40 protein-coding genes (1 of these 40 running past the window's edge) are annotated in these 57,671 nt (G+C 42.0%); 23 read left to right on the top strand and 17 right to left on the bottom strand.

Features of this window, described 5'->3' with window-relative positions:
- From AB6735_RS09125 to AB6735_RS09115, 3 genes are all read left to right on the top strand, one after another.
- On the top strand, positions 1 to 1,620 hold the 3' portion of the coding sequence (locus tag AB6735_RS09125; RefSeq protein ID WP_370995622.1) for a family 20 glycosylhydrolase. Its footprint begins 675 nt before the window's first position; 1,620 of the gene's 2,295 nt are visible here — the last part of the coding sequence; the start codon falls outside the window, past its left edge; the stop codon is at positions 1,618 to 1,620.
- 9 nt (positions 1,621 to 1,629) lie between these two features.
- Positions 1,630 to 3,741 (top strand): alpha-L-fucosidase, encoded by a 2,112-nt coding sequence (locus tag AB6735_RS09120; protein WP_370995621.1) that lies wholly within the window; start codon positions 1,630 to 1,632, stop codon positions 3,739 to 3,741.
- 74 nt (positions 3,742 to 3,815) lie between these two features.
- Positions 3,816 to 6,092 (top strand): GH92 family glycosyl hydrolase, encoded by a 2,277-nt coding sequence (locus tag AB6735_RS09115; RefSeq protein WP_370995620.1) that lies wholly within the window; start codon positions 3,816 to 3,818, stop codon positions 6,090 to 6,092.
- A 119-nt stretch (positions 6,093 to 6,211) separates the two neighbouring features.
- Here AB6735_RS09115 and AB6735_RS09110 read toward each other — a convergent pair whose 3' ends face one another.
- The 6 genes from AB6735_RS09110 to AB6735_RS09085 all read right to left on the bottom strand — a co-directional run bounded on the left by AB6735_RS09110 (position 6,212) and on the right by AB6735_RS09085 (position 19,390).
- Positions 6,212 to 7,762, bottom strand: coding sequence for an FG-GAP repeat domain-containing protein (locus tag AB6735_RS09110; protein WP_370995619.1), 1,551 nt, complete (start codon positions 7,760 to 7,762; stop codon positions 6,212 to 6,214).
- 4 nt (positions 7,763 to 7,766) lie between these two features.
- Complete coding sequence (locus AB6735_RS09105) at positions 7,767 to 9,104, bottom strand: vanadium-dependent haloperoxidase (protein WP_370995618.1); 1,338 nt, start codon at positions 9,102 to 9,104, stop codon at positions 7,767 to 7,769.
- Positions 9,104 to 12,415: a VCBS repeat-containing protein gene (locus AB6735_RS09100; RefSeq protein WP_370995617.1), complete on the bottom strand. Its 3,312-nt coding sequence runs from the start codon at positions 12,413 to 12,415 to the stop codon at positions 9,104 to 9,106. The genes AB6735_RS09105 and AB6735_RS09100 overlap by 1 nt, the downstream gene beginning before the upstream one ends.
- A gap of 117 nt (positions 12,416 to 12,532) precedes the next feature.
- Positions 12,533 to 14,125: a SusD/RagB family nutrient-binding outer membrane lipoprotein gene (locus tag AB6735_RS09095; protein WP_370995616.1), complete on the bottom strand. Its 1,593-nt coding sequence runs from the start codon at positions 14,123 to 14,125 to the stop codon at positions 12,533 to 12,535.
- Between the two features lie 5 nt (positions 14,126 to 14,130).
- Positions 14,131 to 17,328, bottom strand: a complete 3,198-nt coding sequence (locus tag AB6735_RS09090; protein ID WP_370995615.1) for a SusC/RagA family TonB-linked outer membrane protein — start codon at positions 17,326 to 17,328, stop codon at positions 14,131 to 14,133.
- Positions 17,329 to 17,728: 400 nt separating this feature from the next.
- Positions 17,729 to 19,390 (bottom strand): murein L,D-transpeptidase, encoded by a 1,662-nt coding sequence (locus AB6735_RS09085; protein ID WP_370995614.1) that lies wholly within the window; start codon positions 19,388 to 19,390, stop codon positions 17,729 to 17,731.
- A gap of 421 nt (positions 19,391 to 19,811) precedes the next feature.
- Between AB6735_RS09085 and AB6735_RS09080 the strand changes: the two genes are divergently transcribed.
- From AB6735_RS09080 to AB6735_RS09070, 3 genes are all read left to right on the top strand, one after another.
- On the top strand, positions 19,812 to 20,459 hold the full coding sequence (locus AB6735_RS09080) for a redoxin domain-containing protein (RefSeq protein WP_370995613.1): 648 nt from the start codon (positions 19,812 to 19,814) through the stop codon (positions 20,457 to 20,459).
- 22 nt (positions 20,460 to 20,481) lie between these two features.
- A complete protein-coding gene (locus AB6735_RS09075) occupies positions 20,482 to 21,099 on the top strand; it encodes a beta-class carbonic anhydrase (protein ID WP_370995612.1) in 618 nt (205 codons plus the stop codon).
- 90 nt (positions 21,100 to 21,189) lie between these two features.
- Complete coding sequence (locus AB6735_RS09070) at positions 21,190 to 22,638, top strand: phytoene desaturase family protein (RefSeq protein WP_370995611.1); 1,449 nt, start codon at positions 21,190 to 21,192, stop codon at positions 22,636 to 22,638.
- A gap of 143 nt (positions 22,639 to 22,781) precedes the next feature.
- Here the strand turns inward: AB6735_RS09070 and AB6735_RS09065 are convergent, their stop codons facing one another.
- The 4 genes from AB6735_RS09065 to AB6735_RS09050 form a co-directional block, all read right to left on the bottom strand.
- The gene (locus AB6735_RS09065) at positions 22,782 to 24,332 is read right to left on the bottom strand and encodes an alpha-N-arabinofuranosidase (protein WP_370995610.1); all 1,551 of its coding nucleotides are present in this window, start codon (positions 24,330 to 24,332) and stop codon (positions 22,782 to 22,784) included.
- Between the two features lie 139 nt (positions 24,333 to 24,471).
- Entirely contained in the window at positions 24,472 to 25,059 is a 588-nt protein-coding gene (locus AB6735_RS09060) for a TlpA family protein disulfide reductase (protein ID WP_370995609.1), read from the bottom strand.
- 18 nt (positions 25,060 to 25,077) lie between these two features.
- Positions 25,078 to 25,491, bottom strand: a complete 414-nt coding sequence (locus AB6735_RS09055; RefSeq protein WP_370995608.1) for a DUF6691 family protein — start codon at positions 25,489 to 25,491, stop codon at positions 25,078 to 25,080.
- Positions 25,492 to 26,052 (bottom strand): YeeE/YedE family protein, encoded by a 561-nt coding sequence (locus AB6735_RS09050; protein WP_370995607.1) that lies wholly within the window; start codon positions 26,050 to 26,052, stop codon positions 25,492 to 25,494.
- A 148-nt stretch (positions 26,053 to 26,200) separates the two neighbouring features.
- On the opposite strand from AB6735_RS09050, the gene AB6735_RS09045 reads away from it, so the two are divergent.
- The 13 genes from AB6735_RS09045 (at position 26,201) to eutC (ending at position 42,597) form a co-directional block, all read left to right on the top strand.
- Positions 26,201 to 26,752, top strand: coding sequence for a hypothetical protein (locus tag AB6735_RS09045; protein ID WP_370995606.1), 552 nt, complete (start codon positions 26,201 to 26,203; stop codon positions 26,750 to 26,752).
- 250 nt (positions 26,753 to 27,002) lie between these two features.
- On the top strand, positions 27,003 to 27,938 hold the full coding sequence (locus AB6735_RS09040; RefSeq protein ID WP_370995605.1) for a hypothetical protein: 936 nt from the start codon (positions 27,003 to 27,005) through the stop codon (positions 27,936 to 27,938).
- 27 nt (positions 27,939 to 27,965) lie between these two features.
- A complete protein-coding gene (locus tag AB6735_RS09035; RefSeq protein ID WP_370995604.1) occupies positions 27,966 to 29,519 on the top strand; it encodes a phosphatase PAP2 family protein in 1,554 nt (517 codons plus the stop codon).
- 92 nt (positions 29,520 to 29,611) lie between these two features.
- Positions 29,612 to 30,427, top strand: a complete 816-nt coding sequence (locus tag AB6735_RS09030; RefSeq protein ID WP_370995603.1) for a hypothetical protein — start codon at positions 29,612 to 29,614, stop codon at positions 30,425 to 30,427.
- Between the two features lie 96 nt (positions 30,428 to 30,523).
- The gene (locus AB6735_RS09025) at positions 30,524 to 31,627 is read left to right on the top strand and encodes a hypothetical protein (protein WP_370995602.1); all 1,104 of its coding nucleotides are present in this window, start codon (positions 30,524 to 30,526) and stop codon (positions 31,625 to 31,627) included.
- A gap of 91 nt (positions 31,628 to 31,718) precedes the next feature.
- On the top strand, positions 31,719 to 32,183 hold the full coding sequence (locus AB6735_RS09020; protein ID WP_370995601.1) for a RidA family protein: 465 nt from the start codon (positions 31,719 to 31,721) through the stop codon (positions 32,181 to 32,183).
- Positions 32,184 to 32,336: 153 nt separating this feature from the next.
- A complete protein-coding gene (locus AB6735_RS09015) occupies positions 32,337 to 33,449 on the top strand; it encodes a D-TA family PLP-dependent enzyme (protein WP_370995600.1) in 1,113 nt (370 codons plus the stop codon).
- A 1-nt stretch (position 33,450) separates the two neighbouring features.
- Positions 33,451 to 34,521, top strand: coding sequence for a dipeptidase (locus AB6735_RS09010; RefSeq protein WP_370995599.1), 1,071 nt, complete (start codon positions 33,451 to 33,453; stop codon positions 34,519 to 34,521).
- Between the two features lie 392 nt (positions 34,522 to 34,913).
- Positions 34,914 to 37,511 (top strand): glucosidase, encoded by a 2,598-nt coding sequence (locus AB6735_RS09005; RefSeq protein WP_370995598.1) that lies wholly within the window; start codon positions 34,914 to 34,916, stop codon positions 37,509 to 37,511.
- Positions 37,512 to 37,963: 452 nt separating this feature from the next.
- Positions 37,964 to 38,896, top strand: a complete 933-nt coding sequence (locus AB6735_RS09000) for a sugar phosphate isomerase/epimerase family protein (RefSeq protein WP_370995597.1) — start codon at positions 37,964 to 37,966, stop codon at positions 38,894 to 38,896.
- A 190-nt stretch (positions 38,897 to 39,086) separates the two neighbouring features.
- Positions 39,087 to 40,433, top strand: coding sequence for an ethanolamine permease (eat, locus tag AB6735_RS08995; protein ID WP_370995596.1), 1,347 nt, complete (start codon positions 39,087 to 39,089; stop codon positions 40,431 to 40,433).
- Between the two features lie 24 nt (positions 40,434 to 40,457).
- On the top strand, positions 40,458 to 41,840 hold the full coding sequence (locus tag AB6735_RS08990) for an ethanolamine ammonia-lyase subunit EutB (protein ID WP_370995595.1): 1,383 nt from the start codon (positions 40,458 to 40,460) through the stop codon (positions 41,838 to 41,840).
- A gap of 1 nt (position 41,841) precedes the next feature.
- A complete protein-coding gene (gene eutC / locus AB6735_RS08985; protein ID WP_370995594.1) occupies positions 41,842 to 42,597 on the top strand; it encodes an ethanolamine ammonia-lyase subunit EutC in 756 nt (251 codons plus the stop codon).
- A gap of 106 nt (positions 42,598 to 42,703) precedes the next feature.
- Here eutC and AB6735_RS08980 read toward each other — a convergent pair whose 3' ends face one another.
- The 7 genes from AB6735_RS08980 to AB6735_RS08950 form a co-directional block, all read right to left on the bottom strand.
- The gene (locus AB6735_RS08980) at positions 42,704 to 43,225 is read right to left on the bottom strand and encodes a DUF4251 domain-containing protein (protein WP_370995593.1); all 522 of its coding nucleotides are present in this window, start codon (positions 43,223 to 43,225) and stop codon (positions 42,704 to 42,706) included.
- 148 nt (positions 43,226 to 43,373) lie between these two features.
- Positions 43,374 to 43,985 (bottom strand): YdeI family protein, encoded by a 612-nt coding sequence (locus AB6735_RS08975; protein WP_370995592.1) that lies wholly within the window; start codon positions 43,983 to 43,985, stop codon positions 43,374 to 43,376.
- Positions 43,986 to 44,117: 132 nt separating this feature from the next.
- Positions 44,118 to 46,001, bottom strand: coding sequence for a molecular chaperone HtpG (htpG, locus tag AB6735_RS08970; protein WP_370995591.1), 1,884 nt, complete (start codon positions 45,999 to 46,001; stop codon positions 44,118 to 44,120).
- Between the two features lie 333 nt (positions 46,002 to 46,334).
- Positions 46,335 to 46,880 (bottom strand): NADPH-dependent FMN reductase, encoded by a 546-nt coding sequence (locus AB6735_RS08965; protein WP_370995590.1) that lies wholly within the window; start codon positions 46,878 to 46,880, stop codon positions 46,335 to 46,337.
- Positions 46,881 to 47,231, bottom strand: a complete 351-nt coding sequence (locus AB6735_RS08960; RefSeq protein WP_370995589.1) for a hypothetical protein — start codon at positions 47,229 to 47,231, stop codon at positions 46,881 to 46,883.
- A 195-nt stretch (positions 47,232 to 47,426) separates the two neighbouring features.
- Positions 47,427 to 48,776, bottom strand: coding sequence for a PAS domain-containing sensor histidine kinase (locus tag AB6735_RS08955; protein WP_370995588.1), 1,350 nt, complete (start codon positions 48,774 to 48,776; stop codon positions 47,427 to 47,429).
- The gene (locus AB6735_RS08950; RefSeq protein WP_370995587.1) at positions 48,766 to 50,121 is read right to left on the bottom strand and encodes a sigma-54-dependent transcriptional regulator; all 1,356 of its coding nucleotides are present in this window, start codon (positions 50,119 to 50,121) and stop codon (positions 48,766 to 48,768) included. The genes AB6735_RS08955 and AB6735_RS08950 overlap by 11 nt, the downstream gene beginning before the upstream one ends.
- Before the next feature lie 340 nt (positions 50,122 to 50,461).
- Here AB6735_RS08950 and AB6735_RS08945 point away from each other — a divergent pair, with 340 nt between their 5' ends.
- The 4 genes from AB6735_RS08945 to AB6735_RS08930 all read left to right on the top strand — a co-directional run bounded on the left by AB6735_RS08945 (position 50,462) and on the right by AB6735_RS08930 (position 57,587).
- A complete protein-coding gene (locus AB6735_RS08945) occupies positions 50,462 to 51,715 on the top strand; it encodes an efflux RND transporter periplasmic adaptor subunit (protein WP_370995586.1) in 1,254 nt (417 codons plus the stop codon).
- A 117-nt stretch (positions 51,716 to 51,832) separates the two neighbouring features.
- Complete coding sequence (locus AB6735_RS08940; RefSeq protein WP_076373372.1) at positions 51,833 to 52,510, top strand: ABC transporter ATP-binding protein; 678 nt, start codon at positions 51,833 to 51,835, stop codon at positions 52,508 to 52,510.
- A gap of 212 nt (positions 52,511 to 52,722) precedes the next feature.
- Positions 52,723 to 55,152, top strand: coding sequence for an ABC transporter permease (locus tag AB6735_RS08935; RefSeq protein WP_370995585.1), 2,430 nt, complete (start codon positions 52,723 to 52,725; stop codon positions 55,150 to 55,152).
- Positions 55,153 to 55,226: 74 nt separating this feature from the next.
- The gene (locus AB6735_RS08930) at positions 55,227 to 57,587 is read left to right on the top strand and encodes an ABC transporter permease (RefSeq protein ID WP_370995584.1); all 2,361 of its coding nucleotides are present in this window, start codon (positions 55,227 to 55,229) and stop codon (positions 57,585 to 57,587) included.
- The last annotated feature ends 84 nt before the right edge of the window (positions 57,588 to 57,671 follow it).

The raw sequence follows: 57,671 nt of genomic DNA, 5'->3' as shown, positions 1-57,671 counted from the left end.
CAGGACTCAGCTTGCATGAAAAAAGCCAAAGACAATCCAGATTTTGTGATCGATAAAGAACATATTGTTCAGCATGATGGCAAAACTATGTACGGTGGTTTTTATACCCAGCAGGAAATGAAGGGAGTGGTAGCTTATGCCGCGGCCCGCCATATCGACATCATACCCGAAATTGATATGCCCGGTCACATGATGGCTGCTATTAACTCTTATCCTTTTTTAACCTGTAATGGTGAAAATTCATGGGGTAAGCTGTTTACCAAACCTATTTGCCCGGGATTGGAGTCTACCTATGAATTTGCTCAAAATGTGTTCAGCGAGATCATGGATATTTTTCCATCCCAATACATCCATATTGGTGGCGACGAAGTTGATCGCACCGATTGGGGTAAATCGGCAGATTGTAAAGCCTTAATGGAACACGAGGGGATTAAAGATCTGCCCGCTCTGCAAAGCTACTTTATCAATCGCATGGAGAAATTCTTTAACTCTAAAGGCCGTAAGTTGATCGGTTGGGATGAGATTATCGAGGGTGGTATCAGTCCTACGGCAATTGTGATGTATTGGCGTACCTGGGTGCCCGATGCTCCTGTGAAAGCGGTTAAAAATTGCAACACGGTGATCATGACCCCTGGGGAGCCTTTATATTTTGACAATCAGCCTGATCAATATTCCATCGATAAGGTATATCATTTTAATCCTATTCCTAAAGTTCTGAATGCTGTGGAAGCTAAATCTATCATCGGTGCACAAGCCAATATCTGGACAGAAATGATACCCTCCGAAAAAAGGGCCGATTATATGTACATGCCCCGCCTTACCGCTCTTGCAGAAATGCTGTGGACAAATCAGCCTGATAAATATGATTCTTACCTAAAACGTTTGGTAAAACAGTATAGTCGCATGGATGCCATGAACATTAACTATCGCTTACCAGACCTTCCCGGACTATTAAACAATTACGTGTTTACCGAGGAGGGGAGTTTAAGCATCAGTAAGCCATTGCCTTCTTTGATTATCCGTTATACAACTGATGGTTCTTTACCTGATACAAAATCAAGGGAATTGCCATCAGCATTAAGTATAACAAACAACGAATTAGTTCGGGTTGCAGCCTTTACTGCAAATGGCACACGTGGCGATGTTTATAATTTAAACTACACCAAACAATATATGCTTGGGCCGGTAAAAGTAAGGAGCACAAAACCTGGCTTAGATTGTAAATATTACAAAGCCTACTTCAAACAAACCTCCCTGATGAAAAAAGCCAGCGTTGATAGCACTTTTACAACAACGGCAATTGAGGTACCTTCAACTGTAAAAGCCCCATCATTTGGCATCGCCTATAAGGGCTACATAGATGTGCCTGCCGATGGTATTTATAGCTTCTATTTAACCGCTGATGATGGCGCTTTATTAAAAATTGGCCCTGCAACAGTGGTTGATAATGATGGTAACCATTCAGCACAGGAACGGAGCGGACAGATAGCCTTAAAAATGGGTTTGCATCCATTCGCACTTGATTTTATTGAAGGTGGTGGTGGTTTTACCCTTAAACTCCAGTATAGTATAAATGGTTCGGCCCGGCAGGATATTCCTGCCGAATGGTTTAAAAATTAAGTATCTGCAATGAAAAAGATTACTCTGTTCGTATTACTATTTGTCGTTAGCGTTCGTAGCTTTAGTCAGGCTCCTCCTAAACCCTTTGGCCCTTTGCCAACTCAGGGGCAACTCAACTGGCAGGAAATGGGGATGTATTGTATCATTCACTATGGCCTGGATACTTATACTAACAAAGAGTGGGGCTATGGTGACGAGGATCCTAAATTGCTTAATCCATCACAGTTTAGTGCCATGCAGATAGTTGCCGCAGCCAAAGCCGGCGGATTTAAAGGTGTTGTGGTAGTGGCAAAACACCATGATGGTTTTTGCCTTTGGCCAACCAAAACAACAGAACACAACATATCCAAAAGTCCATACAAGAATGGCAAAGGCGATATACTACAGGAATACCGGGAAGCCTGTGATAAATTAGGAATGAAACTGGGCGTTTACTGCTCTCCCTGGGACAGGAACAACCCCAACTACGGTACACCAGAATATTTAAAAATATACCAGAACCAATTACGGGAACTGTACACGCATTATGGCCCACTGTTCATCTCCTGGCATGACGGTGCCAACGGTGGCGACGGTTACTATGGCGGCAAACGCGAAGTACGTAAAATTGACCGCTCCACTTACTATGACTGGAAAAACACCTGGGGTATTACCCGCAAGTTACAGCCTAATGCTGTGATATTTGGCGATGTTGGCCCGGATGTACGCTGGGTAGGTAATGAAGAAGGCCATGCCGGTGAAACCTGCTGGGCTACTTATACCCCACATGCCCCGGATGAAGGTAAAGAACCAGGCAACGGATATGTTAAAGATTATGAAGGTACAGAAGGCACCCGCGATGGTAAATACTGGATGCCGGCTGAGTGTGATGTATCATTAAGACCAGGATGGTTTTACCACAAAACACAGGATGATGGAGTGAAATCTCCCTATACCTTACTTGATCTGTATTACAAAAGTGTTGGCCGCGGTGCAGCGCTTGATCTGGGTTTATCGCCAGATCAGCGGGGAATTGTTAATGAGATAGATGTAAAATCACTTACAGAATTTGGTCAGTTACTAAAACAAACCTTTGCAACAAATCTGGCAAAAGGAGCAACCCTTACGGCCAGTAATGTACGTGGTAGAAATAAGATTAAATACGGCCCGCAGTTTTTGTTGGATAATGATCGTTATAGCTATTGGGCTACAGATGACAAAGTAGCAATACCTCAACTAATTATTGATCTGCATACTCCTAAAATATTTAACGTGATCAGGCTGCGTGAAAACATCAAATTAGGACAACGCATTGATTCGCTTGCTGTCGACGCCTTTGCCAATGGCAAATGGCAGCAAATAGCTTCGGCAACCAGCATAGGAGGGAACCGGCTTATCCGATTAACGCAAAATATAACAGCAACAAAGTTAAGGTTGCGTATCACGGGTTCACAAGCATCAATAGCTTTAAGTGATTTTGGTATTTATAAAGAACCGGTTCATTTAAGCGCTCCAAAGATCAGCCGTAATAAAAGCGGTGAAATAAGCATTACAACCGAAGCGCCCGTAAACTCTATTCACTATACTTTAAATGGGCAGGAGCCAACTTTAAAGTCTCCATTATATAAGGGACCTTTTAGTATAACTGATGATGCAGTGGTAAAAGCACGCGGTTTTGAAGGAAAAGATCAGCAAAGTGAATCTGCTTTTGTTTCATTAGGCTATGCTAAAACCGACTGGAAAATTATAGACGCAAGTGCCTCAAATAATGACAACCAGGCAGAAAATGCTATTGACGAAAACAGCCATTCTCTTTACAGCACTTTAAAGCAGGAAAGCGCATCATTCCCTCAGCAGATAAGTGTTGATCTGGGCAGCACTAAAGAAATAAAGGCTTTTGGTTATTTGCCACGCCAGGATAAACAATTTGATGGAATAGTAGACAGCTATGTATTCTATATCAGCAATGATGGCAAGGAATGGCAAAAAGTAGCTTCGGGCGAATTTTCTAACATTAAAGCAAGCCTGATTGAGCAGCCGGTTATTTTAAAACAACCGGTTAAAGCCCGATATTTTAAACTTCAAGCAGTGCACGTAATTGCAGGAAATGGTATTACAGTTGCCGAATTAAGCATTTATTAATAAACTATTAAGTATTGGGTTTATGTTTGTATCCAATTATAAACCTCAATACTATTTCTATATAAAATTATTCGATGAAAAAACAGATCTGTTTGGCCGGGTTGCTGGCATTGTTTAGTTCAAATTCATTTAGTCAGGCGCATAGAACGGTCGCGGCATATAAACCAGGTAGTTTAACCCAATATGTCGACCCTTACATTGGTACGGGATTCCACGGACACGTTTTTGTTGGAGCCAGTGTGCCTTTTGGTGCTGTACAGTTAGGGCCAACCAATATATCCGAGGGCTGGGACTGGTGTTCGGGCTATCATATATCAGATTCAACCATTATCGGTTTCCAGCATACACATTTGAGCGGTACCGGTATAGGCGATTTGGGCGATATTTCCTTTATGCCAACTACGGGCCCTGTCAAAGTAACCAAAGGCAGTGTAAAAGATCTGCAGAGCGGTTACACCTCGTTGTTTAGTCATCAGGATGAGGTGGTAAAACCTGGTTATTATAAAGTTAAGCTAAAACGATATGGCATAGGCGTGGAGCTTACCGCAAGCACACGCGTTGGTATGCATAAATATACTTTTCCCGCTGCAAAAGATGCTCACATAGTGATCGACCTAAAAGAGGGTATTGGCTGGGACAAATCAGTGGAAACCTATATTAAACAAGTTGATAAAAACACCATTGTTGGCTATCGTTTTTCAAAAGGCTGGGCTGTTGATCAGCGTATTTACTTTACCGCGGTATTCTCTAAATCCATCAGCAAATTCGAGGTTTATGACAATACAAAACTTGCTTCGGGATCCGAACTGAAAAGCGAGAAGACTAAAGGTGTAATCAGTTTTGCCACGACCAAAGGAGAGGTTGTTTATGCCAAAGTAGGTATATCACCGGTAAGCACAGAAAATGCGATGCTGAACATCAAAGCCGAGATACCAGGTTGGGATTTTAATAAGGTAGTGGTCGACGCGGATAAAGCCTGGAATAACCAACTACAAAAGATTACCATTAAAGCCGATTCCTTGTCTCAGCTGAAAAAGTTCTATACTGCTTTTTATCATACCATGATAGCCCCTTCCATATTTAATGATGTGAACGGCGAATATTGGGGAACGGATAAAAAAGTGCATAAGAACCAGGGATTCAATAATGTAACTACCTTCTCTTTATGGGATACTTATAGGGCCAATAATCCACTGTCTACCATTATCCATCCCGAGCATACTAATGACATGATCAACTCTATGCTGGCTATTTATCAGCAACAGGGTAGTTTACCCGTATGGCATTTAATGGCCAATGAAACCAATTGTATGGTGGGATATAGCGCGGTACCGGTTGTGGCCGATGCCCTTTTAAAAGGGTATAAAGGTTTTGATATCAATCTGGCTTATGAGGCCATGAAAACCACCGCCATGCAGGATGCCCGTGGTATTAAATTTGTAAAGAGCCTGGGCTATATCCCTGCCGATAGTACTGCCGAGTCGGTTTCTATGGGCATGGAATATGCTATTGACGATTGGTGTATTGCGCAGGTTGCCAAAAAGTTGGGGAAACAGGCCGATTACGATTACTTCAGTAAACGTGGTCAGTACTATAAAAACTATTATGATCCTAAGGCAGGCTTTATGCGAGGCCGTTTATCAGAAAATTCATGGCGCACACCGTACAGCCCATTTATATCCATACATGAGCATGGTGATTTTACTGAGGGTAACGGATGGCAATATACTTTCCTGGTACCGCAGGATGTAGAAGGCTTGATCAATCTTTTAGGCGGCGAAGCAAAATTCAACACCAAGCTCGACTCGTTGTTTATAGCAAAGGGCGATATGGGTAAATTTAAATCGCCCGATGTATCCGGTCTGATCGGTCAGTATGCGCATGGCAATGAGCCAAGCCACCCGATGAGCTATTTTTATGATTATTCTGGCCAGCCCTGGAAAACTGCTGAAAAGGTGAGGTATATCCTGGATGACTTTTATACTGATAAACCCGATGGTATTATTGGTAACGAAGATGTGGGCCAAATGTCGGCATGGTATGTATTATCCGCCCTTGGTTTTTATTCAGCCAATCCAGCAAATGGCCTGTACGTATTCGGTAGCCCTGTTATCAACGAAGCTACATTGAAATTACAAGGCAACAAAACATTCCATATCGTGGTGAAAAACAACGGTCCGCAAAACAAGTATATCAATGCTATGCTGTTAAATGGCAAGGTTTACAACAAAACCTATTTTGCACACAAGGATATCATGAACGGTGGTGAACTGGTAATTACCATGGGCAACAAACCAGGAACGGTTTGGGGTGTGGGGGATGCAAACAAAGCGGTGTCGGTGTTGAAATAGCAGTCCATTTAGAATTTAAAAAATGTCATTGCGGAACGACGAAGCAATCTCCTCACTTAATTATAAACAAACGAGGAGATTGCCACGCTATCGCTCGCAATGACATATCTTAAATTATACTATTTCTTTGGTTGGTGCAACTGATTATAAAAAATACTCAAACCATACTTAGCCGATTTCCATTTCTGATCAAGATCCGCAGGGGCAGGGCCGGGGCTTTGTGCAAAGTTACCTGTGATGATGTCGAGATCTCCATCGCCATCAACATCCGCGGTTTCGAGAGTTAACGTTTTTATAGGTACTTCGCTCTTTTGCGTGTATGATTTAAAGCTGAACTTATTTTGATCAATATTCTCCAGGTACACAAATGACTCATCAACCAGTTTTCCAAACTCAGGAAAGAATGCTGTGGCAGCAAAATCAATATCGCCATCCTTGTCAAAATCCTCAGCCAATACTTTGGTAACGCCATATATCGGATAAAAGAACTTTTCCTGAAATACACCATTTCCCTGATTAATGTTAAGCCGAATGCCGTGATAAGCTTTAAGAATATTGGAGTAATCGGCATTGTCGCCATGTACGGTTACAATATCAGTGAGACCGTCGTGATTATAATCAACCAAAACCATATCTGTTGTGCCATAGTTTGGAGGAAATTGTAAAACTCGTTTAGCCTTAAATTTTAATTTGTCTTTTTGATAAAAGATCCACACACTTTCATCTCCCTGTGAAAACATAGCAATAATATCCTTTTTGCCATCGCCATCCATGTCTTTGATATAGCATTTAATAGCTCCGGCCAGGGGCATTAATACATCTTCTGTATATTTTCCTGATCTGTTTTTTTTGAACAATGAAAGGGAGCCGGTTTTATTACCAAAATTGCAAACTACTATCTCCGGCACGCCATCATTGTCCAGATCTTCAATTTCGGCATGAACCGGGCGATGTAAAGCTGCTATTAAGGTTGAGCTTATACTATCCTTCAATTGCGAATAAGATCCTGTGCTGAGCTCCGTTGGATATAATTTGCCTATCTCGGTAAAATAAGTATCTCCCTTATAAAAGTTAAAATCAACTACCGGACTGTTGCTATTGATAGTCCGGGTTACACCTTGGCCATACTGCCAGTTATACACCTTTTTATAAAAATCACCTATCCATAAGGTATTGGTTTGAGTATTATATTCCAATCCCGTAATTAATGATGGTGCCTTTTCGGATATTGGTGTATCCTGGCGTTCGAATTGTTTTAATGGACTGTTGCGTGTTAACCTTTTTTCATCCAATGATACGCTATCCGGAGCGTTGCTGAGTATGTAATTTATAATCTTACCATACTCTTCATTGGTCAGGGTCGGTTCATCGGGAATGATATGGTTCTTTTTTACAATCTCTCGTTCTTCATCGCTTAATCCTCGTAATGGATCGTAATTAGGGTAGATGATACCCATGCGGCTGGCCATAGTAGGCAATACATGGTTTTGCCAGATCTCTTTTGTTAAACTGGCCGGATCAGGTTCCATATGGCAGGTGGTACAATACCGGGTGAAAAGCAGTTTGCCATCATCGTTTTTTAGCGGCACCGTTTTGATGGTAAATGAATTAAGGCAAATAAGAGCGGTCAAAACAAAAAATCCGCTTAAAATAAATGTTCTTATATGCATGTGATTAGTTTTGCCTGCTGATCTTAGCTGTCTTTAACTTTTCAATCACTTTGGCAGCTACCAACCTACCCTGTTTGTTACCAAAAACTATGGCGTCTTTAAAATGTATCCCTCCGTAAAAACGGGATATGGAGGCTTCTTCCGCTGCTTCATAAAAAGATTTAAAACTGCGTGGGCCAACGCCATACGGAATTTCGGAATCATCAGTATAAGCAAATTTATCACCCAGCAGATATGTTAAAACCCCAGCCGATGCATTGGAAAGCACTGCGTGACCACTTGGATACTCCGGAAATGGAGGGGTTTGCAAATATGGTGTCCAGGTGATGTCGATATACTTGTTGATATAGGTTTCCGGGCGGATCCCATTGCTTCGGTATTTCTCATCCCAGCAACTGATAAAAGCATCCATTAACGTTATGGCCTCAAGTGTATATACCGTAACCGATCTGTCAAAACTTAAATTTGCTTTTTTACACACAATACCTGCTATATTCATCCAGTGCCCCCCGGGACTGATCTTTTTGAACCCGATCATCATATGGCCAGAGGTAGTTACAGCAAATGGGTTACAATCCCAAAAATTGGCAATAGTAACCTGCTCCATCGGTGGGTTTTTAGAAATTTTGTAAACATCATAAGCCTGTTTGTAAAATTCACTTGTACTATCAGTACTGAAAGGTGTTGGTCGTACCGGTACAAACTCGTTAGAGGAGTCAATAAGCATAGGCCTGATGATTTTCCAGTTGGGCTCAACGGCTTCCATGTAGGTTGGAGGGGTGGGATACCAGTTTTTGCCACCTTTTATCGGGGTATATCTTAGCTTACCGCTTAATTTGTTGTAATTATCGCCCTTAGCATATTTGAGCACTTTGGCGGTCATTTCGGTTGCTGCCGCTATCGACTGTTTGATGATATCATCATCTATCTTATTAACTTTTAGTGAGGCAATGTATTTGTCCTCATCATCCTGCAGCATAAAACCCGAGGGGAGCATTTGTTTACCAGTTTCGAGTATACAGTATATAGCTGCTATCTGATAACTGTACTTGCCTTTTTCAATGCTGATCTGATTATCATCTTTATAGCTTTTTACAAGATCAGCAAGCGGAACAATCTCTTTGTTGTTTAATGCGGTTAAATTGTAGGCTCCCAGCATAGCATAAGTATAATAGCGGGATGCTGCGGGCGGATTTACCACATCATGTATCATTACTGCCGATAGGGCCTTGATGGTTTTATCCAATTGCAAATAATCGGGTAATGGTTTTTTGTTTTTTTGCGCATAACCGATTATGGTGTTGCACAGGATGAGTAAAACAAGGGATATATTCCTGATCATTAGTTCTCTTTATAAAATTGTAATGGTTGGCCGGATACACCTATCAATATGTATTTTGAGCCATTTATTTTTGTTTCTACCGCCGATTTTACATCTCCTGTAACTGATAATCCTGACGACAGCTGGCTTTGGTACTTAAAATCACCTTTACCATCGCCGATTAACAGGCAGCCGTAGTTAGCATCAAAACTGCCCAGTTTTAAACGGTTGTCAGAATGATTACCCAGCAACAGGAGATCAACTTTACCATCGTGGTTAAAGTCCGCAGTAATTATTTGAGTTAACATCGAAAACTGTGTCTCGATTGGTAAAGGGACTTTTACAAATTTGCCATTCGTGTTCAGAAAGCAACTGGTTTGTATATCGTTAGCAGTAAGTTTTGCGGCCTTTGCAAGATCATCCTGGCTGAAAATATCCTTCATGGTAGCATCACAATAGGCTTTGTAGGAGCTAAACTTTTTGCGCATGGGGTATATCTGCTCGTTCAACTCATCGCGGCTCACAAATGGATAACTTACCCCTTGAATATAAAAGTTAAAGAATGGGTCTATAGAACCGTTACCATCGAAGTCGGCATAGTACATTTCGGCCGGTTCGGTGGTTGTGGCATGAATTTGTGTATTTATGCCCAGGTTACCGGCAATAATATCGGGTTTACCGTCACCATTGATATCTGCTATGGCTATGGTGTTCCAGAAGCCATTTTCCTGCTGATCAAAGTATTTGGCGGTTTCATCTACAAAACCATTGGCGGTATTAGTATAAATTAGAATGGGCATAAACTCGCCGCAAATGATCAGGTCTTTACGGCCGTCGCCATTTAAGTCGGCCCATTGAGCGTCTTTTACCATGCCGCAGGCTGCAAATGGTACATCGGTAATCGTAAAGTGGCCATCGCCTGCATTGGTTAATAAATAGCTTTTGGGGGTCACAGGATATTGACCGGGGATGATATTGGCGCCCACAAACAGATCCACCTTACCATCATTGTTATAATCACACGCCCGGACGCACGATTTGCTGCCGGCATTAAGTTGAGGCAGGGAAGTGGTGGAAAGTACAAAATTACCTTTGCCATCATTAAAATACAGTTTATCCTGCAAATCGGGAGTATTTGGTTCCAATAATGAATAGCCTCCTTTAGCTACATACAGATCAGGAAAACCGTCGCCGTTGGCATCAAAAAATACAGCAGCGGAGGTGTTTTCATGGTTTAAATCTGATACTTCGGTAACCATAAAAGTCCCGCCGGGTTTTTGTATATAAATTTTACCTGGTGTATTCTGATCGCCACCGATAAACAGATCTTCCAACCCATCTTTATTTACGTCAGCCTTAGCTATAACCGGGCCTGTTTTAGAGCTCATAAAAAGCATCAATAGCTGACGTTTAAAATCGTTTATGGTGGTTTCGGTATGTTTATAATCAATAATTGGTTTGGTAAGACTTAAAAGGGTTTTGCCTTTTTTATCTGCTGGTTTATAAGCAGCTAAACCAGCTTTATAGGTGATATTTAAACGTTGGTTGACTTTTATATCCGTTAAGAGCTGCGTAGTTTGATCGGGCCATATTACCCGGACAGAATCAACCTTAGTTTGGTCGCCCATACCGAAGTTTAATACGGTTGACACACATGATAAGTAACCCCTGTTGGGATTAACCTCCTGGTATTGGGTTTGTTTGTTGTTGTAAACATAAACCTTGGCGCCTATAGCATTTACATTAGGCCCGTTTTGTTTCAGGTTAACAGCCACATAATTCTTTTTCGAAGTTTCCATGGTCATGTTCTGATAGATGGAAGCTTCGCTGTTGATGTTGTTGGTGATCAGGTCAAGGTCGCCGTCGTTATCCAGATCGGCATAAACGGAACCGCTTGATATGCCTGATTTGGTAATACCCCAGTCCTGCTTTTTTTCGGTAAAAGTGAGGTCATGATTGTTTTGGAAAATATAGTTTGACAGGGTAGTGGAGGGCATAGCTTTAACCAGGTCCATTAATAAATAGGGTTCCCGGTCCATAGCCTTTTTAAGCTTATAATCGCCCCAATACCGCAAAAAATCCTTGTTGGTATAATCCCTGAAATAGCCGTTGGATATAAAAATATCTTTATAGCCATCATTGTCAAAATCGGCTATGAGTGGGCACCAACTCCAGTCGGTATTGGATATGCCAGCCAACTGACCGATCTCGCTGAAAGTGCCGTCGCCATTATTTAACTGCAGCATATTGCGCATATATTGCTTATACAGATCCTGTTGCAACATCAATTCAAACGATTCATAGTTTTCCTGCAGCTGCAAAAGCTTTTGGCGCCGGTTATCAGGGGGTAACATATCCAGAGTCATGATGTCGGGAAGACCATCGTTATTTATATCTGCAATATCCACGCCCATGGAAAACTGGGAAAGATGCCTTAACGCTTGTTTGCTTTTATCGGTAAAAGTACCGTCCCCGTTATTGATGTACATATAATCGGGTTCATTGTAGTCGTTGGTTACATAGATATCCTGTAACCCATCCTTATTGATATCGGACACAGCTACACCCAGGCCAAAAGTAAGTGGGTTTTGTATGATACCGGCTTTTTTTGAAACATCTATAAAATGACCTCCCTGATTTTCAAAAAGTCTGTTGCTGGCCAATTCGTCGGTTTCTTTTTTATTTTGAGCAAACTCCAGGTTACTTATCTTTTTTACATTATGGTTAAGCAGGAACATATCAAGCTTTCCATCGTTATTATAATCAAAAAATACAGCCTGGGTACTATAACCGGGGTCGTCCAGACCATATTCTTTAGCCTGTTCAACAAACTTATTATTGCCCTTGTTAATAAATAATTGATTTCGGCGTTTGCTGTTATCACCAAGGCCCGAATAGCATACATAGATATCCAAAAGCCCATCACCGTTCACATCGGCCATGGTAACGCCGGTTTTCCAGTCTCCTGCCCGGCCGCCCAATCCGGTGCCCGCATCTTTGGTAATATCTTTAAATTTTAAATTGCCGAGGTTAAGATAAAGCTTATTAGCGCCAAGGTTACTGGTGAAAAAGAGATCTTCAAGACCATCGTTATTGATGTCTCCAACAGCTATACCGCCGCCATTATATAAATACTCGTAGGATAAAACATTTAAATGCTCGTCCTCAACCAGGTCGTTTCTGAAAGTAACACTGGTTTGTTCGGAAGGTAATAACTTAAATAATGTTTGCTGGGCGAACGAGTTACTACCGATAAGGCATAGTGCTGCGCTAATTGTAATTAAAGGCCTGACGCTTTTTTTAAGAGCGGGTAAATTAAAGACAGACATCATATTTATTAAAATAAGATCAGTTAGGCAGACTGCATTTCTAAAAATAACATTTATAAAGCGTATTAAACAAACAAGGAGACAATTAATGTCTCCCTGTTTGTTTTGAGAAAAGTGGGTTTATTTATCCCACCATACTTTAGCTGTGAAGGTATCGCCACCAGTAAGCCTGGCAACAGCGGCTGCATAATTAGCAGCGTTTGTTGATGGTAAGCCCAGCGGATAAGGAATTCTTCTTGGAATTGTTGATACGGCAAACTGGTTTGGATAGGTTACCGGGGTTAATACAGGGTATCCAGACCTTCTCCAGTTAGCCCAGGTTTCATTAAAGTTAAATGTTGCTGATGTTTCAACAAAATACTCCATATTGATCTGCTGCAACGCGGTAGCTGGAACCAACGGATGAGCGGCAACATAGGTGGTTATGCTGGTAGCAGGAACTGATGTTGTACCAAATTGGCCCAACGTTTGCATATCTGCGGTAAGCGCGTTTGCATAATGCGTAGCCGCGGTACCGGTATTCCAGCCTCTTGTAGCTGCTTCAGCAAATAAAAGCTCGCTTTCACCGTAAGTCATCAGGAAATTATAACGGTTACGATCGTCATAAACTGCAAACTGAGGGCGGGAGTATTTACCAACCGGCGCATCTGCATCACCTGAAACCCCAGGATTAGCAGGGCTTGTACCTGGATAGCCGGTTGCATGCGAGATGTCAGTAGCACCACCTTTAAGGTCATACCCATTTGGCATACCTACCTGCAGGCTTGCTGTATTAATACCGATCACCTGAGTTTCATTAGCCTTTTTTCCAGTGCCGGTTGAAATTTCAGCAATAGCACTAATGCGTGGGTCGGCTGTTAACTTCATATAATCAATTAGGGTTTTTGACCATCTTACTTCCCTGAAATCATCAGTTACTAATAATGCTGCAGCATCACTGTTACCATTCCCGTTTGTATTGTCGGCTTTTACTTTGGCATTATCATCTATAGAAGCCATTGCACCGCCCGCATATGCTTTTTCAGCATATTTCTGTGCAGTAGCAGCGTCAACTTTAGTTAAACGCATGGCAGCCCTCAGCATTAATGAATAACCTAATTTCTTCCATTTGGAGACATCTCCAGCATAAAAAAGATCAGAAGTAGGCCCGGCTTTTGAAACGTCTAAGGCAGCGGTTGCGGCGTCCAATTGGCTTAGCATAGACGTATAAATACTTTGCTGGGTATCAAAAACAGGTGAAACTATGCCTTCTTTCGCTTGTCCTTCCTGCGAAAAAGGGATGTCGCCGTAAGCGTCGGTGATGCGCTGCAATATCATCATCCTCAAAATAGTCCCACAATTATCAAGATTAGTAAAAGCGGCATTGCCTTTAATAACGTTCTTCATCTCATCAATTAATGTAGATGAACCATAGCTGGTGTTCCATGTTCTCGAAAAATAATCGCGCCCGCTGCCGGCATAAATATATTTATCGCCATTGCCGTAGTAATCGTAAGTAGAGGCTAATGACTGTGACCACATACTTTGAAATAATAATTGATCATACCCGGAATTTGAAAATTTAATTTGAGCTTGGGCCATCAAAAAGGGTGCACTTACCAAAGTTGGGGTTACTTTGGTAGGATCCGTATTGATTTGGTCGAAATTTTTTGTACAACCCGCTATAAAGGTGGCACCTATAAGCAGGCAACTATATATAAGTTGTTTTTTCATCTCTGTTATTTTTTAAATTTAAAGTTCACATTTAACCCATATGTCCTTACAGGAGGTACGCTTGTACCTTCAATACCCGCATAGTTGATACCCGGAGCAAAATTTGACTCAGGGTCAATGTTGTCAGTATGCTTCATGATCGTCCAAAGGTTTCTGGCCACTAATGAAACGGTGATAGAGTTAAATGGTGTAGTGCCTAACACATTTTTAGGGATGCTATATCCAAATGTAATCTGACGCAATTTGATAAAGCTACCATCTAAAACATTGAGCGCAGAAACATTGCGCGCCAAAGTTTGATAGTATGTTTCGGCCGGTACATTAACAGTGTTTTTTGCACCACTTTCGGTTACACCAACACCAACCACACCTGTTTCACGGCCTTCAAGGGTCATTTTGTTTAAACCACGGAAAATACTGTAATAATTGGTTGCCGATAATACCTTGTTGCCAAAACGATAATCAACCAGGAAACCCAGGTTAAAGTTTTTATAACTAAAATCGTTATTCAAACCACCATAAAACTTAGGCACAACGCTTCCCATAGGAATACGTGCGGTAGTTTCGGCATTACCTGTAGCATCAAATATGATATTGCCGCTGGCATCGCGTTTATAATCGTTAGCCATAATTTGCGGACCAGGAAGACCTTTAACAAAGGCGGTAGTTGCATTTAACGGACGATAGGTACCTAAACCTAAGTTTGCACCATCAAGATCAGTTTCTAATATCTTGTTTTTAATGTAGGTAAAATTAAAAGAAGGCGACCAGGTGAAAGTACTGGTTTTTACCGGTGTGCCATGTATTTCAACTTCTATACCTTTATTACTCACGCCTGCCGAACCAACATAATAGTTGGTATACCCGGATGACCAGTCAGCAGTAGCATTAACTATCTCATTTTTTGTTTTCCTGTCAAAATAAGCTACGTCCAAACCTAAGCGGTCATTCAAAAACTTTAGTTCAGTACCAATTTCAAACTCGGTTAAGGTATAAGGCTTTAATTTAGTGTTTGCTAATTGAGAAGCAAAAGTAGCTGCAGGTACTCCATTAATTGAATTGGCTACACTATAGTACACCTGGTTAGTAAACGGACTGGCGGCACTACTTGTTTTTGCATATGAAACACGCAGTTTGCCAAAATCGAGACCATTGATATGCGTAAGATCAGAGAATATAAAACTTGCAGAAACAGAGGGGGTGAAAAATCCCGGGCCTACTGCTTTTGATATACTGCTATAATAATCATAGCGTCCGGATGTACTCAGGATCAAAAAGTTCTTTATAGCAAAATCAGCAGTATAATAGGCTGAATTAACCTGTAGTTTTTTAGGATCATCATCTAATGTACCGGAATCAGACCCGATATTTCCGGCGAGCCTTTGAGCTCCGTTTGACAGGTCATAAAAGTAAGGAAGGATAAGATTGTTGGCATTGATAAAAGTGCCGTCATAATTGCTTTTACGAATATTACCACCTACAGACATATCAAGGTTAAGGAAATCCTTGATCAGATCGTGTTTGGCGCCTAATAATACATCCGCGTTAAATTCGGTTGTTTGTGTTTGTCGTGTTTTTAAGTTACCATTACTGCCACTCACATATGCGGTTCCGGTTGGCTCTACGGCAAAACGCTTGTCATGAATGTTGTCATAACCAATGCGGCCTTGCACATAAGCCCAGGGTGTTATGCTATACTTAGCTGATATAGATGATATTAAGCGCTCACGGTTTGAGTTGGTTATAAAATTATAAGCAGCAAAATAAGGGTTGGTTACATATATATCATTTGTAAATGATTGTTCAGTACCATCGGCTTTTGTTCCCGGAGCTAAAGTACTTTGGGCCTGGTTAGGTGCCAGATACTGTACGTTGTTAGGGTTGCCCGGACCATCACTTAATCCTGAACGGTTTTTTTCATTATCCAATATGTAATTGGCCACCAGGCTAATGTCCAGGTTTTTCATCACCGTTTGCGAACCGTTGAAGTTAAATGTTTTCCTGTTCAGCCCGCTGTTTGGTGTGATAGCGTGATTATTCATGTCTGACAAAGACAAGCGGAAAGCGCCGGTTTCATTACCACCTGTTAAAGCTACAGTATTGGTGAAGGTATTCCCGGTTTTGTAAAACTTGGTATAATCGTCGCTGGTTTTTGAATATGGATGGGTTTTACCATCAATCTGAATTACCTGTGAACCATCAAGTTTTGGTCCCCATGCCAGGCTGCCTGTGCTTAACGCTGCGGCAAGATTGGCTGGTTTAACACCAAATTCGCCTTGCCCATATTGGGTTTGGAAATCGGTATTATCATAAATTTTATCCATCTGATAGTTGCTGTTATATTCTACGCCAAAGCCTGAATTTTTCTTGCCGGATTTGGTCGTGATCAAAATAACACCGCCTGTAGCGCGGGTACCGTACAATGCAGATGCTGATTGGCCCTTCAATACCGTCATAGTTTCGATATCATCCGGGTTGATGTTGGCAATACCATCACCATAATCCGCACCGCCCCATTCGCCCGATTGGCCTCTTTGGGTATTGTCCATAGGTACACCGTTGATCACAAATAAAGGTCCCTGAGTACTGCTTGTACTGGTTACACCCCGTAATAATATACGTGCCGATGAACCTGCGCCGCCATTAGTACCACTGATACTTAAACCAGCTACACGGCCCTCTAATGAATAGGCTACGTTTGACTCTTTTGCTTTATCAAGCAAATCGCCTTTAACGGTTGTAAGCGCATATCCAAGTTTTTTCTGCTCCTTTTTTATACCCAAAGCCGTTACTACAACCTCGTTAAGATTGGTATTAGCCGCCAACGTAATAGATAATGAAGTTCTGTTACCTACTGTTATTTCCTGAGTGGTAAAGCCAATGTAGCTAACTACCAATACGGTTTTGCTATCGCCTTCAATACTAAAATTACCATTCACATCGGTTTGCGTACCTGTGGTTGTACCCTTTATCCTAATGCTCACGCCAATAAGGGGGGCGCCTTTGTCGTCAACTACTTTACCGCTGATCTTTGCGATACTGGTTTTGATATTAAAGTTTAAGCTATTGGTTAATTTAGGGCTTGCATGTGCTGCTGTTTGCGTGTTTATGAGAACTATACCGGCAAGGGCTAATTTACATAAGGGCAAAGATTTGGATATCCATGGCCTATGTACACCCGTTGGGTGTTTGAAAAATTTCATATTTTACTGAATTTAAAGGGAGTTAATACTAAAGTGCTTTTATGGCACCTGCATTTATAATCATTCAAAAATCATTCTGTGGAGCAGCAATTTCCCGCCGGGTAATTGTGCTTTGGGTAGGGTTAGTAAGCATTTTTTACATAGGCCTAATCTTTTCGGGTTTTAATAATCAATGTTGGTGTTAAATTTACACTTAATAGTTCCTGAATAGGGTCAGGTACATCAAGTAGTTTAGAGAGGGACAATTAAATTTTAACTATTGCCTACAAACCCACGAAAAATATTTTGTTTTTTTAATTAGCCAGTATTATAAATCTTAGAAAGATATAATGACAGATTTTATTGTCAAAATGACAAATAAAGGGGAGACCCCCGTTTTAGCTATATCCAGCTATTGTTTTTAATAGCTGCCTTTGCCTGATATGATCATCGATGCCAATGACTCATCCCGGTTATATATATCCTTACGGAAGTTAAGTTTGTTGTTACGATCGGTAAAAGCTGTGAAATAAGCTATAAATACAGGCGTTTTACGTTTAAGGGTTATTTGCTGTTCCTTACCCTGGTGCATAGCTTTATTGATACGCTGAACGGTCCAGGTGGTGTCGTATTTTAACAAAAAAGAAGCCAGCTTCGCTGGTTCACCAACACGGATGCAGCCATGACTGAACGCCCTTGACGATTCCCCAAATAATGATTTTGATGGTGTGTCATGTAAATAAATGCTGTAGCTGTTGGGAAAAAGGAACTTAACCAACCCAAGAGAGTTTGCAGGTCCGGGCTTTTGTTTAATCACCGGTAAACCGTTCTCTTTCCCGGTAATGATCATGTTGTGCTCATTAACATAATTGCGATTCTTTTTCATCTCGGGCAACACCTCGTTACGGATAATGCTTTCGGGTAAATTCCAGTACGGACTAAAAACAACGTACTGCATTTCGCCATAAAATATCACCGTTTGATGTACTTTTTGCCCCACAACTACATTGCAACTCCATAACAAACTGTCGGCATGATAAACGTGAAGTTTAAACTCTGGTATGTTTACGGCCAGGTAATCGGTATTAAGGCTTACGGGCAGCCACCGGCAACGCTCCATATTAACCATGATCTGGCGCATCCTGGTTTTCAGCGGGACATTTAGCTCGGCTATGGTGCCAGCGCCGGCTATACCATCGGCAGTAAGGCCATGCCTCAGTTGAAATTGTTTAAAGGCATCTTTCAATTCATCGTCGTAAACATTGCTTGTGGTATCTCCTTTAAAATCTTCCAGTTTGTAAAGTCGCTTTTTGATTTGGGATATTACCAGGGTAGAGTCTCCGGGTTTTAACTTTTTACCGGGAATAATAGGCTGCCATTTATCAATTGTATCCAGGTGACGATATTTAGCCAGGTAGTTTTTTAAAAGATCATACTGGCGATAAACAGGTTCAGATAAAATACTTCCAGATTTGCCGGTTTTTTTCAGCAAACTATCCAGGTAATCATTGTATGATACTTTTTTACGCGGCAGGTACCAGTTAACAGCACGGGTTACCGAATCGCTCATGCCTTGAAAAGCCAATTTTGAAAAGACAAAATACTGCGCGGTGAGCATCAGTTCGGTGGTGATATTTGTTTTGGCTTTAGCTTGATTAGTTTTTGGATGTGCATCAAATACCAGCGAATCCAATGACTTTGGATAGGGGATAGCTTTGTATATACCTTCGTTTTGTAAATTGTTTAGCCTGTCGACCAGGTTACCCGCTTGTTCTATTAAGGTATTATTTACGTACCAGGCATAAGCAAACTTACGCTTGCTGTAAAACAGGTTAATATCTTTGGCATACGGATCAAAAGCAGGGTGTTTTTTTAAGAAGATACTTATTTGTGTGCTGTCAAAAACGGCCTTTGTTTGATCGCTGAAACTACCGGGAATGGTTTTATTCCATTCTTTTACGATCTTCTTTTTTACAGAATCTGCCTTTGATACCCGGTGTTTTGGATTTTGCCTGCAACTAAACAGAACAGAAATACCAGTGATTACCAGTAGAATATATTGTTTTATAGGCCTGTTTAGCATTGTTTTACTTTTTGACTGAAAGATAGAAAACAAAAGAGAAAAAAATAATTTATAAAATATATACTAATTATATAGACATTATAGTATATTTGAACTTCAGAACATTCAAAATCATGTCGGGCAGTAAATTTACCTTTAATACACACTCCTCTTTGCATCGTATCGATAGCAAAACTGTCATGTGTTGCTGTTGTTGAAGCGCGCATTTTTGCCTGCCTCCACTTATTCTATTCTCCTATTTTACTGATCTCATTATTTAACATACATTTTATGAACGCTTATCTGGTAAATCAATTAAACAAGCCCGTAATCCTCCGGCTATTGGTTGATTACCCCGTAGTTTACGGGTTGTGCAGTTGTTGATGCCGAGCTATCGCCGCGCAATCAAATACAATTCGTTTAATCTTTCATTCTGTTTAAAATGTTAACTACAAATAATAATACCAAATATCCATTTTTTGATCTTTCAGAGATCGTTGCTGATGCCGATCTTCCTTTTAAACCATACAAGCCTCTGAAACCGGTTAAAGCCGGTAACTATGTGCCGGATCTTAAATTATACAGTACCTACAGTAGGTGGCAGCAGTTTTTCAATGGCGCCGAAGTACATGGCCCTGTTTCATTAAGACATCTTTTAAACAAGCCCTTAGTGATCGCTTTTTATTCCCATCACTGGCGCGATCAGGGTTTTACATTGTTAAAGCAACTTAACCATATTCATAACGAGATAAAGGCCAGTGGCGGAAACCTGTTGATCATAAGCGATGAACGTACCGAAGATCTGGAAAAGAAAGCCTGGGAACATAGCTTTACCCTTAATTTTTATTACGATGAGGAAAAAGAACTGGCACAGGCTTTCAGAATATTTTCAAATGAAGACCCGGCTTGGAACAGATTTTCGGGGATAGATGTAAATGCGCCGCTTTTGGCCACTTATATTGTCGACTCCTCAAAACAAGTTATTTATAGTCATATCGATTTTGACTTCCTGGGTACATTTTCGGCAGATGATATTATTGCTTCGGTTTATGAATCAGCATTGATCAATCACAGCAGAAAATCTGCCTGATCATATTAAAATAGTAAAAGCTATGTCAAACGTGATTGATCCATTGCAAAAAATCAAGTCAAAAGTTCATCAGCAGGTACTTTCGGCTAACCAGGAATATGTAAAGCACTTTGGCAACAAAGGTGAGTTAACCATACCACCGGCTCGTCAGTTTGCCATTTTAACTTGTATGGACGCCCGGCTTGATCCGGCTCAGTATGCAGGTTTAGCCGAAGGTGACGCGCATGTAATTCGTAATGCAGGTGGCAGGGCCAGTGATGATGCCATTCGTTCATTGGTAATATCGCACAAGCTTTTAGGTACCAAAGAATGGTTTGTCATTCATCATACCGATTGTGGTATGGCTTTGTTTACCGATGATATTATCCGCGATCTGCTGGCCAAAAGCCTGAAAACTGCCACTGTTGATGAACACGGCTGGCGTAATACCGAAGAAAGCGGCGGATCAAATGAAGCACAACACATTGCCTTCCTGACCTTTAAAAACCTGGAGGCAAGTGTTACCGAAGATGTCCTACGCATCAGATATCATCCCCTGGTGGCAGGGAACATACCTATATATGGCTATATTTATGATGTACGTTCCGGCAAACTGATCGAGGTACCAGAGGCAACCCATGCCGGCGAGGTTTTAAATTGATTACCAAATACGACCAGATTTTTAAATTCATTGGGGTATCAACCTGTTTATTTAAATACCTTAGTATGTTTTTAAACATCTGCCGTATACATGAAGCTTGAAAAACGCGACTATGATGCCATAATTGTTGGCTCCGGGCCTAATGGTTTGGCCGCTGCTATATTATTACAACAAAACGGCTTGTCGGTATTATTGCTTGAAGGCAAAAAAGAAATAGGGGGAGGTCTTCGTTCTGCCGAACTTACTTTGCCCGGTTACCTGCATGATATCTGCTCGGCTATCCATCCAATGGCAGCAGCTTCACCGTTTTTTGAAACATTGCCACTGGAACAATACGGACTTGAATATATTTATCCCGAAATAGCGGCCGCACATCCATTTGATAATGGTACGGCCGCTATATTGACCAAATCAATTGAACAAACCGCAAGCTTATTAGGTGATGATGAGCAAGCTTATCTCAAGCTCATCAATCCTGTAGTAAAAAACTGGCCGCTCATAGCACCTGATGCTTTGGGTCCGCTGCATTTTCCCAAACATCCTTTAGCCATGGCCCAATTTGGTCTCGATGGTTTAACATCTGCAACTTTTCTGGAGAAACGGTTTAAAACACAAGCTGCAAAGGGCTTATTTGCCGGCATGGCTGCACATGCTATACAACCTTTAAGTAATTTAGCTACTTCGGCCATCGGATTGGTACTGATGGCGCAGGGACATTTAAAAGGCTGGCCTGTACCCAAAGGGGGATCAAAGGAAATAGCGAATGCCTTAGCTTCTTATTTTATTTCGATAGGAGGTAAAATAGAAACTGACCGCTATATTGAATCATTAAATCAACTTCCATCCGCGCATGCGGTATTGTTTGATATTACGCCCAGGCAACTCTTGAAAATAGCCGGGCATCAGTTTTCGTCCCTATACAAGTGGCAGTTGGAACGCTACCGCTATGGAATGGGCGTATTTAAGATAGACTGGGCCCTGGATGCTCCGATACCATTTAAAGCGGAACCCGTTAAACAGGCGGGTACTGTACACATTGGTAATACCTTTGAAGAAATAGCCGATGGTGAACAACGGATCTGGAAAGGTGAGCATCCTGAAAAACCGTTTGTATTGCTGGCGCAGCAAAGCCAATTTGATGCTTCGCGTACGCCCGAAGGTAAACATACAGCCTGGGCCTATTGCCACGTGCCCAACGGTTCTGCAAAAGATATGACTGCTATTATTGAGCAGCAGGTTGAGCGTTTCGCCCCAGGCTTTAGGGATACTATATTGGCCAAACATACTTTCAATACTGCGGAGATGGAGGAATATAACCCCAATTATATTGGTGGAGATATCAACGGTGGAGTTATAGATATCGGGCAACTGTTTACAAGGCCCGCGTTGCGTTGGTCGCCTTATAAAACATCAGCTAAAGGGCTTTACATATGCTCATCATCTACACCTCCGGGCGGCGGGGTACATGGCATGTGCGGTTATCATGCAGCAAAAAAGGCGTTGAGCGATATTTGGGGGATAAAGGTAAAAGATTTATAACACTTCCTCTATCTCTTTACGCGTCATTGCGAGGCACGAAGCAATTCCTAAACTTTACAGAGCAATTGTTAAAGTTGACCTGCCTGCGTAAAGATTGCTTCGTGCCTCGCAATGACGCGCGGATTCGAGATTTTAATATATGCTTAATTCAATTCTAAAGTCACTATTGATTTAGCAGGTAGTGTAATCACCAGTTTGTCACCATCTTTTTTAGCACCGGTAAAATTGCTCAGATGTATTTTGTTCGGATCGGCAAAGGTGTTGATATTGGTTACATTGGCCGAAGTTAAGATCTGGCCGCTTACTGCCGACCATTTGATATCCTGAAGACCGGTTGTAATGGTTATAGCGTGATGAATATCCAGGTTAACCAGCGAAATATGTACTTTACCGGCAGCATCCTGTGATGCTGACGCGTTTACAGCCGTTATCTTTTTGCCGTCTACCTCGTAATCAGGCACATCTAATTTTATAGGCAGGTATTTTGCATCCTGGTGAACTTTATACATATCAAATACATGATAGGTAGGGGTAAGCACTATTTTTTCTTTGTCGGTTAAAATAAGCGATTGTAAAACGTTAATGGTTTGTGCCAACGCGGCCATCTTAACACGATCGCTGTGGTTATTGAAAATATTTAGCGTAGTGCCTGCTATCAGCGCATCGCGAAGGCTGTTTTGCTGAAACAGAAAACCAGGATTTGTGCCGGGTTCAGCGTCCGTCCAAACACCCCATTCGTCAACTATTAAAGCCACTTTTTTCTCCGGATCGTATTTATCCATAATGGCCGAATGTTTGGTTACCAGCTCTTCCATTTTAATACAATTCACCATCGTGTTGAAATACTCACTTTCGCTGAATGATGTTGCGGAACCTTTTTTACCCCAGTTGCCTGTTGGAATAGTATAATAATGAAGAGACAGGCCGTACATCATGTGTTGTGGGATGTTTTTCATACATACTTCTGTCCACCTGTAATCATCGGCATTAGGACCGCTGGCAATTTTTTTAAGTCTCGCACCCGGATAATCCTTTGCAAAAGAAGCATAACGCTTAAACTGATCAACATAAAACTCAGGAGTCATGTTTCCGCCGCAACCCCAGCTCTCGTTACCAACGCCCCAAAAAGTAACCTTATAGGGTTCCGGATGGCCATTTTTGGCCCTTTCTTTTACTACAGTGCTGGTACTATTGGAGTTTAAGTATTCTATCCATTTTGACATTTCTTCAACCGTACCGCTGCCCACATTGCCTGCTACATAAGGTTCGCATTTCAATAAGCTGCAAAGCTCCAGAAATTCATGCGTGCCAAAGCTGTTGTCTTCGGTTGTGCCACCCCAGTTGGTATTCACCATACGTGGGCGTTGCGCCGTTGGGCCTATACCATCGCGCCAGTGGTATTCGTCGGCAAAGCAACCACCCGGCCAGCGCAGGTTGGGGATCTTTATTTTTTTCAAAGCTTCAACCACATCAAGTCTGATACGATCCTGTTTTTTTACCGGGAGATCTTTATCCACCCAAAAACCGCCGTATATCCCATGACCAAGGTGCTCTGCAAATTGTCCGTAGATGTTTTTATCAATGGTGGTTTTTGAATTAGTACTAATTGTAAGGGTGCCGGTTTGGCCAAAAGAAGTGGCCGAACCAAGGCAAAGTAACCAGGTAAATAAATTGGTAAGTGTTTTCTTTTTCATTGAATGGAGGTTTTGATATTGGAATTGTAAAGAAAAGAAAAAATATTAATAAGTGTTAAAACAACAACAATTAATTTAATAAAAATTATATTCGGTTAATTGGTTTTATTTTGTGTTAGCAAGACAATTAATAACGCCATTATTGCTTCACAAGTTTAGTAAAGTAATCTTCAAATGCAGCGCTATTATAGTTAGCGGCATTGGTGTGTTTAAATACCAGTTCGCCTTTTTTGTTAAATATCAACGTAGTGGGGATGGTTCCATCCATAATGTTTTCTGGTATGTTGTCTGCTAACGTGTAAACAGGCAATACATACTGATGCTTTTTCATAAACGCTTTGGCTTTTGTATAGTTATTGTCAACATCTGCCAGTATAAAAACCGCATTGGGATAGTTTTTATATCGCTTATAAAAATCGTTAAGATTGGGCATTTCCGCTATACAGGGCGGGCACCAGGTAGCCCATAAATTTACAAATATCACTTTACCCTTTAAACTATTTGTATTTAAAACATTTCCGCTGCTATCTCTGAAAGCAATATTAACAGGATCAGCCAAAGGCCTTTTCGATACCTGAACGGGGATCTCGGGTTTAAAAAAGCCAATGCCTATCAAACCTCTTATCAGTAAACTTTTAGCTGTTGGATTAACCAGCATAACAACGATAATAGCCGCCGATAGCAGATAGATAATATTGCCAAATGTTATTTTTTTCTTCTTTACCATGTCCAATCCAACAGTAAATCAATGCGGAAGTTTATCCCGTAGCAGTCCATAAACCCAGGTACCTGTAATAGCGCTGAGTAAGGTAACTATAATTACCGCGAAACCGCTGCCGATCTGGGCGAACAGCGGGCCCGGGCATGCACCGGTTATGGCCCAGCCCAGGCCAAATATCAAGCCACCATAAACATTACCCCAATGGAATTTCTTAACCGGGATAACAATCGCTTCACCAGATATAGTTTTTACCTGGAAACGCCTGATGAGCAAAACAGAGATAAGGCCTACTACAATGGCGCTGCCGATGATGCCATACATATGGAATGATTGTAACCGGAACATTTCCTGTATCCTGAACCAGGACACCACTTCTGATTTAACCAGTACAATGCCAAAAAGCATTCCGATGATGAGATATTTAATGTTACGCATCATTTATAAGCTGATAAGGTACGGTAAAATAAACCAGGTCATGGCAAAACCACCCGCCATAAAACAGCAAGTAGCCACTACAGATGGCCATTGTAAAGTTGATATGCCCATGATGGCGTGACCAGACGTACAACCGCCCGCATACCGGGTGCCGAAGCCTACCATAAAACCTCCGATAACTATAAAGATAAATCCTCTTAAAGTTAACAGCTGACTAAGGCTGAATACATCATGTGGCAGCAGGCCGCTAAAATCAGTAATGCCTTGCTGTTTGAGCAGGGTAGTGGTGTGCGGGTTAATTTGAACCGGGTGATTGCCCGATAAATATGATGTGGCTATAAAACCACCCAGCATAATACCGGCAACAAAAAACAGGTTCCAGCTTTCCTTTTTCCAGTCGTATTTAAAAAAGGAAATATTTGCCGGCAAACAAGCCGCGCAGATATGCCTTAATGATGATGATATACCAAATGCTTTATTGCCTGCTAATAAAAGAGCAGGAACCACAAGGCCGATCAAAGGGCCAGCCACATACCAGGGCCAGGGTTGTTTTAAAATATCCATATTGATACCTGATAACTATATTATGGTAAAGATATTTATTGTGTGAGCAATACACTACTGCCTAATGATTTATTCATTTTTTATTTGTTTTTATCAACCGTATCAATATATTTACAATTCATTATATCCTATTAATTGTCTCTTTCTGGTGAAAAGGTTTGTAGCCATATTATTACTGAATGTGCATCTGTTCAATCTGGGCGGATATAATTTGGTATTTAAGTACTTAATTCATCAATCAGAAGTTCAGATAGTTAAACAGATCTACGAAAATAAGGTAGATGCCACCAAGCTTGTTGAAATAAAACTCCCTGTTCATTTACCAAATATCCATGACTGGAACGATTATGTAGTTGACCATGGTCAGCTGCAATTAAAGGGGGTTTACTATAACTATTTAAGATACAAGGTAACCCGCGATACCATGTCGTTCATTTGTATAGCCAATAGTGTGAAAACCCGCCTGGTAACTGCCAATTTAATTATAGCTAAAGAATTCTGCGATGTACCTCTGAGTAAAAAGGGGCACGAAGCGCCGATTAAAAAAGTAAGTTTCGGTAACGAGTATAGTTGCCAAATGATGCATTACCGGTTTTTAACGTTTTCAATTACGCTTAAAACCACTATGAACCCTATATTCTACCATTTGAGTTCACCCTTCATTGAATCCCCAGGCAAGCCTCCAAACTTCACTTGCTGATCACAACCCTTAAATGATGCTGTGTAATGACTTTGCATGCTTTATTTTAAAGCTGCAAGGGTGTTTAATTACTTCCTAAACTAATGTTGGGTCGTATTTGGAATATACCTCAGTCACTTGTAAGCATAATTTATGGATTGATTGTCTTTGGTATTGCTGATTGGTTATAAAAACCGGTTATGAATACCCATTCGCCGGGTTATGGCCCGGTTACAGATTGATTTATTAGCCTCACCCTAATTAATTATATATGATAGAAAATTTATCAAAACTTTTCTGCAGATGCTGTTTAATTATAGCCTTTTGCCTTGTTTTATTGCCCTTTGCCAGGGCGCAAACCGATGCTGACGCCTTGATGATCCCCAAGAATTATTTTTGCGCCGCCGGTGTATATACCCATAGCAGTTGGGATCATTACTGGGAAGGCACATTTAAGCGCGACAATCTTAATCTGGGTACAGTAAGTACCAATGTGTACAGCCTGGGTGGCAATTATGGTTTATCAAACCGTATCAATTTATTATTTATGGTTCCCTATGTTACCACCAATGCTACCGCGGGTACATTAAGGGGCGAACATAATTTTCAGGACCTTACAGCATCTATCAAATGGATGGCCATAAAAGAAGAAATTGGCAAGGGTTTATTCAGCCTTCATGGTATTTTATCCGGATCGATACCGTTAAGTAATTATGAAGCTGATTATTTACCCTTATCTATCGGACTTCATAGTAAAAATGTGGCTTTGCGTGCTTTATTGAACTACCAGACAGGCCGGTTCTTTGTCGCCGGGGCCGGTCAGTATATCCGTCGGAGCAATATTAAGATTGATAGGAATTCTTATTATACTACCGAGCTGCATTATACCAACGAGGTGGAGATGCCCAATATGACCAACTTCCTGGTAAGTTCGGGCTATAGAAGTTTAAAGTTCAATGCCGAAGCCGTATTAACCAAAGTAACTACACTTGGCGGTTTTGATATCCGTAAAAACGATATGCCTTTCCCCAGTAACAAAATGAACTCAACACTGGCCGGAGTGATATTAAAATACAGCCTTCAATCCATTAGCGGACTGGAGTTTACCGCCGGAGGGAATTACGTTTTAAGTGGCCGTAACGTTGGACAAACCCGTACATTTTACGGCGGGGTATATTACGTTTTCAGTACCATAAAACAGAAATAGGAAGGTAAATATTTAATGACGATCAACATGAAAAAAACATTACGCTATATAGTCCCGATCCTGTTTTCAGGTTTTGCTTTTTTAAGCTCCTGTAAAAAGGATATTACCGATCGTACTTCATTGTACCCTGCATTAGCACCGGCCAATATCGACTTGAATGCTGATACATGGAAACCGGTACTCGTTACTGATTTTAGCGCATTGAGTGTAGCTGCTCCTGATGCATTAACTTCACCGGCATACGTTGCTGATATTAACGAGATCAAAGCGCTGCAACGCAGTTTGACCGATGATCAAAAAGCGAGCATCAAATACTGGAGCGCGGGTTCGGTTTTGAGATGGAACGAAATTTTACGCGAACTGGTAGCAAAACACAACGTGGCTCCCTATCAAAACCCCGATGGTACTTATCCGGCTCCCAATTCAGCTAATCCTTTTAATTATCCGGAATTCCCATTCTCCAACCCGCCGTATGCAGCAAGGGCTTATGCTTACGTTAGCGCAAGTCAGTATGATGCGTTAATTGCCGCCTGGCATTTTAAAAATGTGTACAAGCGTACCGCGCCATATAAAAACGATACGGGAATAAAACCACTGGTACCTACATCCGATCTGCCCTCGTATCCCAGCGAAGATGCTGTTGTAGCGGGTACTACTGTAGAGATGATGAAACTGTTATTCCCGACAGAGATCGCCTATATACAGCAAAAAGCTGATGAAGAAAAACTATACCGTATTATGGCAGGGGCAAACACCCGCGGCGAACTTAATGCCGGCGAGGCATTGGGCAAACAGGTAGCCGCCATATTTGCTAACCGGGCACGTAATGATCGTGCAGGCAAGGCTATCGGTACACCAGCTATCTGGAAAGGTTATGAAACCGCGGCCACCGCCAAAGGCGAACAATTCTGGATAAGCCTGGAAACACCAAAAAGGCCTCCCATGTTGCCGCTGTTTTCAAAGGTACTGCCGTTTTTGTTTGATACGCTTACAGTAGTTGCGTTAAGACCGCCTCCTCCTTACTTAACCAACTCGCCGGAGTTTAAGAAAGAGACTGAAGAGGTGTTGGCCTTTAGTAAAGACCATTCCCGTGATCATGAAACACAGGTGGCTTTTTGGGCCGATGGTATTGGTACATATACTCCCCCTGGCCATTGGGATGCCATTGCCGCAGATGAGTTTGTAAAGCAAAACTATAGCGAAATACGCTGGGCTCGCAATTTCGCATTGCTGAACATGGCCGAAATGGATGCCGCTATTGTATGCTGGGATACCAAATATTTTTATTTTAACCAGCGCCCGTCGCAGGCTAATCCGGATATTAAAACGCTGACAGGGGTACCTAATTTCCCGGCGTATACCTCTGGTCACTCCAATTTTAGCGCGGCAGCGGCAGCAGTATTAACCTATTTGCTGCCAGATAGGGGTACCAAATTTACCGATCTGGCACATGATGCCGCCATGTCGCGGTTGTATGGGGCCATACATTACCGCAGCGATTGTGAGATCGGTTTGCAAACCGGTGCCAAAGTTGGTCAGTACGCGGTTCTGAGAGGAAAAACAGATGGAGCAGATAAATAGAGTAAGGATTTGAGGAACAAGGAGCAAGGATTTTAAGAGTATATATTCATCCAAAAATCTTTGTTCTTTGATCCAGAAGAAAATAAGAAAGTATGTTACGTTTAACCACCGATCAAAAAATTTATTTCACGTTAAGACTGGCCTGTGCTATGTGTTTTATAGGGCATGGCGCATTTGGCATTATCACCAAGCAAATATGGTGTAACTATTTCGCGGTGATGGGGATTGGGCATAATGAAGCTTATCGCTTAATGCCGGTTGTGGGTTCCATTGATATTTTGATGGGGATATCCATATTGGTTTACCCCACACGTGCCGCTGCAGGCTGGCTGGTGATATGGGGGATTATTACTGCCTCTTTCCGACCCTTATCAGGAGAACCTTTTGCTGAGTTTATTGAACGTGCAGGTAATTTTGGCGCTCCGCTGGTATTGTTAATGCTGCAAGGTGGTATAAGGATACCCTTAAAGCAATGGTTTGCCCGCATGAATGATCGGGTAGTAATTGAGCCAACCATGTTAAAATCAGTGATAGGCAGCTTAAGGGTAATAGCATTTTTATTACTATTAGGCCATGGCTGGTTAAACCTGATACAAAAAACCGGATTGCTGAAACAGTATCAATCCCTGGGTTTTAATGAGCCGGCTAAAACCGCGTTGATCGCGGGGGCTTTTGAAATATTTGCAGCTGTATCTATACTCATTCGTCCGTTTAAAAACTTATTACTCGTATTTATCATTTGGAAAATAGCAAGCGAACTGTTTTATCCTCATTACGAAATTTTTGAATGGATAGAGCGGGGCGGCAGCTATGGTGTGCTGCTGGCTTTATGGCTCGCGCTAAAAAAAGCACCGTCGGGTTTTATCGTGTTCCCCTGGAAAAACACCAAAGATTTGAGATTTAGTTGATTAATAAAAAATCCTGTATGAGAGCAGGTGAAAGCCAGGTATGAGAGCCTGGCTTTCTTAAACAAATTATCATAACCCAATTTAACTTATAAATATATGAAACTAACATTACGCTTACTTTTCTCTATCGCTTTTTACATGCTTTTTACTAATACACAAGCAAATGCGCAAGGCTGCGTAGCCATCCGCAGCACGGGTGGTTTGTGTACCATGGATGAACATCCCGACAGTACCAACACCAACAGCAGCTGGCTGCTAAACAGCAATAACCGCTATTTCAGATCATATAAGCACTTTGTTGGTACTCAGGAGCAAAAACAACGTATTGCCCAACACACCAATGTGATCAATCATTCCTACACCCAGGATATTACCCTTACCCGCATTTTCAATAACCGCTGGTCATTCGCGGTTGATCTGCCCATATTGGATAACAGCCGGTCGTCATTATATGAGCACGGTGGTAAAGAGCGCTTGAGCACCCATTCATTTGGCTTGGGCGATATCCGCTTAACGGCTTATGCCTGGCTGCTTAATCCGGCCAAAGCCCGTAAAGGAAATATCCAGGTTGGCCTGGGCCTTAAACTACCCACTGGCAACTACAATTACCAGGATTATTTTTACCACACTGCTGCTAATGACGCCAAAACTCTGGGCCCTGTCGATCAATCGATACAACTGGGTGATGGCGGCACAGGCATCACTACCGAGATTAACGCTTATTATAATTTTACCCATCAGTTTGGTTTGTATGGTGGCTTTTATTACCTCATTAGTCCGCGCGAGCAAAATGGAGTCTCATCGGCCCGCGGCGGTACGCCAAGCGCCAAGGCTGTGGCTAACGGAAGCGACATCATGAGCGTACCGGATCAATTAATGATCAGGGGAGGTGCCAGCTATGGCGTTGGTAAGTTTGATTTTTCGGGCGGTGTGCGTTACGAATGTTTGCCGGTAAAAGATCTGGTAGGCGGCAGCAATGGTTTCAGAAGGCCGGGTTACATCATCTCTGCTGAGCCGGGTGTTACTTATCGCCTCAAAGCATTATCTATATACGCCTTTGTTCCGGTGGCCTTAAAACGTGATCGTACGCAAAGTGTGCCGGATAAGATCAGTACGCAGCTAACAGGAACCTATACCCAGGGCGATGCCGCCTTTGCCGATTATGCTATTAACATTGGCGTTACCTTTAAATTTAAATAGAATACCATATAGTTGATTAATTTGGAGCCGGGAGTGAGATCCCCGGCTTTTTTGTTGCTAATTATTGCCTAAACTTTATAATTTTACCGGTATGAACACTCCCGAAGAAAACTTCGCGGCACTTGGTTTAAACCTGCCGCCCGCACCAAAACCGCTTGGCGTTTATAAGCCTTGTTTAGTTGATGGCAAATATCTCTACCTGTCGGGCCACGGCACTGTGCAGGATGATGGTACCCTGATCATTGGCCGTATAGGTGATACCATTTCGCAGGAAGACGGCAAACTGGCAGCCCGCCAGGTTGGTTTAGCCATGCTGGCTACCATTAAGGCCAATATCGGCAGTCTTGATAAGGTAAAAAGAGTGATCAAGGTATTGGGTATGGTGAATTGTACCTCTGATTTTGAAAAACACCCATTTATCATCAACGGCGCCAGTGAGCTTTTTGCCAAGGTATGGGGCGAAGAAAATGGCATAGGTGTACGCAGTGCCGTAGGCATGGGCTCCTTACCTGATAATATCCCAGTTGAAATAGAGGCATTGTTTGAATTATTTTAGTGAATGGAGAGTGGTGAATAGTGAGTTGAAACCACAATAAAGGTCAGGCATGGTAATTAATCAATAATCATGATAATCTTAAATCCAGGTTCAGACAAAAGCTAAAAACTCATCATTCATTACTCACCACTAACTACTAACCATTCACCACTCATGACTCAGAACTGGTACACCATTGATGATATAGAGAAGCTGGATACCCCGGCTTTGGTGGTTTATCCGGATAGGGTAAAGGCTAATATCGAACTGCTTAAAACCATGATCGATGATGTGGCCCGGTTGCGCCCGCATGTAAAAACGTACAAGAATAAAGAGGTTACCCTATTACTGATGGAAGCGGGTATCCGGAAATTCAAATGCGCTACCATTGCCGAAGCGGAACTGCTGGCCATATGCAAAGCGCCTGATGTACTGCTGGCCTATCAGCCGGTTGGCCCGAAGCTTTATCGCTTTATAAAGCTTATACACGCCTACCCGGCAACTAAATTCTCCTGCCTGGTTGATAATACTGCCGCGGCGAATGAAATATCCGGGGTTGCTCAAAAATACAAGCTGTGTGTTGATGTTTATCTCGATATTAATGTAGGCATGAACCGCACCGGTATAAAAGCCGGTTTTGAGGCTCTGCAGTTATATATGGATTGTGCCGTATTATCGGGATTGAACCCGGTAGGTTTGCATGCCTATGATGGTCATATCCATGATACGGATCTGGCTACGCGTACCGAACGCTGCAATGCCAGTTTTGAACCGGTTTTAAAGCTACAGCAGGATATAACAAACCGTGGCTATGCCAAGCCCGTAATCGTTGCCGGCGGGTCGCCTACTTTTCCTATCCATGCTAAAAGAGAGGTGGTGGAATGTAGTCCCGGTACTTTTGTTTATTGGGACAAAGGCTATCAGCTGGGTATGGCCGAACAAGGTTTTTTACCCGCCGCGCTGGTTATTTCCAGGGTAATATCGCTGCCCGGTGCTACGAAGCTTTGTCTGGATGTTGGGCATAAATCCGTATCTGCCGAAAATGAACTAAGCAAACGCATCTATTTTTTAAATGCGCCCGAACTGGTGCCTGTAGGCCAGAGCGAAGAGCATTTGGTGGTAGAGGCCGGCGAAGAGCATGCTTACCAGATAGGCGATGTATTGTACGGTATCCCACACCATATATGCCCAACCGTAGCTTTATATGAGCGCGCTTATACTATTGAAAATAATGTACTTAAAGACGAATGGCTCAATGCCGCCCGCGACAGAAAAATAACGATCTGATATGTTTATAATTGATGCCCATTTGGACCTGAGCATGAACGCGCTCGAGTGGAACCGAGACCTTACCCGTCCGCTGGCCGAAGTTAACCAACGTGAACAAGGTCTTACCGATAAGCCCGACCGTGCTAAAGCTGTTGTTACTTTACCCGAGTTGCGTAAAGGCAATATCGGCTTAGTGGTTGCTACGCAGATAGGACGTTATGTTGCCCCCGATAACCCCTTGCCCGGCTGGCATTCGCCCGAGCAGGCCTGGGCGCAAACACAAGGGCAGGTAGCCTGGTACAAAGCAATGGAAGACGCCGGCGAAATGGTACAGGTAAATGATCTGCCATCGCTGGAGAAACACCTGCAGCTTTGGAACGATAATCAATCCACAGAAAATAAGCCCATAGGTTATATATTGAGCCTGGAAGGTGCCGATTCCATTGTTACCGTGCAGCATCTGGAACGTGCTTATAATTATGGCCTCCGTGCTGTAGGCCCAGCCCATTACGGCCCGGGACGTTACGCACAAGGTACCGATGCTACAGGCTACATGGGATCTAAAGGGCATGAGTTACTCAAAGAAATGGAGCGCCTTAACATCATCCTGGATGCTACGCATTTGTGCGATGATAGTTTTTGGGAAGCTCTTGACCATTTTAATGGTCATGTTTGGGCAAGCCATAATAACTGTCGTGCATTGGTGAACCATAACCGCCAATATAGCGACGAAATGATCAAAGCGCTGATCGATCGTGGAGCGGTGATTGGTGCCGCGTTGGATGCCTGGATGATGGTACCCAACTGGGTGAGGGGGCAATCTACCCCTAAAGGTATGAATTGTAACCTGGAAGTAATGGTTGATCATATCGATCACATCTGCCAGATTGCCGGCAATGCCCTGCATATAGGTATGGGGTCTGACCTCGACGGCGCTTTTGGTCGCGAACAATGCCCTTACGACCTGGAAACCATTGCCGATTTGCAAAAAGTACCCGCTTTGCTTAAAAAACGAGGTTATACCGATCAGGACATCGAAAACATGATGCACGGAAACTGGCTAAGGTTTTTAAGGAATGCCTGGGCGTAAAAATCTCAAAGATGGTTCCCCACGGGAGGGGTGCGGTTGTCTGTGTTGTGGTAGGGAGGGGTTTCTTGAACTGTTGCCTTACTTATAGCAGAGTCGACTTACCCCAACATCGCTCCGCTTGTTGGCCCTCTCTTCGCCTACGGCGGAAAGAAGGCGGTGAAATACTATTTTTTACCTTCTCATCGAGATAAAAGAAAAATTCCCTCTTTCCGGCGAAGCCGAAGAGAGGGTGCCCGAGCGAAGCAACGGGCGGGTGAGTCTAATCATCGCCCTGATAATAGCATGCGGGCTTTTCTTCATTCCCATGTAAAACAAACCATCCAATTATATTATCTTTCCTTAAATAAGTCTAATTTGCAAACACTTGCTTTAAAAAGGCATGGTCATCTATCATGAATGCAGAACAATCGAGGTTAAAAGATACCAGTTGGAAAAAATGGGGCCCTTATGTAAGTGATCGTCAGTGGGGTACTGTACGTGAAGATTATAGCGCCAATGGCGATGCCTGGAGTTTTATTACGCATGATATGGCCCGCAGCAAAGCCTATCGCTGGGGCGAAGAGGGTATAGCCGGCATATGCGACAGGCAGCAGAACCTCTGTTTTGCCATAGCCCTTTGGAACAAAAAAGACCCCATCATTAAGGAACGCTATTTCGGGCTCAGTAACCCGGAAGGAAACCATGGTGAAGATGTAAAAGAGATCTATTATTACCTGGATAGCACACCCACGCATTCATACATGAAAGCGCTGTACAAATATCCGCAACAGGCTTTTCCGTATGAATGGCTTGTGGCCGAAAACAAACGCCGTACCCGTAAAGATCCGGAGTTTGAACTCATCGACACCGGGGTGTTTGACAACGACGCTTATTTTGATGTGTTTACCGAATATGCCAAAAACGCGCAGGAAGATATCCTGATCAAGATAACCATTCACAACCGCGGCGATCAAGACGCGTCTTTAAATGTAATGCCCACTTTATGGTTCCGCAATACCTGGAGTTGGGGTTATAATGATTATAAACCCTTTTTGGCAGCCAATGGAACAGGCAGAATAGAAGTATCGCACAAAGACCTTGACAAGCTTTGGTTGCATACCGAAGGTTCACCTGAACTGTTATTTTGCGATAACGAGACAAATAGTGACCGGCTTTATAATTACGATAACGGCATCAAATACCATAAGGACGGTATCAATGATCATATTATACACGGTGCTGATACCGTTAATCCCCGTAATATCGGGACTAAGGCAGCGGTTAATTATGATATTACAGTAGCCGCAAAACAGAGCGTTACTATACGGCTCCGTTTATCGCCCGATGCCAATTATAGTTTTGAAGATTTTGACCAGATATTTACTACCCGAATTACTGAGGCCGATCAGTTTTATAACGATATATACAGCAACAAAGCCGATACCGATCGCAGTTTGATACAAAGACAGGCCTTTGCCGGTATGATGTGGAATAAACAATTTTACTATTGTGATATACGCCACTGGCTCCGCGGCGATCCTGCACAACCAGCGCCGCCCCCGCAACGCAAGGATGCCCGTAACAGCAAGTGGATGCATCTGAATACCCGCGATGTGATATCCATGCCCGATAAATGGGAATATCCCTGGTTTGCCGCCTGGGATTTGGCGTTCCACTGCCTGGCGCTGGCCCGTATTGACATGGCCTTTGCCAAAAATCAGCTCATATTGCTTACCCGCGACTGGTATATGCACCCGAACGGGCAGCTACCGGCCTATGAGTGGGATTTTGGCGATGGTAATCCACCGGTGCATGCTATGGTAGCCTGGAGCATTTACAAAACCGATAAGGAAGCCAATAATGGCAAAGGGGATACCTATTTCCTGGAGCGGATATTTCATAAGCTGATGCTCAATTTTACCTGGTGGGTAAACCGTAAGGACGCATCGGGCAATAACGTGTTTGAAGGTGGTTTTTTAGGTTTGGATAATATTGGTGTTTTTGACCGTAACATGCACCTGCCCAGTGGTCAGCATCTGGAACAGGCCGATGGGACCAGCTGGATGGCCATGTACTCGCTTAACTTACTCCGTATAGCTACAGAACTGGCCGCGGATGATAATGCTTATGCCGATATCGCCTCCAAGTTTTTTGAGCACTTTATTTATATAGTAGGTGCCATGTCAAACCTCGGCGAAAACAATGAAGGGCTTTGGGATGATGAAGATGGCTTTTTTTACGATCAGATCAGCTTTCCGGATGATGGCTCCATCAAAATGAAGGTGCGTAGTATAGTAGGGCTTATCCCGCTGTTTGCGACCGAAGTATTGAACGAAAGCGATATTACCGATAGTCCTATATTTCGTGACAGGATGAAATGGTTTGCCGAGAACCGGCCCGACCTGGCCTCGCTGGTTTCGCGCTGGAATGAGAAAAGCGCCAATGGCAAACACCTCATCAGCCTGTTGCGTGGTTTCCGGATGAAATCCATCCTGAAATATATGCTCGATGAAAAGGAGTTCCTGAGCGATTTCGGAATCCGCTCGCTTTCCAAATATCATCTGGATAAGCCATTTCATGTGGCTGTAAACGGAGTTGATTTTGGCATTGGCTATACGCCTGCCGAAAGCGACAGTGGTTTGTTTGGCGGCAACAGCAATTGGCGTGGCCCTATCTGGATACCCATCAACTACCTGATCATTGATAGCCTGCACCGTTTTTACGAGTATTATGGCGATGATTTTAAAGTAGAATGCCCTACAGGCTCAGGTAATTATATGAGTCTTAAAGAGGTGGCCAATGAGCTTTACCGCCGGGTATCCAAACTGTTTTTACGCGATGAGAACGGTAACCGCCCGGTATTTGGCCAGTACCACAAAATGCAAACTGATCCGAATTTTAAAGATTATATCCTTTTTTATGAATATTTTGACGGTGACAACGGTCGCGGGGCAGGAGCATCTCACCAAACCGGCTGGACGGGGTTGATAGCTAATTGTCTGTATATGTAATGATGCATATCGTTAATCCGACAAATTTTTTGTATATTTATTTCAATAGCAGCCCGGTTCTCTTTAAGAAAGAGAACCGGGCTGTTTGGTTAAAAAGAAAACAAGACCAAAAACTGACCGGTTGGTATATCGTTGATTGCTAATCAAATAATTAAATACTTTTTAAATCTTTCAAAACCCAGCAAAAATTTGTTAAAAAGTGTTAAAATGGTCTTAAAGTTTAGTTAAATAGGCCAAAAGTGATACGTTTTGCTCTGTTTCGGGCTAAAAATTGTTAAAATTTAAGGTTTAAAAAGTTTTTGATCATGGTTTTTTGCCACGAAAATTTGCAATAGCCGGTGAAAAATGATCGCCAAATAATTTATTGTGTAATAAAGACACAATAAAGTTTAATTCGACATAAAAATTATTTAGTTTTACTGTACCACTTACAAAAACTAAAAATTATCAGCATGAATTACAACAGGCGAAAGTTTATCCAAAGCGCTGGGGCACTGGCTCTTGGCACCATGGCGCTGTCCAGCAAAGCAGGTACATTGTTCAACAATGTAAAAGGCGAACACGCTATTGGTTTACAATTATTTACATTCTTTGGAGTTATTGACGAAGATGTAAAAGGGACCCTCACCAAAATAGCCGGTTTAGGCTATAAAGAGCTGGAATCGGCTTTTAGCAAAAAAGGCGGTTACTATGGCATGAGCCCAAAAGAGTTCAAAGCTATGGTGAATGACCTGGGTATGGCCTGGACATCACACCACGTACTTGGAGCGCCGTTTAAAATGCCTCCGGGAGCTAAAATGCCTGTAGGGGCAGATGGTAAACCCCTTGTGATACCCCCCATGAAAAACCTGCGGGATGATATGCAGCAACTGGTTGACGATGCCGCAGAAGGCGGAATCAAATATTTGGTTTGCGCCAATTCGCCTACAGGTACGCTGGAAGAAATCAAATCGACCATCGATGTACTGAACAAAACAGGGGAGGCTGCTAAAAAAGTCGGGATACAATTCGCTTATCATAACCACGATATGGAATTTCATCAAGTTGATGGTAAAGTGCCTTATGATCTGCTACTTAGCGAAACCGACGCCAAGAATGTAAAAATGGAACTCGACCTGGCCTGGGCTATAAAAGGCGGCAAAAATCCGGTTGAAATGTTTAAACAACATCCCGGTCGTTTCCCGCTATGGCACGTTAAGGATCTGGATGCGAAGCGTGAAACTATATTACCTGTAGGCAGCGGAACCATTGATTTTAAACCCATTTTCGCAGCGGCAGCATCAGCAGGCATGAAACATTTCTTTGTGGAGCATGATATGCCCAAAGACCCGTTGGCCAGTATAACCAACAGTATCGGTTATCTGAAAAACACGCTGAAGGTGTAATGATTCATTAGTTCAGTTGCTCATTAGTTCATTGGTCTTAAATTTGGTATTAGCATTTCTCCTTTTAAGCTGTTTACTAATGAACCAATGAGCAAGTGAACTAATGAGCTACTTAACAATTCCATAATATACTGTCATTTTGATTTAACAGCGGCTTTAAGTATCTTAAAGCCGCATTAAATCAAAAAATATGGCAGCACCCCCGGCAGAACAGTTAAAGAGAGTATTAAAACCTGTTCACCTATGGGCAATAGCTGTGGGGCTCGTCATATCTGGTGAGTATTTTGGCTGGAATTTGGGTTGGGCAGTATCAGGAACTATAGGTTTTTTGATAGCTACCCTGGTGGTTACCGTAATGTATATCACCTTCATTTTTAGCTATACAGAGCTTACCACTTCTATTCCGCATGCGGGTGGCGCTTTTGCCTATGCTTATCGGGCTATAGGCCCTATTGGCGGGTTGATTGCCGGCTATGCAACCCTGATTGATTTTTTACTGGCATCTCCGGCTATAGCTATTTCGTTGGGGAGTTACCTGCATTTTTTATACCCGGCTATACCTATTATGCAGTCGGCTATGCTATTTAATGTGGCATTTATCATACTGAATATATCGGGTGTAAAGGAATCTGCCACATTTTCGGTATTCATTACCATACTGGCCGTAGCCGAGCTATTGCTGTATATGGGTATTGTATCGCCCCACTTTAAAATGGAGAATTATTTGAGCAACCCGATGCCTTTTGGTTGGGCTGGCGTATTTGCTGCATTGCCCTTCGCGGTTTGGTTTTACCTGGCCATTGAAGGTGTGGCCATGGTTGCCGAAGAGGTTAAAGAGCCTAAAAAGAACATCCCAAGAGGTTATATATCAGCATTGGCTACATTAGTAGCATTAGCCCTGGGAGTCATGATATTAACGGGGGGGATAACTGATTGGCGAAAATTGAGCAACCTGGATTATCCATTGCCTGAAGCTATTGGTATTGTTTTAGGCAAAGCAAGTGGACTTACTAAAATATTTGCCAGTATTGGCTTGTTTGGGCTCATTGCTTCGTTGCATGGTACTATATTGGCTTCGTCTAGGCAGGTATTTGCTATGGCTCGCAGCGGATATCTTCCCCGGAGACTGGCCGTAATCAACCACAGGTTTAAAACGCCGCACTGGGCGCTTATTGCCGGTGGGGTAGTGAGCTTTATAGCCATTTACAGCGGCACTACAGCTCAGATCATCGTGCTATCGGTACTTGGTGCCATTGTAATGTATTTGATGAGTATGGTGAGCCTTTTTATCCTGCGTAAAAAGGAACCAAACCTTGAGCGACCATTTGCTTCGCCGTTTTACCCGGTGTTTCCGGCAACGGCTCTGATTATATCCACGGTATGCCTGTTCGCTATCATCTGGTTTAATTTGGAGGTGAGCGGTATATTCTTTGCCGGTTTGGGTGTGGTGATTGTGGTTTTTATAGGGATGGGAAAGCATAAAATAGCGTTGACCGACGAAATGATGATGGCGCCTGAATTTACAGAAGTGAGATAGAGATACTAATGAACAATTGAACCAATGAGCGCTTACAAGCACACCATACGTCATAAAGTATATAAGTTTCCTGACCTGAAAACTTTGCTGGGTAAGGCCTCTCCGTACAGATCTGGCGATGAACTGGCTGGTGTGACTGCCGAAAGTTATGAAGAGCGTGTGGCAGCCCAGATAACGCTGGCTGATGTACCGTTAAAAACTTTCCTGAACGAGGCTGTGATACCTTATGAGCATGATGAAATAACCAGGTTGATTATTGATAGTCATGATACCACAAGCTTTAGCCTAATAAGCCATTTAACCGTCGGTGAGCTGCGTGATTGGCTATTGAGTGATGAAACGGATACGGCTACCTTAACTCATATAGCGGCGGGTATTACCCCCGAAATGGCCGCAGCGGTGTCCAAATTAATGAGTAATCAGGATTTAATCGCAACAGGTAAAAAATGTGAAGTGGTTACCCGTTTCCGTAATACTATTGGTTTAAAAGGGCACTTTAGTACACGTTTACAGCCTAATCATCCAACCGATGACCCAAAAGGAGTGGCAGCCAGTATTATTGATGGTTTATTGCATTGCAGCGGAGATGCCTGTATTGGTATCAACCCGGCTACGGATAGCCCTGCCACAGTAAGTAACCTGTTAAACCTGATGGATAACATTCGTCATCAGTTTGATATACCAACACAAGCCTGTGTGTTGAACCATATTACAACCACTTTGCAACTGATTAATAAAGGCGCTCCCGTTGATCTCTGTTTCCAATCCATAGCAGGGACGGAGCAAGCTAATACCAGTTTTGGCGTTAACCTGAGTTTACTTGAAGAGGCGTATCAGGCCACTTTATCCTTAAACCGGGGAACCATAGGTCATAACGTAATGTATTTTGAAACCGGGCAGGGCAGCGCTTTATCGGCCAATGCCAATTTCGGGGTGGATCAGCAAACATGCGAGGTACGGGCCTATGCAGTTGCCCGCAAGTTTAAACCATTGCTGGTGAATACCGTAGTTGGCTTTATCGGACCAGAATATTTATATGATGGCAAGCAAATTATTCGGGCAGCTTTAGAAGACCATTTTTGCGGAAAGCTGCTTGGTTTACCTATGGGTGTAGATGTTTGCTATACCAACCATACCCAGGCAGATCAGGACGATATGGACAACCTGCTTACATTATTAGGCGTAGCAAGCTGTAATTTTATTATGGGGATCCCGGGAGCCGATGATATTATGCTTAATTATCAGTCCACATCATTTCATGATGCGCTTTACTTACGCAAGGTACTTAGCATGAAACCCGCACCAGAGTTTGAAAAATGGCTCATCAAACAAGGAATAGTTGATGGTAAAGGAAATATGCTATCCCTGAGTCAATCACATGAATTATTAGATGCTATGATCAAGTAATATGAAAAGGAACATCCCTCAGGAGATACTATCTTTAAAGGCGCTGCAGGAGTTTACTCCGGCACGGATAGCTATCGGGCGGGTAGGTACCAGCATCCCTTTAAAACAATCACTCGCATTTAAACTGGCCCATGCTTACGCTCGCGATGCGGTATATTCTGAATTGGATATCAACAATTTAACGGATTTACTTAAATTACGGGGTTTAGCTGTTTTACATCTGCAAAGCAGGGTTGGTTACCGCGAACAGTATCTGCAAAGACCGGATATGGGTCGCAGGTTAAACCAGGAATCTATTGATCTGCTGCAGGGATATCGTGCCGAAACAGATATTGCGATTATTATAGCGGATGGTTTATCAGCAACTGCGGTCAATAAAAATTCTCTGGAGTTATTAAATGTACTTATTCCGCAATTAACTGTGGCAGGATTTAAACTGGCGCCCATTAGCCTGGTTGAACAAGGACGAGTAGCCATTGGTGATGACATTGGGTACGGATTAAACGCAAGGTTATCACTGATACTTATAGGTGAACGGCCGGGGCTAAGTTCGGCAGATAGCCTCGGCGTTTATCTTACCTACGGCCCAAAACCTGGTCTTACGGACGAAGCCCGTAATTGCGTATCCAACATCAGGCCTGGCGGTTTATCCTACACTAAAGCGGCCAAAAAAATATTCTATCTAATTTCTGAAGCTTTTAAGCGAAAATCATCTGGTGTAATGCTTAAAGATAACGCTGGATTACTGGAAAGTTGAGGAATCAAAAGCTAAGGCTTAAAGCCCAAAGCTTTTGATTATATGTTATATTCAACTTGCTCTCTTTATATAGTTAACACAGTGTGTTAAGCTTTCCGCTTTTAGCTTATTTTACCCGCTTTTCGATAGTTCCGTTAAAAGAAATCGGATCACGGTTACTGCTGGTTACCTGTAGCGATGCATAACCATCGGCAGAAATATCAAGCCTTAAGGTTTGCACATCGCGCCAATCGCTGATATTTTTGTCCTTGCCAGTTGGCTTTATAGTAACGCTCCAACCACCTTTTTTACCGGCTTTTGATGTATAGGTAAAGTGGGTGTTGGTAAACTTAATACCGCCTTCAGTAGGATTATATGGGGCGGTATAAGCTCTGCCAAAATATGGCAAAAATGCGGCGATGGTATCCTTGGATACCGCCAGGTCATAATCGGAGGTTAACGACCGGCCTGCACCCCTCATAGGCGTCACGTAATTGGCTTTAAATACATAGTTTTGTGCCTCGACCATATTTTTTATAGCCAGAGCACGGGCAGCTTTTCTGTCTTTAGAAGTGCTTTGTGCATTAGCTGCATTGATACCTATAAAAGTCAGCAAAAGTAATGCTGATATATTCTTTAACAATTTCATAATTAAGTATTTATTGGTTAGACAATAAAGTGACACTCAGGTTTAATTACTACTAAAGTTAAACATTATTTAAAAGAAAAAACCACCCGTTTTTGGTGGATGGCTTGGTGCAAATTTAATGAGTTGATTTACTTTTTACTAAATTAACTTATTTCTCGTATTGCCAAAATCTACCTTTTCCTTCGGCTATCCATTCCATAGATTGTTCTATCCTTTTTTGCCTTGTAGCTTCTGTTTTCGCATCGGTTATCCAAACTAAGTAGTCTTTACGAAATGAGGCAGATTTACTTTCAAAAATTTCTTTTGCTGAAGGATTAGTCGCAAGCTTTTCACTAAAATAATCAGGTACTTCAATTACTTTTGGCTTTTCAGATACAGGCTTTGCTTTTTTTACCCCATTTTCATTTAAAGCCATAGCTTCTTTGATATAAGCTACTAATGTTTCCTTCGCCGGTAGGTCAGATAAAGACTTTATTTTGTCCATATACCCCATCTTTTGTCCCGCTTTTACGCTCTCTATTATCTTTGTATCACTCATTAGTTCCGCTTTGTAAAGGCTAAATGAGCAATGGTTTTTATAGCCTGCAAGGATACACATCATATCATCTTTGTAATCAAAATGCGGATTGCCCCATTTAATGATTTCTTCAACTTCGGGGCATGTTTCATGAATTATTTGACGCAAATACTCCATGATCGGCTTTGCGAAATCTGCAGATTTTTCGATGTACTCATCAAATTGAGGGTTGAATTTTGACATTTAAGCGTGTTTTTATAGGCTGATTTACAACAAATCTAAAATAATTTAAGCAAAAAGCCACCCGTTTTATATACGAGCGGCTTGGTTTTAATCGAATAATTTTTAATATTTAACTAATTGAAGTACAGAACTTTATATTAAATTAACGCTACGGTTAACAAATTCTGTAAGTTCAGCACCGGTCAATAAGCCTTGAGAAAGCAGGGCCAAATCAAATGCCTGTTTTGATAATTGAGCTTGGGTATCTTCGTTTTCTTCCTGTAATATACGGTTGATCAGTTTATGGTTTCCATTCACAATTACCTTGTAGTTATCGGGCATATTGCCATAAAAACTCATACCACCTCCCATAGCTGCCATATCTTTCATGCGGCGCATAAATTCGTCCATAGTAACAGTAACAGGTAGCTCATCCGGGTTAAGGCTCTCAATTTGAACGTTGTATGCCGGTTTGTTGATGGCTTTGTTAAAGATGTCTTTTACTTTAGTTGCCTGTTCTTCGGTCAAAACGGTTTCCGGGGCATCATCTTTTTTGATCAGCTTATCAGCCACATCAGCGTCAACACGTTTCAGTGATGTTTTCTCCAGCTTTTGCTCCAACTGACTGATAAAGTGATTATCAATAGGAGAGTTCATCACCAGTACATCGTAACCCTTTTTACCAGTAGATTGGATAAAGGCATCCTGTTTTGCCGGATCATTGGTGTAAATGTAAACCAACTGACCATCCTTGTCGGTTTGAACAGCTTCAACTTTGTCTTTATATTCAGGCAGGGTGAAGTTTTCGTTTTTGGTATTGGTAACCAAAACAAAGTCTTTAGCTTTATCATAAAACTTATCTTCGCTTACCATACCGTATTTTACGAACAAACCAATGTCTGTCCACTTTTCTTCGTAAGCTTTACGATCGGTTTTAAATAGTTCTGACAATTTATCAGCTACTTTCTTGGTGATGTAGCTATTGATCTTTTTAACATTACTATCGGCCTGTAAAAAGCTACGGGATACGTTAAGCGGAATGTCTGGTGAATCGATAACACCATGCAGCAACATCAGGAACTCAGGTACAATATCTTTTACCTCATCAGTAATAAATACCTGGCGACTGAATAATTTGATCTTATTTTTTTGGATCTCAAAGTCGTTTTTCAGCTTAGGAAAGTACAATACACCAGTCAGGTTGAACGGATAATCTACATTCAGATGGATCCAGAACAACGGGTCTTCGCTGAAAGGGTAAAGTGTTTTGTAGAAGTTAAGATAATCTTCGTCTTTTAATTCTGATGGTGCTTTTGTCCAGATGGGGTTGGTATCATTGATGATGTTATCATGCTGAACATCAATGTATTTTGGTTTTCCTTCTTCGTCAACACCATCTTCTTCACGGTCGGTTTTTGTACCAAATTTAATGGGCACAGGTAAAAACTTACAGTATTTGTCCAGTATCTCCTGAAGCTTGTGTTCATTCAAAAACTCTTCAGACTCACTGTTGATATACAGCGTGATCTCGGTGCCACGTTCTTCCAGCACACCTTCGCCAATTTCAAATTCGGTACTGCCATCACAAACCCAGTAAGCAGGTTCGGCGCCATCCTGGTATGAAAGTGTCTGAATTTCAACCTTATCAGCTACCATAAAGGCTGAATAGAAGCCTAAACCAAAACGACCAATGATCTCATTGGCATCTTTAGCTTCTTTGAATTTCTCCATAAATTCGGTAGCGCCGGAGAAAGCGATCTGGTTGATATATTTCTTGATCTCTTCGGCGGTCATACCCAGGCCGTTATCAGAAATGGTAATAGTTTTTTTGTCGGCATCAAATGCCACTTCAACTCGAAGGTCGCCCAGTTCGCCATTGTACTGGCCCAGGGAAGCCAGGCGTTTGATCTTTTGGGTAGCATCTACCGCGTTTGATACCAGTTCGCGCAGAAATATCTCATTATCAGAGTAAAGGAATTTCTTAATGATCGGAAAAATGTTCTCGGTGTGAATCGAAATGCTGCCTTTTTCTTGCATAATATTTTATATGATTGATTTAATATGATTTTCGGTCTGTAACCATCAATGCCTGTTCCAAAGGATAGGATGTTGTCAAATTGGCAGTAAAGTTTTTTGAAACGGGGTTTGGGTAACTGTTGAAATATTAGCTCGAGGACTTTTTAAACCTAAAATTTAACACTTTTCAGTATCAAAACAGGGCAACACCTCAAAAACTGTCAAAAACCAACTTAAAACCATCGATTTTAACACTTTTTAACAAATTTTTGAGTGGTTTTGAAAAGTTTAAAAAGTGTTAAGATATTATTGCCAAATACTAAATACCAACCGATCGGTTTTTGTCTTAAATGCTTATGCAGAAATTGTTTTTAAGAATGTTTCCAATAGCTTTTTTAAATCTTTAAGCGTCTCTGGGTTGGTGATCTGACCCTCCGTATCCATTTTGGAGCGGACAAAGGAAATAACCAGCGTAGCACCATCAACAATGTAGCTATTTAACGCGCCCAGCGTAAGCAGGAGCGAGGCATGGGCATGTTCGCCGCCTAATGAAGCGGCAATGAGTGCAACAGGCTTTTTCACCAGCGAACTGCTGGATACCAGCCAATCCAGCATGTTTTTGAGCTGACCGGGTACACCAAAGGCATATTCTGGGGTGCAAATGATTAGGCCATCAACAGTCGCTAAAAGCTCACGTAATCTAATTACAGTCTCCGGAGGAGTATCGTTATCTAAACCCGGATCAAAAGGCGGTATCAACGCCAGTTCATCGTATATGGTATAATTAAGACCCGCCGGAACCTGGGTGGCCAGGTATTTCAGGATATGATGGTTTGATGAACCGGAACGCAGACTGCCTGAAATGGCGAGGATATTTTTAAGCTTGTGATCTTCCATCATTTAATAATTGCGTTTTATCTTTCCTAAAGCTTGAATAATTTCTCTGATCAGACCCTTGTATCCGCCGATCTCCATACTGCTGAATTTTATTTTATCACCGTTTGTGAGCTGTATGGTTGTCTTTTTACCTGTATATATGCCCGTTGTCCTAAAATTCTGTGATATCTCAACCGGATCATCAGATTGACGTATGGATGTGATTCGGATAAGCGGAATGCTTTTATGGAGAAATAAAAGTGGCTTGCGGATAATCAGTTCGCTATTGGTTAAGATGATAATTTTGATGTTTAGCAACATCCATAAACTGGTTATTGCAAAAAATAAAAATACACTTACTATAACAAATAACATGATATTTTTAGTTTTCTGATCACCGTTAGATAACCATTTCGCGCTTAACAAATAGCAAGTGATTGAACTAAAAAACACAAGCCCGATCATGCCGATACAAATGACGGCGTATCTTGGCTTGGATTTGAAGATGTAATCTGAATGATTAGTTTGATCCATAAAACAAAAGTTCCCCCTTCAGGGGGTTAGGGGGATCTACGGTATAAATTGCAAAATAAACGACGATCCCTTGCCCTCGGTTGATTGTACCTGTATATTGCCCTTATGCAGCAGCATGATCTGCTTGCACAGGCTAAGGCCTATACCGCTGCCCGTTTTGCGGGTACTGAAGAAAGGAATAAAGATCTTGTCGAGCAGTTCGGGTGGCATGCCTAAACCGTTATCGGTCACTTTCACCAGTGTTTTACTGTTATTCTGTAACTCTCCTGATAATATGAGGCGTGGCTCTTCGCGGTCTTTTACGGCTTCAATGGCGTTCACTAACAGGTTGATCATCACCTGTTCAATCAGGTTAATATCAGCCTGTATGGCCAAGGTAGGATCTCGTAATATGATTTCCAGTTCGATATGCTTTTTTTCGAGGGTAGGGCGCATCAAACTGGCCAGGTTCTCGAACAGATCGCGCACCAGGATTTTATTCAGATCGAGCTTGGTGATCTTGTTGAGGCTGCGGTAGCTTTCGGTGAATTTAAGTAAACCCTCACTTCGTCTTTTGATGGTATCGATACCTAATTCCAGGTCCTCCAGTTCGCTGCTTTGAATGGCTTCGGTAATTTCAGGGCTTTGCAGCCGGTTTTTCAGGGTGTCGGCCAATGATGATATAGGCGCAACCGAATTCATGATCTCGTGTGTCATTACGTTGAGCAATTTTGACCATGCCTTTGACTCGGTTTCGTCCAGGGCTTCGCTCACGTTCTGGAAAGCTATCAGCTTATATAATATATCGTCGCTGCGCATAACACTGGCTGTGATGAGCATTTTTACCAGTTGTTGGTTGCGGGTAATGGTAATGATCTTGCTGTCGCCGGGTTTTACGATGGTTAATTCATGGTACAGAGCCGGATCACGTTTTTCGAGCGAATGAACGGTTTTGAGATAGGGGATGCCAATGAGATTTTTAAAGGCCTCGTTGATCCAGCTGATGTTACCGGTTTCTTCCTCGAACGACAGGATACCGGTATCAACCAGTTCCAGTATTTTTTGCAGGTAATGGTATTGTGTTTCGCGCTCCCGGCTGATAAGCTTAAAGGTGGTATTGATATCATTAAAACCTTTACGCAAGGGCTTTAGCTCGTTTGGAGCCCGGCGAACGTCAAAATGCCGCGAAAAGTCACGGTAATGAATCGATTCTACAAACTGATTTACCTCGTCCTGTGCTTTTTTCTGAAAACGGATCATCTCAATAACCGCGTATACGATAAGCGGAATAAAAATAACCAGGTAAAGCGGCTTGCCGTTAACAATAACAAAGGCGGCGGCAACCAGGGCCAGGAACATCAGGAACACGCGCAGCAGCAGCCGCCATTCATATCGGTTAAATATCATATTTGCTTAATCTGCGGTATAAAGCTGTGCGGGTTAATCCCAATTCTTTAGCAGCCCGTGTTATATTGCCATTGTGTTTTTCAATAACCCGTAGTATGGCGTTCTTTTCCAAAGTACTGAGCTGGATGTTATCATCATCGGCAACGGCTTCCGGCGCTGTTTCTAGGATCGAAAAGATAAGATCGTCTGGACGCAGAATGCTTTCGTCGGCCATGATCACCGCTCTTTCAATAGTATATTGCAACTCGCGCACGTTGCCCGGGTAATTGTATGCTTTTAATTTTTGTAAAGCCGCGGCATCAAAATCAACCGAAGGTTTAAGGTACTTGCTGGCATACAATTTAGCAAAGTGCCTGGCCAGTATGGTAATATCTTCATTGCGCCGGCGTAACGGAGGCATATTGATCTCGACGGTATTGATACGGTAAATCAAATCTTTACGAAAACGGTTTTCATTAGCCAGCTCATGCATAGGCACGTTGGTAGCACAAATAAGCCTGATATCGATATCAACAGGTTTATTGGTACCCAAGCGGGTTACCTGGCGATTTTGGAGCACAGTAAGTAGTTTAGCTTGTTGCTGCAAGGTAATATTACCAATTTCATCCAGGAAAAGGGTACCGCCCTGAGCATCTTCAAACCTGCCGGTACGATCTTCTCTGGCATCGGTAAAAGCGCCTTTTTTATGACCAAAGAGCTCACTTTCAAATAATGTATCGGTAAGTGCGCCAACATCTACTTTTATAAAGGGTTTATCGGCACGCAGGGATCGCTCATGTATAGCTTTAGCCATCAGGTCTTTACCAGTACCGTTTTCGCCCAGAAGCAGGATATTAGCATCGGTAGGAGCAATTTTATTCACTTTGTAAAAAATATCCTGCATCACTTCCGATTCGCCCAGGATAGAAGTATCGCCAGCAGTGCTTTTCACCGCGGTTTTGGTTGTTTTTACACCTTCTTTTTTATCTAAAAGCTCCTTTATGGTTGTAATTAGCTTTTCGTTATGCCATGGTTTAACAATAAAATCATTCGCGCCTTCTTTTAAGGAGCGCACAGCCAGGTCAATATCGCCATAAGCGGTTATCATGATCACACATACATTGGGTTTCCAGTCCTTTACCTTACGTAACCAGTACAAACCCTCATTGCCGGTGTTAATAGCGCTGTTAAAATTCATATCCAGCAACACCAGGTCAACCTCATTGCGTTGCAGCAGCCAGTTCAAATTTTCCGGGTTCTTTTCGGTAATCACTTCATGGGCTTCTGTTTTCAATAAAAGCTTAACAGCGGTTAACACATCCGGATCATCGTCAACAATTAAAATAGTAGCTTTTTTTAATATCATGTTTTTATATGGTTCATTAGTTCATTGGCTCATTAGTTTATTGGGCCCTGTACTTGTATCGACAAATATAACAGAGTATTGCTACCAATGAACTAATGAACCGGTGAACTATTGAACTAAATTGCTTAAATTTCATACCAGTTATTATAATGCAAGTATTAAACTGTAAATCAATAATGAAGGGGAATGCCAAAATCTGGCCATTGTATCATAACCGGACACTTGCTGTAACAGAAGCGTACGCTTTAATTGATTATTTTCTATTTAATACACTGAAATACAGTAATTTAATTTGTGGCATATCTTTTTGTTATGACTTATCAAAATATAATAAACTACAGTGGACAGAAAAATTGAAAAGAAGACCTGGAACAATAAACGGATACTAACAATTGCGGGCATAACGGGCATTATTTTATTAGTTGGCAGCAGTATTTATTTTACATCTGGTAAAAGTAAGCTGGATGTTGATACGGAACGTATAACCATCAGCACTATTACCAAAGGTCCATTTCAGGAATTTATACCTGTTAATGGCGTAGTAATGCCTTTGACTACTATATATCTTGACGCATCTGAAGGCGGTGTAGTTGAACAAAAATATGTTGAAGATGGTGCTAACCTTAAAAAAGGCGATCCAATTTTAAAACTATCCAACACTGATCTGGAACTGAGCCTGGCCAACCAGGAAACCGCTGTATATGCTGAGCAAACCCAAATGCAGATATCACATAACAACGCGCAGCAAAATACCATCACTAAATTAAATACCATGGCCGATGTGGAGAACGCTTATAAAGAAGCTGAAAGGGTATACAAACTGGATAAACATCTTTATGAGCAAAAAGCCATTGGTTTACAGCAATATCAATCTGATAAAAATATGTACGACTATCAGGTTAACCGTTATAGATTAGCCAAGCAGATATTATCGCAGGATACGACTTTGGTTAAGCAACAGGCATCGCAATCACAGGAGCAATACGCACACATGAAAACCACACTTGAATTGATGCGTAAAAAAGTAGCAAGCCTTACTTTAAGGGCACCCGTTGACGGACAGCTAACCTCTATGGATGCAGAAGTTGGACAAAATAAAAAACAAGGTGAGCATTTGGGGCAGATAGATGTGCAATCGGGATTTAAGGCAAGGGTTGATATTGATGAGCATTACCTTTCACGCGTATATACCGGCTTAAAAGGTGATTTTCAGTTTGCCGATAAAACTTATAATCTGGTAATTAAAAAAGTTTTTACAACGATAACTGCCGGCAGGTTTCAGGTTGATATGCAGTTTGTTGGTGCAGTGCCAAAAGGTATCAGGAAAGGACAAACGCTACAGGTACGACTGGCTTTAAGCGATGAAACTACTGCCGTATTACTGCCTAAGGGAGGCTTTTACCAACAAACCGGCGGTAACTGGATATTTAAAGTAAGTGAAGACGGTACAAAGGCCTATAAGGTAGACATACACCTTGACAGACAAAGTCCGGATTACTTTGTAGTAACCGATGGCCTGAAACCTGGCGATAAGGTAATTACCTCGAGCTATGAAACTTACGGCGATATCCAGGAGCTGGTATTGAAAAAATAAATTGACAAAACTGCAACGAAAAGCAGCTATAAAACATCATATATAAAAAAATTAACTTAACGAAATATAAAAAACAAGTCTCTTCGCCGCGTGGTGAAGAGGATTCAGGAGGCACCAATGATAAAAATTACTAATCTTGAGAAATTCTACCGTACCGAAGAGGTAGAAACCATAGCTTTAAATAAGCTATCGATTGAAATTGCTACCGGCGAATTTGTGGCTATCATGGGCCCGTCTGGTTGCGGTAAATCAACATTGCTTAATATTTTAGGTATGCTGGATGATCCGGATGCAGGCAGTTATGTTTTCAACGATATTGAGGTAGCTCATTTTACCGAACGTAAACGTGCCGACCTGCGCAAACACAACATTGGTTTCGTATTCCAGAGCTTCAACCTGATAGATGAGCTTACCGTATTTGAAAACGTGGAACTGCCATTGATATACACAGGTGTAGCATCGGCCGAAAGGGTAAAAAGGGTAGAAGAGGTGCTGGACAAAATGCAGATCATGCATCGCCGTAACCACTATCCACAACAGTTATCAGGTGGTCAGCAGCAACGTGTGGCCATTGCCCGCGCGGTTGTTAATAAACCTAAACTGATACTTGCGGATGAGCCTACCGGTAACCTTGACAGCAGCAACGGTAACGATGTAATGGAACTGTTAACTGATTTGAACGAACAGGGAACTACCATTATCATGGTAACGCACTCTGAACACGATGCCCGCTATAGCCACCGTATCATCCGCTTGTTGGATGGCCAGAGTGTTATGGAAAATATTATGGTTTAAACCACCAGCTTCTCCAAAAAGAAAATAGTTTATATAAGTTAGTAAGTGCCTCGCTATCCTCTCCTTATCAGGAGGGGTTAGCTTGAGTTTTTGCTTGTTGCTATCGGGATAGTCAATGTCCTTTAAATTTAAAGAAACGTGGGATAAATAGCCGGTTTAAAAAGGAGAGGAAGTGGAGTTTTATTAATTGTTAAATATTAACACTTACGTAAATGATCAGGAATTATATAAAAACAGCTTTCCGCGGCCTTCAAAAAAGCAAGGGCTTTACCACTATCAATATCCTGGGACTGGCTTTAGGACTGGCAACCTGCCTGCTCATTATATTATATGTAGCTGATGAATTAAGTTACGACCGTTATAATACCAAAGCCGACAGGATATACCGGGTAAATGAAGATCTTAAACTGGGTGATAACAGCGTACAATATGCGGTATGTATGCCCCCGCTGGCCAAAACCCTGAAGGCAGAGTACCCTTACGTTGAAAATGCTGTCCGCTTAAAAAATGCCGGCAGCTGGCACGTTAAAAAAGGCAATTCCAGTATCCTGGAGAACAGATTGGCTTACGCCGATCCTTCATTGTTTGATGTTTTTACATTACCGATGATCAATGGGAGCCCGGCATCAGCCCTGGCAGAACCCAATAGCATTGTAATTACCGAGACTATAGCTAAAAAATATTTTAGCAGCATTAATGTAGTTGGCAAAACTATGGTATTAAATGATAATACACCATTTAAAGTTACCGGTGTAATTCGTGATGTACCCAGACAATCACATTTCAATTTTGATTTCTTCTTGTCTATGTCTACCTGGGCCGATAGCCGTTCCAATGAATGGTTACGCAGCGATTATAATACCTATGTTTTATTAAAAGACCCATCAGATGCCCAAAAACTGGCGGCCAGCTTTCCTGCATTATTAAAAAAATTCAGCGGCGCCCAAATGCAGGCACAGTTAAATATGAGTATTGATGCCTTTGAAAAAAGCGGCAGCTTTTTCAGAATGAACCTGATCCCCTTAACAGACATCCATTTAAAATCGAGCCTGAGCGGTGAGCTGGGCCCTAACGGTACTACACAGTACATCTATATATTTTCGGCAATAGCTGTTTTTATTCTTTTAATAGCCTGTGTAAACTTCATGAATCTTTCTACAGCGCGTTCGTCAAACCGGGCACGTGAGGTTGGGGTACGTAAAGTTTTAGGTTCCGATCGCAAACAGCTGATCGCCCAGTTTTTAACCGAATCGGTTTTAGTTACGTTTGTGGCTACCTTACTGGCGTTTACCGCGGCCATGTTTCTATTGCCTTTATTTAACCAGCTATCCGGTAAAGAATTGGTCATTAACAGCCAGTCGTTGGTATGGATAATCCCATCGTTATTGTTCATATCCTTATTTGTTGGAGCAATTGCAGGTTCTTATCCGGCTTTTTACCTGTCGGCATTTCAACCGGTTGATGTTTTAAAAGGCAAATTAGCCGCAGGCTTTAAAGGCAGCAAGTTGAGGAGTTTCCTGGTAGTTTTTCAATTTTCAATCTCCATTTTCCTGATCATAGGCACGCTGGTAATATATAACCAGTTAAAGTACATCCAAACAAAAAATTTAGGCTACAACCGTAACCAGGTGCTTATTGTTCAAAATGTTTTTGAGCTTAACAGGCAAGCCAAAACATTTAAACAAGAGGTAAAAGAAATCCCGGGGGTTATTAATGCCACTATGACGGGTTTCCTGCCCACCTCCAACTGGAAAAATACTTCGATCTACTATAAAGATGCCACGCTTGATCAAAAAAAATCATTATTCCCGCAAAGCTGGGACATTGACGAGGATTATATAAAATCACTTGATATGAAAATGGTAGCCGGGCGTAACTTCTCCAAAGATATGCCCACAGACTCTACCGGCATTATACTTAATGAATCTGCCGCTAAATTCCTGGGTTTTAATGATACCAATAAAATTCTGTACAGAAGCCAGGGTGGCAAAAACACATTGGATAATGTAAAACAATATCACGTGATAGGGATAGTAAAAGATTTTAATTTTAATTCCCTGCGCGAAAGTATAAGTCCGGTAGTGATGACGTTGGGCGAAAATACAGGAGCCCTTAGTATTAAGGTGGAAACCAAAAACCTGCCTGCATTACTATCTCAGATAAAAGACAGATGGAAGGAACTATCGCCTAATGTACAAATCAATTACTCATTTATGGATCAGGAATTTGATGCCTCATACCGTACAGAACAGCGTACAGGACAAATTTTTATAGTATTTACTTCCCTGGCCATTGTAATTGCCTGTTTGGGTTTATTTGGTTTGGCTGCCTATGCTGCAGAACAACGCACCAAAGAAATTGGCATAAGGAAGGTGTTAGGTGCCAGTGTATCGGCCATTGCTGGTATGCTGTCTAAAGATTTTATTAAACTGGTGTTCATTTCTATTTTAATAGCCACGCCTTTTGCCTGGTACTTTATGAATAAATGGTTTCTGCAAGGTTTTGCCTACCGGGTAAATATTCAGTGGTGGGTACTGGTTTTGGCTGGTGTGGCCGCGTTATTTATAGCGGTTATTACCGTAAGTTTTCAATCTATCAAAGCGGCAATGGCCAATCCTGTTGACAGCTTAAAGAATGAATAAGGGAATGGTAAATGGTAAATAAAGATGCCAGATAATTTAGAGTTTAAAAATTAGTATTTAGAATTTTAACCATTATGATCAAAAACTTTATAAAAATAGCTTGGCGAAATTTGGTGCGTCACAAATCGTTTTCGTTTATCAATATAGCCGGATTGGCTATTGGTATGGCAAGTGCCGCACTCATTTTGTTCTGGATTCAGAATGAGCTGAGTTACGACCAGTTTCATACTAATAAATCGCGTTTATACCTGGCTTATAACCGGGCGGTTTTTGATGGTAAGCTTTGGTGCTGGCCAACAACACCCAAAGTAATGGCTAAAACTTTAAAGCAGGATTATCCGGGAGTAGAGGATGTAGCCAGAACCACATCGGCCAATTTTTTGTTTACCGTTAGCGACAAACACCTGAATGTTCCTGGTTATTTTACAGATCCTGCTTTCCTGACTATGTTCAGCTTTCCCTTGATCAAAGGAAATGCTAAAACAGCGCTCAATACGGTGAGTTCAATTGTGATCACCGAACAACTTTCCAAAAAACTATTTGGCAACGACGATGCAATAGGTAAAGTTGTACGGATCGATAGCGTTGATAATTTTACGGTTACCGGAGTTTTGAAGGCATTGCCCAATAATACCCGGTTCGACTTTGAGTATCTGATACCCTGGAGCTACCTGATAAAAACAGAGCACGAGGATGAGAAAAACTGGGGAAATAATTCTGTGCAAACATGGGTGCTGGCTAAACCCAATGTATCTGAAGCTGCCTTAAATAAACAGGTGTTAAATATAACCAGATCACATTCCGACCAAAAAGACGATGATGTATTTATGCACCCGGCCAGCAAATGGCGGTTATACTCGGAGTTCGAAAACGGCAAAGTAGTGGGTGGTCGAATCAGTACCGTAAAATTGTTTGGGGTGATAGCCATGTTTATTTTGCTCATCGCCTGTATCAACTTCATGAACCTGAGCACAGCTCGAAGCGAACGGCGTGCCCGGGAGGTGGGCATACGCAAAGTGGTAGGTGCTCAAAAAGGCTCGCTCATTGGTCAGTTTCTGGGTGAATCCATATTACTGGCCCTTATTGCCGGTATCTTAGCCCTTATTATAGTGCAAATTAGCCTCTCAGGGTTTAATCAATTGACAGATAAACAATTGTATATACCATTCAGTAGCATTAGCTTTTGGTTTATATGTCTGTTGTTTGTATTGTTAACCGGCGTTATAGCGGGTAGTTATCCTGCTTTTTATTTATCGTCATTTAAACCTGTAAGCGTATTAAAAGGCACGTTTAAGGCTGCCAATGCTTTAGTTACCCCACGTAAATTATTGGTGGTTATACAGTTTACCTTTGCCATTGTGCTCATCATTTGTACCATTATTGTACGTAACCAGATGCAATATGCACAAGACCGTGAGCTGGGTTACAAAAAGGATAACCTGGTTTATACCATGATGATGGGCAGCATTGAAAAGAACTATAAGATGATCAGGAGTGAGCTGATCAGTAGCGGTGCGGCAACTTCGGTAACCAAAACCAGTTCGCCCATCACCCAGAGATGGAGCGATAGCTGGGGCTTTGATTGGAAAGGGAAGGATCAGAGTAAAAAAATTGACTTTATCGTTTACAATACTGACGGGGATTTTGTAAAAACAATAGGGTTGAAAGTTGTAGCCGGTCGGGATATCGATGTGGCCACTTATCCAACTGACTCAACGGCTATGTTACTAAACGAGGCCTCTGCCAAAGTTATGGGTTTTAAAAACCCAATAGGGCAGATCGTAAAAACTGGCGATAGCCATACCTGGCATATTATAGGAGTGGTCAAAGATTTTATTATTGAATCGCCCTATGAGCCTGTTCGGCCAATGCTTGTACAAGGGCCAAAATCATGGTTCAACGTAGTACATTACAAATTAAATCCTGCAAATACAACTGCAGAGAACCTGAAACGGGCCGAAGGCGTATTTAAAAAATACAATTCAGAATATCCGTTTGAATACCATTTTGCCGACGAAGAGTATGCCCGTAAGTTTAACGATGAAAAACGGACAAGTACATTGGCAAGTTTATTTGCCGGGTTAACCATATTTATTTCCTGCCTGGGTTTATTTGGTTTGGCGGCTTATATGGCCCAAAACCGTCAAAAAGAAATTAGTGTACGCAAAGTTTTAGGCGCATCGGTGTCAAACCTTACTACTTTATTATCCAAAGACTTTTTGATGCTCGTACTCATCTCATTTTTGATAGCCTCGCCAATAGCCTGGTACGGTATGCATGTTTGGTTACAAAACTATACCTATCGCATCAATATTCAGATTTGGGTATTTATAGCAGCGGGGTTATTAACTATGATCATTGCTTTGGCTACGGTTAGTTTTCAATCAATAAAGGCCGCGCTCACAAACCCGATCAAAAGTTTAAGAAGTGAATAATGGTGAATGGTGAATGGTGAATGGTGAATGGTGAATGGTGAATGGTGAATGGTGAATGGTGAATGGTGAATGGTGAATGGTGAA

This window comes from Mucilaginibacter sp. RCC_168 (assembly GCF_041355315.1).
Lineage (GTDB): Bacteria > Bacteroidota > Bacteroidia > Sphingobacteriales > Sphingobacteriaceae > Mucilaginibacter.
This window is presented reverse-complemented; position numbering and strand designations above follow the sequence as displayed.

What these genes read in the sequence shown, in the direction of transcription:
- htpG (WP_370995591.1), bottom strand. Translation starts at nt 46,001, where the DNA reads ATGCAAGAAAAAGGCAGCATTTCGATTCACACCGAGAACATTTTTCCG.
- AB6735_RS09105 (WP_370995618.1), bottom strand. Translation starts at nt 9,104, where the DNA reads ATGATCAGGAATATATCCCTTGTTTTACTCATCCTGTGCAACACCATA.
- AB6735_RS08980 (WP_370995593.1), bottom strand. Translation starts at nt 43,225, where the DNA reads ATGAAATTGTTAAAGAATATATCAGCATTACTTTTGCTGACTTTTATA.
- AB6735_RS09075 (WP_370995612.1), top strand. Translation starts at nt 20,482, where the DNA reads ATGTCAAACGTGATTGATCCATTGCAAAAAATCAAGTCAAAAGTTCAT.
- AB6735_RS09060 (WP_370995609.1), bottom strand. Translation starts at nt 25,059, where the DNA reads ATGGTAAAGAAGAAAAAAATAACATTTGGCAATATTATCTATCTGCTA.
- AB6735_RS08950 (WP_370995587.1), bottom strand. Translation starts at nt 50,121, where the DNA reads ATGATATTAAAAAAAGCTACTATTTTAATTGTTGACGATGATCCGGAT.
- AB6735_RS09010 (WP_370995599.1), top strand. Translation starts at nt 33,451, where the DNA reads ATGTTTATAATTGATGCCCATTTGGACCTGAGCATGAACGCGCTCGAG.
- AB6735_RS09100 (WP_370995617.1), bottom strand. Translation starts at nt 12,415, where the DNA reads ATGATGTCTGTCTTTAATTTACCCGCTCTTAAAAAAAGCGTCAGGCCT.
- AB6735_RS08990 (WP_370995595.1), top strand. Translation starts at nt 40,458, where the DNA reads ATGAGCGCTTACAAGCACACCATACGTCATAAAGTATATAAGTTTCCT.
- AB6735_RS09000 (WP_370995597.1), top strand. Translation starts at nt 37,964, where the DNA reads ATGAATTACAACAGGCGAAAGTTTATCCAAAGCGCTGGGGCACTGGCT.
- AB6735_RS09080 (WP_370995613.1), top strand. Translation starts at nt 19,812, where the DNA reads ATGTTAACTACAAATAATAATACCAAATATCCATTTTTTGATCTTTCA.
- AB6735_RS08935 (WP_370995585.1), top strand. Translation starts at nt 52,723, where the DNA reads ATGATCAGGAATTATATAAAAACAGCTTTCCGCGGCCTTCAAAAAAGC.
- AB6735_RS08965 (WP_370995590.1), bottom strand. Translation starts at nt 46,880, where the DNA reads ATGATGGAAGATCACAAGCTTAAAAATATCCTCGCCATTTCAGGCAGT.
- AB6735_RS08930 (WP_370995584.1), top strand. Translation starts at nt 55,227, where the DNA reads ATGATCAAAAACTTTATAAAAATAGCTTGGCGAAATTTGGTGCGTCAC.
- AB6735_RS09110 (WP_370995619.1), bottom strand. Translation starts at nt 7,762, where the DNA reads ATGCATATAAGAACATTTATTTTAAGCGGATTTTTTGTTTTGACCGCT.
- AB6735_RS09070 (WP_370995611.1), top strand. Translation starts at nt 21,190, where the DNA reads ATGAAGCTTGAAAAACGCGACTATGATGCCATAATTGTTGGCTCCGGG.
- AB6735_RS09050 (WP_370995607.1), bottom strand. Translation starts at nt 26,052, where the DNA reads ATGGATATTTTAAAACAACCCTGGCCCTGGTATGTGGCTGGCCCTTTG.
- AB6735_RS09085 (WP_370995614.1), bottom strand. Translation starts at nt 19,390, where the DNA reads ATGCTAAACAGGCCTATAAAACAATATATTCTACTGGTAATCACTGGT.
- AB6735_RS08955 (WP_370995588.1), bottom strand. Translation starts at nt 48,776, where the DNA reads ATGATATTTAACCGATATGAATGGCGGCTGCTGCTGCGCGTGTTCCTG.
- AB6735_RS09120 (WP_370995621.1), top strand. Translation starts at nt 1,630, where the DNA reads ATGAAAAAGATTACTCTGTTCGTATTACTATTTGTCGTTAGCGTTCGT.
- AB6735_RS09055 (WP_370995608.1), bottom strand. Translation starts at nt 25,491, where the DNA reads ATGATGCGTAACATTAAATATCTCATCATCGGAATGCTTTTTGGCATT.
- AB6735_RS09040 (WP_370995605.1), top strand. Translation starts at nt 27,003, where the DNA reads ATGATAGAAAATTTATCAAAACTTTTCTGCAGATGCTGTTTAATTATA.
- AB6735_RS09035 (WP_370995604.1), top strand. Translation starts at nt 27,966, where the DNA reads ATGAAAAAAACATTACGCTATATAGTCCCGATCCTGTTTTCAGGTTTT.
- AB6735_RS09020 (WP_370995601.1), top strand. Translation starts at nt 31,719, where the DNA reads ATGAACACTCCCGAAGAAAACTTCGCGGCACTTGGTTTAAACCTGCCG.
- AB6735_RS09005 (WP_370995598.1), top strand. Translation starts at nt 34,914, where the DNA reads ATGAATGCAGAACAATCGAGGTTAAAAGATACCAGTTGGAAAAAATGG.
- AB6735_RS09015 (WP_370995600.1), top strand. Translation starts at nt 32,337, where the DNA reads ATGACTCAGAACTGGTACACCATTGATGATATAGAGAAGCTGGATACC.
- AB6735_RS08975 (WP_370995592.1), bottom strand. Translation starts at nt 43,985, where the DNA reads ATGTCAAAATTCAACCCTCAATTTGATGAGTACATCGAAAAATCTGCA.
- AB6735_RS09030 (WP_370995603.1), top strand. Translation starts at nt 29,612, where the DNA reads ATGTTACGTTTAACCACCGATCAAAAAATTTATTTCACGTTAAGACTG.
- AB6735_RS08960 (WP_370995589.1), bottom strand. Translation starts at nt 47,231, where the DNA reads ATGTTATTTGTTATAGTAAGTGTATTTTTATTTTTTGCAATAACCAGT.
- AB6735_RS09095 (WP_370995616.1), bottom strand. Translation starts at nt 14,125, where the DNA reads ATGAAAAAACAACTTATATATAGTTGCCTGCTTATAGGTGCCACCTTT.
- eutC (WP_370995594.1), top strand. Translation starts at nt 41,842, where the DNA reads ATGAAAAGGAACATCCCTCAGGAGATACTATCTTTAAAGGCGCTGCAG.
- AB6735_RS09090 (WP_370995615.1), bottom strand. Translation starts at nt 17,328, where the DNA reads ATGAAATTTTTCAAACACCCAACGGGTGTACATAGGCCATGGATATCC.
- AB6735_RS09115 (WP_370995620.1), top strand. Translation starts at nt 3,816, where the DNA reads ATGAAAAAACAGATCTGTTTGGCCGGGTTGCTGGCATTGTTTAGTTCA.
- AB6735_RS09025 (WP_370995602.1), top strand. Translation starts at nt 30,524, where the DNA reads ATGAAACTAACATTACGCTTACTTTTCTCTATCGCTTTTTACATGCTT.
- AB6735_RS08940 (WP_076373372.1), top strand. Translation starts at nt 51,833, where the DNA reads ATGATAAAAATTACTAATCTTGAGAAATTCTACCGTACCGAAGAGGTA.
- AB6735_RS09065 (WP_370995610.1), bottom strand. Translation starts at nt 24,332, where the DNA reads ATGAAAAAGAAAACACTTACCAATTTATTTACCTGGTTACTTTGCCTT.
- eat (WP_370995596.1), top strand. Translation starts at nt 39,087, where the DNA reads ATGGCAGCACCCCCGGCAGAACAGTTAAAGAGAGTATTAAAACCTGTT.